Annotated in this window: 56 protein-coding genes and 2 riboswitches (1 of these 58 only partly in view); of the genes, 34 read left to right on the top strand and 22 right to left on the bottom strand. The window is 70.5% G+C overall.

Annotated features, from left to right (window positions below; translation table 11 throughout):
• The 5 genes from ABD691_RS28215 to ABD691_RS28195 form a co-directional block, all read left to right on the top strand.
• Positions 1-27, top strand: partial view of a DMT family transporter gene (locus ABD691_RS28215; protein ID WP_344684852.1) — the 3' end only. 294 nt of this gene lie to the left of the window's left edge; only the last 27 of its 321 coding nucleotides appear in the window; its start codon lies off the left edge, out of view; its stop codon occupies positions 25-27.
• Between the two features lie 102 nt (positions 28-129).
• Positions 130-510 carry a DUF6317 family protein gene (locus tag ABD691_RS28210; protein ID WP_344684850.1) on the top strand — a complete coding sequence of 127 codons (381 nt, stop codon included), beginning with the start codon at positions 130-132 and terminating at the stop codon, positions 508-510.
• Positions 510-1,844, top strand: coding sequence for a hypothetical protein (locus ABD691_RS28205; protein WP_344684848.1), 1,335 nt, complete (start codon positions 510-512; stop codon positions 1,842-1,844). Before ABD691_RS28210 ends, ABD691_RS28205 begins: the two co-directional genes overlap by 1 nt.
• Positions 1,841-2,305 (top strand): hypothetical protein, encoded by a 465-nt coding sequence (locus ABD691_RS28200; protein WP_344684847.1) that lies wholly within the window; start codon positions 1,841-1,843, stop codon positions 2,303-2,305. The genes ABD691_RS28205 and ABD691_RS28200 overlap by 4 nt, the downstream gene beginning before the upstream one ends.
• A gap of 12 nt (positions 2,306-2,317) precedes the next feature.
• The gene (locus tag ABD691_RS28195; protein ID WP_344684845.1) at positions 2,318-3,019 is read left to right on the top strand and encodes a DUF2461 domain-containing protein; all 702 of its coding nucleotides are present in this window, start codon (positions 2,318-2,320) and stop codon (positions 3,017-3,019) included.
• On the opposite strand, the gene ABD691_RS28190 is transcribed toward ABD691_RS28195, so the two are convergent.
• Together ABD691_RS28190 and ABD691_RS28185 are read right to left on the bottom strand one after the other, a co-directional pair.
• Complete coding sequence (locus tag ABD691_RS28190; protein WP_344684843.1) at positions 3,016-3,174, bottom strand: hypothetical protein; 159 nt, start codon at positions 3,172-3,174, stop codon at positions 3,016-3,018. The genes ABD691_RS28195 and ABD691_RS28190 overlap by 4 nt on opposite strands.
• 84 nt (positions 3,175-3,258) lie before the next feature.
• Positions 3,259-3,633, bottom strand: a complete 375-nt coding sequence (locus ABD691_RS28185) for a VanZ family protein (protein WP_344684841.1) — start codon at positions 3,631-3,633, stop codon at positions 3,259-3,261.
• A gap of 63 nt (positions 3,634-3,696) precedes the next feature.
• Between ABD691_RS28185 and pyk the strand changes: the two genes are divergently transcribed.
• Both pyk and tesB read left to right on the top strand, forming a co-directional pair.
• Entirely contained in the window at positions 3,697-5,118 is a 1,422-nt protein-coding gene (gene pyk, locus ABD691_RS28180) for a pyruvate kinase (protein WP_344684839.1), read from the top strand.
• An 82-nt stretch (positions 5,119-5,200) separates the two neighbouring features.
• Positions 5,201-6,136 carry an acyl-CoA thioesterase II gene (gene tesB / locus ABD691_RS28175; protein ID WP_344684837.1) on the top strand — a complete coding sequence of 312 codons (936 nt, stop codon included), beginning with the start codon at positions 5,201-5,203 and terminating at the stop codon, positions 6,134-6,136.
• 84 nt (positions 6,137-6,220) lie between these two features.
• Here tesB and ABD691_RS28170 read toward each other — a convergent pair whose 3' ends face one another.
• Positions 6,221-6,721: an Lrp/AsnC family transcriptional regulator gene (locus ABD691_RS28170; RefSeq protein WP_344684835.1), complete on the bottom strand. Its 501-nt coding sequence runs from the start codon at positions 6,719-6,721 to the stop codon at positions 6,221-6,223.
• A 92-nt stretch (positions 6,722-6,813) separates the two neighbouring features.
• On the opposite strand from ABD691_RS28170, the gene ABD691_RS28165 reads away from it, so the two are divergent.
• The 4 genes from ABD691_RS28165 (at position 6,814) to ABD691_RS28150 (ending at position 12,993) form a co-directional block, all read left to right on the top strand.
• Positions 6,814-7,425, top strand: a complete 612-nt coding sequence (locus tag ABD691_RS28165; protein ID WP_344684833.1) for a LysE family translocator — start codon at positions 6,814-6,816, stop codon at positions 7,423-7,425.
• Positions 7,426-7,603: 178 nt separating this feature from the next.
• The gene (gene dacB, locus ABD691_RS28160; protein WP_344684831.1) at positions 7,604-9,115 is read left to right on the top strand and encodes a D-alanyl-D-alanine carboxypeptidase/D-alanyl-D-alanine endopeptidase; all 1,512 of its coding nucleotides are present in this window, start codon (positions 7,604-7,606) and stop codon (positions 9,113-9,115) included.
• Positions 9,116-9,565: 450 nt separating this feature from the next.
• The gene (locus ABD691_RS28155; protein WP_344684829.1) at positions 9,566-11,536 is read left to right on the top strand and encodes a glycosyltransferase family 2 protein; all 1,971 of its coding nucleotides are present in this window, start codon (positions 9,566-9,568) and stop codon (positions 11,534-11,536) included.
• Between the two features lie 212 nt (positions 11,537-11,748).
• The gene (locus ABD691_RS28150; RefSeq protein WP_344684827.1) at positions 11,749-12,993 is read left to right on the top strand and encodes an acyltransferase family protein; all 1,245 of its coding nucleotides are present in this window, start codon (positions 11,749-11,751) and stop codon (positions 12,991-12,993) included.
• On the opposite strand, the gene ABD691_RS28145 is transcribed toward ABD691_RS28150, so the two are convergent.
• Positions 12,977-14,515, bottom strand: a complete 1,539-nt coding sequence (locus ABD691_RS28145) for a glycoside hydrolase family 30 protein (protein ID WP_344684825.1) — start codon at positions 14,513-14,515, stop codon at positions 12,977-12,979. The two genes, ABD691_RS28150 and ABD691_RS28145, sit on opposite strands and share 17 nt — an antisense overlap.
• Positions 14,516-14,667: 152 nt before the next feature.
• Between ABD691_RS28145 and ABD691_RS28140 the strand changes: the two genes are divergently transcribed.
• Entirely contained in the window at positions 14,668-15,324 is a 657-nt protein-coding gene (locus ABD691_RS28140; RefSeq protein ID WP_344684824.1) for a DedA family protein, read from the top strand.
• 115 nt (positions 15,325-15,439) lie between these two features.
• On the opposite strand, the gene ABD691_RS28135 is transcribed toward ABD691_RS28140, so the two are convergent.
• Entirely contained in the window at positions 15,440-16,102 is a 663-nt protein-coding gene (locus ABD691_RS28135) for a FadR/GntR family transcriptional regulator (RefSeq protein WP_344684822.1), read from the bottom strand.
• Positions 16,103-16,275: 173 nt separating this feature from the next.
• Here ABD691_RS28135 and ABD691_RS28130 point away from each other — a divergent pair, with 173 nt between their 5' ends.
• A complete protein-coding gene (locus ABD691_RS28130; RefSeq protein ID WP_344684820.1) occupies positions 16,276-17,913 on the top strand; it encodes a 2-isopropylmalate synthase in 1,638 nt (545 codons plus the stop codon).
• A 45-nt stretch (positions 17,914-17,958) separates the two neighbouring features.
• On the opposite strand, the gene ABD691_RS28125 is transcribed toward ABD691_RS28130, so the two are convergent.
• The gene (locus ABD691_RS28125) at positions 17,959-18,594 is read right to left on the bottom strand and encodes a DedA family protein (protein ID WP_344684818.1); all 636 of its coding nucleotides are present in this window, start codon (positions 18,592-18,594) and stop codon (positions 17,959-17,961) included.
• A gap of 158 nt (positions 18,595-18,752) precedes the next feature.
• Here ABD691_RS28125 and ABD691_RS28120 point away from each other — a divergent pair, with 158 nt between their 5' ends.
• Genes ABD691_RS28120 through ABD691_RS28110 form a run of 3 tightly spaced genes read left to right on the top strand, consistent with a single transcriptional unit; the run spans position 18,753 to position 22,473 of the window.
• Positions 18,753-19,868 carry a sensor histidine kinase gene (locus ABD691_RS28120; protein WP_344684816.1) on the top strand — a complete coding sequence of 372 codons (1,116 nt, stop codon included), beginning with the start codon at positions 18,753-18,755 and terminating at the stop codon, positions 19,866-19,868.
• Positions 19,859-20,500 carry a response regulator gene (locus ABD691_RS28115; protein ID WP_344684814.1) on the top strand — a complete coding sequence of 214 codons (642 nt, stop codon included), beginning with the start codon at positions 19,859-19,861 and terminating at the stop codon, positions 20,498-20,500. Before ABD691_RS28120 ends, ABD691_RS28115 begins: the two co-directional genes overlap by 10 nt.
• 44 nt (positions 20,501-20,544) lie before the next feature.
• Positions 20,545-22,473, top strand: a complete 1,929-nt coding sequence (locus ABD691_RS28110; RefSeq protein WP_344684812.1) for a tetratricopeptide repeat protein — start codon at positions 20,545-20,547, stop codon at positions 22,471-22,473.
• Between the two features lie 4 nt (positions 22,474-22,477).
• Here ABD691_RS28110 and ABD691_RS28105 read toward each other — a convergent pair whose 3' ends face one another.
• Positions 22,478-22,816 (bottom strand): PH domain-containing protein, encoded by a 339-nt coding sequence (locus ABD691_RS28105; RefSeq protein ID WP_344684810.1) that lies wholly within the window; start codon positions 22,814-22,816, stop codon positions 22,478-22,480.
• A gap of 280 nt (positions 22,817-23,096) precedes the next feature.
• Positions 23,097-23,498, bottom strand: a complete 402-nt coding sequence (locus tag ABD691_RS28100; protein WP_344684808.1) for a MerR family transcriptional regulator — start codon at positions 23,496-23,498, stop codon at positions 23,097-23,099.
• 53 nt (positions 23,499-23,551) lie between these two features.
• On the opposite strand from ABD691_RS28100, the gene ABD691_RS28095 reads away from it, so the two are divergent.
• Positions 23,552-24,484 (top strand): SDR family NAD(P)-dependent oxidoreductase, encoded by a 933-nt coding sequence (locus tag ABD691_RS28095; protein WP_344684806.1) that lies wholly within the window; start codon positions 23,552-23,554, stop codon positions 24,482-24,484.
• A 49-nt stretch (positions 24,485-24,533) separates the two neighbouring features.
• Here ABD691_RS28095 and ABD691_RS28090 read toward each other — a convergent pair whose 3' ends face one another.
• From ABD691_RS28090 to ABD691_RS28075, 4 genes are all read right to left on the bottom strand, one after another.
• Positions 24,534-25,910 carry an amino acid permease gene (locus tag ABD691_RS28090; protein ID WP_344684804.1) on the bottom strand — a complete coding sequence of 459 codons (1,377 nt, stop codon included), beginning with the start codon at positions 25,908-25,910 and terminating at the stop codon, positions 24,534-24,536.
• A gap of 276 nt (positions 25,911-26,186) precedes the next feature.
• Positions 26,187-27,467 carry a serine hydroxymethyltransferase gene (gene glyA / locus ABD691_RS28085; RefSeq protein WP_344684802.1) on the bottom strand — a complete coding sequence of 427 codons (1,281 nt, stop codon included), beginning with the start codon at positions 27,465-27,467 and terminating at the stop codon, positions 26,187-26,189.
• Positions 27,468-27,505: 38 nt separating this feature from the next.
• On the bottom strand, positions 27,506-28,609 hold the full coding sequence (gcvT, locus tag ABD691_RS28080) for a glycine cleavage system aminomethyltransferase GcvT (RefSeq protein WP_344684800.1): 1,104 nt from the start codon (positions 28,607-28,609) through the stop codon (positions 27,506-27,508).
• Positions 28,610-28,716: 107 nt separating this feature from the next.
• Positions 28,717-28,817, bottom strand: a riboswitch (glycine riboswitch).
• A riboswitch (glycine riboswitch) is annotated at positions 28,818-28,911 on the bottom strand.
• A 181-nt stretch (positions 28,912-29,092) separates the two neighbouring features.
• A complete protein-coding gene (locus ABD691_RS28075) occupies positions 29,093-29,719 on the bottom strand; it encodes a TetR/AcrR family transcriptional regulator (RefSeq protein WP_344684798.1) in 627 nt (208 codons plus the stop codon).
• A gap of 89 nt (positions 29,720-29,808) precedes the next feature.
• Here ABD691_RS28075 and ABD691_RS28070 point away from each other — a divergent pair, with 89 nt between their 5' ends.
• The 7 genes from ABD691_RS28070 (at position 29,809) to ABD691_RS28040 (ending at position 37,262) form a co-directional block, all read left to right on the top strand.
• On the top strand, positions 29,809-30,978 hold the full coding sequence (locus tag ABD691_RS28070; protein ID WP_344684796.1) for an acyl-CoA dehydrogenase family protein: 1,170 nt from the start codon (positions 29,809-29,811) through the stop codon (positions 30,976-30,978).
• 69 nt (positions 30,979-31,047) lie between these two features.
• Positions 31,048-31,200, top strand: coding sequence for a hypothetical protein (locus ABD691_RS28065; RefSeq protein ID WP_344684794.1), 153 nt, complete (start codon positions 31,048-31,050; stop codon positions 31,198-31,200).
• A 332-nt stretch (positions 31,201-31,532) separates the two neighbouring features.
• Positions 31,533-32,738, top strand: a complete 1,206-nt coding sequence (locus ABD691_RS28060) for a Tm-1-like ATP-binding domain-containing protein (protein ID WP_344684792.1) — start codon at positions 31,533-31,535, stop codon at positions 32,736-32,738.
• Positions 32,739-32,800: 62 nt separating this feature from the next.
• A complete protein-coding gene (locus tag ABD691_RS28055) occupies positions 32,801-33,616 on the top strand; it encodes a phosphoenolpyruvate hydrolase family protein (RefSeq protein WP_344684790.1) in 816 nt (271 codons plus the stop codon).
• Positions 33,617-33,624: 8 nt separating this feature from the next.
• Entirely contained in the window at positions 33,625-34,059 is a 435-nt protein-coding gene (locus tag ABD691_RS28050; protein ID WP_344684788.1) for an SRPBCC family protein, read from the top strand.
• A gap of 126 nt (positions 34,060-34,185) precedes the next feature.
• Positions 34,186-35,082 carry an NAD-dependent epimerase/dehydratase family protein gene (locus ABD691_RS28045; protein ID WP_425565180.1) on the top strand — a complete coding sequence of 299 codons (897 nt, stop codon included), beginning with the start codon at positions 34,186-34,188 and terminating at the stop codon, positions 35,080-35,082.
• Entirely contained in the window at positions 35,079-37,262 is a 2,184-nt protein-coding gene (locus ABD691_RS28040) for a glycosyltransferase family 2 protein (protein WP_344684786.1), read from the top strand. The genes ABD691_RS28045 and ABD691_RS28040 overlap by 4 nt, the downstream gene beginning before the upstream one ends.
• Positions 37,263-37,268: 6 nt before the next feature.
• Here ABD691_RS28040 and ABD691_RS28035 read toward each other — a convergent pair whose 3' ends face one another.
• Positions 37,269-37,715, bottom strand: a complete 447-nt coding sequence (locus ABD691_RS28035; RefSeq protein ID WP_344684784.1) for a GtrA family protein — start codon at positions 37,713-37,715, stop codon at positions 37,269-37,271.
• A gap of 173 nt (positions 37,716-37,888) precedes the next feature.
• On the opposite strand from ABD691_RS28035, the gene ABD691_RS28030 reads away from it, so the two are divergent.
• Positions 37,889-39,055 carry an NAD-dependent epimerase/dehydratase family protein gene (locus tag ABD691_RS28030; protein ID WP_344684782.1) on the top strand — a complete coding sequence of 389 codons (1,167 nt, stop codon included), beginning with the start codon at positions 37,889-37,891 and terminating at the stop codon, positions 39,053-39,055.
• 425 nt (positions 39,056-39,480) lie between these two features.
• Here the strand turns inward: ABD691_RS28030 and ABD691_RS28025 are convergent, their stop codons facing one another.
• On the bottom strand, positions 39,481-40,389 hold the full coding sequence (locus ABD691_RS28025; protein ID WP_344684780.1) for a sulfite exporter TauE/SafE family protein: 909 nt from the start codon (positions 40,387-40,389) through the stop codon (positions 39,481-39,483).
• Between the two features lie 879 nt (positions 40,390-41,268).
• Here ABD691_RS28025 and ABD691_RS28020 point away from each other — a divergent pair.
• Positions 41,269-42,102 carry a M23 family metallopeptidase gene (locus ABD691_RS28020; RefSeq protein WP_344684778.1) on the top strand — a complete coding sequence of 278 codons (834 nt, stop codon included), beginning with the start codon at positions 41,269-41,271 and terminating at the stop codon, positions 42,100-42,102.
• Between the two features lie 92 nt (positions 42,103-42,194).
• Here ABD691_RS28020 and ABD691_RS28015 read toward each other — a convergent pair whose 3' ends face one another.
• Positions 42,195-42,368 carry a hypothetical protein gene (locus ABD691_RS28015; protein ID WP_344684776.1) on the bottom strand — a complete coding sequence of 58 codons (174 nt, stop codon included), beginning with the start codon at positions 42,366-42,368 and terminating at the stop codon, positions 42,195-42,197.
• Positions 42,369-42,470: 102 nt separating this feature from the next.
• Positions 42,471-43,349 (bottom strand): DMT family transporter, encoded by an 879-nt coding sequence (locus ABD691_RS28010; protein WP_344684775.1) that lies wholly within the window; start codon positions 43,347-43,349, stop codon positions 42,471-42,473.
• Positions 43,350-43,386: 37 nt separating this feature from the next.
• On the opposite strand from ABD691_RS28010, the gene ABD691_RS28005 reads away from it, so the two are divergent.
• Positions 43,387-44,796: an aminotransferase-like domain-containing protein gene (locus ABD691_RS28005; RefSeq protein WP_344684774.1), complete on the top strand. Its 1,410-nt coding sequence runs from the start codon at positions 43,387-43,389 to the stop codon at positions 44,794-44,796.
• Between the two features lie 34 nt (positions 44,797-44,830).
• Complete coding sequence (locus ABD691_RS28000; protein WP_344684772.1) at positions 44,831-45,256, top strand: PPOX class F420-dependent oxidoreductase; 426 nt, start codon at positions 44,831-44,833, stop codon at positions 45,254-45,256.
• Between the two features lie 61 nt (positions 45,257-45,317).
• Here ABD691_RS28000 and ABD691_RS27995 read toward each other — a convergent pair whose 3' ends face one another.
• The 4 genes from ABD691_RS27995 to ABD691_RS27980 all read right to left on the bottom strand — a co-directional run bounded on the left by ABD691_RS27995 (position 45,318) and on the right by ABD691_RS27980 (position 48,052).
• On the bottom strand, positions 45,318-46,145 hold the full coding sequence (locus tag ABD691_RS27995; RefSeq protein WP_344684770.1) for an RNA polymerase sigma factor SigF: 828 nt from the start codon (positions 46,143-46,145) through the stop codon (positions 45,318-45,320).
• Positions 46,142-46,582, bottom strand: coding sequence for an ATP-binding protein (locus tag ABD691_RS27990; RefSeq protein ID WP_344684768.1), 441 nt, complete (start codon positions 46,580-46,582; stop codon positions 46,142-46,144). The genes ABD691_RS27995 and ABD691_RS27990 overlap by 4 nt, the downstream gene beginning before the upstream one ends.
• Before the next feature lie 115 nt (positions 46,583-46,697).
• The gene (locus ABD691_RS27985) at positions 46,698-47,309 is read right to left on the bottom strand and encodes a vitamin K epoxide reductase family protein (protein WP_425565179.1); all 612 of its coding nucleotides are present in this window, start codon (positions 47,307-47,309) and stop codon (positions 46,698-46,700) included.
• Positions 47,306-48,052: a DsbA family protein gene (locus ABD691_RS27980; protein WP_344684767.1), complete on the bottom strand. Its 747-nt coding sequence runs from the start codon at positions 48,050-48,052 to the stop codon at positions 47,306-47,308. The genes ABD691_RS27985 and ABD691_RS27980 overlap by 4 nt, the downstream gene beginning before the upstream one ends.
• Positions 48,053-48,240: 188 nt before the next feature.
• On the opposite strand from ABD691_RS27980, the gene ligD reads away from it, so the two are divergent.
• Positions 48,241-49,257 (top strand): non-homologous end-joining DNA ligase, encoded by a 1,017-nt coding sequence (gene ligD / locus ABD691_RS27975; protein WP_344684766.1) that lies wholly within the window; start codon positions 48,241-48,243, stop codon positions 49,255-49,257.
• Here the strand turns inward: ligD and ABD691_RS27970 are convergent.
• The gene (locus tag ABD691_RS27970; protein WP_344684764.1) at positions 49,254-49,397 is read right to left on the bottom strand and encodes a hypothetical protein; all 144 of its coding nucleotides are present in this window, start codon (positions 49,395-49,397) and stop codon (positions 49,254-49,256) included. The genes ligD and ABD691_RS27970 overlap by 4 nt on opposite strands.
• 157 nt (positions 49,398-49,554) lie before the next feature.
• On the bottom strand, positions 49,555-50,220 hold the full coding sequence (locus ABD691_RS27965; RefSeq protein WP_344684762.1) for a GntR family transcriptional regulator: 666 nt from the start codon (positions 50,218-50,220) through the stop codon (positions 49,555-49,557).
• 185 nt (positions 50,221-50,405) lie between these two features.
• On the opposite strand from ABD691_RS27965, the gene ABD691_RS27960 reads away from it, so the two are divergent.
• The 5 genes from ABD691_RS27960 to ABD691_RS27940 form a co-directional block, all read left to right on the top strand.
• Positions 50,406-51,614 carry a PucR family transcriptional regulator gene (locus tag ABD691_RS27960; RefSeq protein WP_344684761.1) on the top strand — a complete coding sequence of 403 codons (1,209 nt, stop codon included), beginning with the start codon at positions 50,406-50,408 and terminating at the stop codon, positions 51,612-51,614.
• A gap of 516 nt (positions 51,615-52,130) precedes the next feature.
• Complete coding sequence (gene lpdA, locus ABD691_RS27955) at positions 52,131-53,591, top strand: dihydrolipoyl dehydrogenase (RefSeq protein WP_344684759.1); 1,461 nt, start codon at positions 52,131-52,133, stop codon at positions 53,589-53,591.
• Positions 53,592-53,607: 16 nt separating this feature from the next.
• A complete protein-coding gene (gene pdhA, locus ABD691_RS27950) occupies positions 53,608-54,702 on the top strand; it encodes a pyruvate dehydrogenase (acetyl-transferring) E1 component subunit alpha (protein WP_344684757.1) in 1,095 nt (364 codons plus the stop codon).
• A gap of 97 nt (positions 54,703-54,799) precedes the next feature.
• Positions 54,800-55,795 (top strand): alpha-ketoacid dehydrogenase subunit beta, encoded by a 996-nt coding sequence (locus ABD691_RS27945; RefSeq protein ID WP_344684756.1) that lies wholly within the window; start codon positions 54,800-54,802, stop codon positions 55,793-55,795.
• A 59-nt stretch (positions 55,796-55,854) separates the two neighbouring features.
• On the top strand, positions 55,855-56,148 hold a 294-nt coding region (locus ABD691_RS27940), incomplete at its 3' end, for a biotin/lipoyl-containing protein (protein ID WP_344684754.1).

Genomic DNA, 56,148 nt, shown 5'->3' with positions numbered 1-56,148 from the left:
CTGGTCGAGACCGGATCGGTGGGGTGACTGATTCGTCCTATGTGGACTTCTCCTGATTCTCGCGTTCCGGCCGGACGGAGCGCGGCGTCTGGTTAGACTGCCGCCCGCGAATCGCGGGTAGGGGGGCACGTGGACGAGTTCTCAGTGGTGGTAGCGGAACTGGACGCGCAGGCGCGGGCCTGCGCGCAGGCGGGGGAGTTGCTGGCGGACGCCGGTTCGGACGCGGCTCCGGTCGCGGACTGCGATCCCGGACAGGCTGATCTGGCAGCGGCCTGCCAGGAGTTCACCGATGCGGTGGGGCACAGCCTGACGATCCTGAGCCGTCAGTTCGCCGAGATCGGCGACAAGCTCGCGCAGAGCACCGATCACTACGCGGACGTCGACAGCGATCTCGCCGCGGTGTTCGCGAGGCTCGAGGAGTCGTTGGTCAGCTCCGTGCCCGCGACCGGTCCCGCGTCGGCAGGCGAACCGAAGTCCTACATCGAGGACGTCATGGACGGTGATGAGTGATGGGTCTGCTGGACTCCATCGGCGACGCCGTCGCGGATTTCGCCGACTTCCCCGCGCTCGGCTTCAACCCGGCACCGGGAGACGCCGCGTCGGCCGCCGATGCCGCGGCGGTCCTGAGCAACGTCGCCGAGCAGCTGGCCGAGGTCGGCCCGGTGCTGGACAACCAGCTGGAGAACTGGACCGGCGACGCGGGCGACGGCTACCGGCAGATGGCCGAGATGATGCAGCGGCGCCTGGCCGGGCGGTTGCAGGCGGTGGAGACCGTCCACCAGGCGCTGCTCGCCTGGTCCGGGGAACTGGCGGCGAACCGGGAACACGCGTTGCGGCTGGAGCGGGAGGCCCAGGCCGCGAAGCGCGAGCTCGCGTCGAAACCGCCCGTCCAGGCGGCGATGTCCCCGGAATCCGGTGCGCAAGCCGCCGCGGCCCAACAAGCGCTGGACGCGATCATCGCGCAGGCCAAGGAGTTGCTGGCGGGCCACGAAGCGCGGGCCGCCGAGGTGGCCAGGGCGATCCGCGGCACCGAACCGCTGCTGGAAACGTCGATCGGCGCTTCCGGCAACTGGATCGGCGGGATCGCCGAGTGGTTCACCAGCAACGAGGAGGAAGGCATACCGAAGCCGTCCGACCCCGCTCCCCGGGACTGGGCGGAGAACCCGGGTTCCGGTCCGTGGGGCGCCCGGGAGCCGACCTGGCAGGACTACGTGACCTCGGCGAAGTTCAACGCGATGGCCGGCGCGGCGGACGCGATGGGTTACACCAACGCCGCCCGCCACATGGAGCACTACCTGACCAACACCGGCGAACCTCTCCAGGTGGATCCCGGGCTGATGCTCAGGGACTCCGCCGGTTTCCGCGAGAACCTCCAGGAAGAACTCGCGGGCAACGACGAGGAATGGCGGAAGCGCGCAGTTGAGGAGTTCAACCGGAACGGAGGTCAGCCCACGCGGATTCCGGTTGAGACGCAGTGGAAAAGCCACTCCTTCGACCAGGAGACCGAACCCGACTGGTACTACGCCAGCGGCAGCATGCACTACAAGGTCACCGGGGCCGTGGAAGTGACGCCGTCACCCGGCGGCGAACCGAACGTCGAGATGAAGTACAAGGTGCACGTGGAAGATCCGTACAACTGGGACAAGGGCAAGGGTGTGGACATCTTCGGCACGGGCGTGGCCGATGTCGAGCCGGGCACCCTGCACCAGACGGGTCTCGCCCGCGAGTACCAGCTCAGCGGGTCGTCCGACGTCATGCACAGGCCCGTCGGCGACGGGAGCGCGCCGCCGATCGAGCCGCCTGCCGGAGATCGCGACGGAGGAAGGACGGACCCGACCCGATGAGAGCCAGATCCGCCGCGGTCCTGCTCACCGCCGTACTCGCGGCCGGCTGCGCGAACAGCGGCACGAACGGCAGGATCGTCGGCGACAACTCCGACCAGTGCGATCCGGCTGCGAAGCTGCCGGAGTCGGTCCAGCGCATCGGGTTGCAGCTGCCCGCGAACCGAGCGGACGAGAAGTTCTGCTACCGCCCGCGCCAGCAGGACGAGTGGATCCTCCAGCTGAGCTTTTCCGCGGCCAGGGGAGAAGTCGAGTCCTTTCTGTCGGGGAACGGTCTTCCGGCGCTGAAGGAGGGCTACTCCCCGATAATCTCCAGCGACGCCAGGAAACTGGGGTGGGAACTGGATTCGCTCAGCAGATATTCAGGCGGCGAGCAGTGGAACGGCGACGGCTACCAGAGCGTGGTGGTCGACCAGAGCGACGACGCCCGCTGGCACGTGTATTTCAAGTTCGCCAACATGTAATGTGCCGAATCGGTGGCGTTCGACCTGGGAGCAGCAGTGGCGCGCGAGGAGGCCGGACCGAGGTTCGAGGGCTTCGGCGACGGGGCGGTGGAGTTCTTCGACGGGCTCCAGGCGGACAACTCAAAAGCTTTCTGGGCCGATCACCTCGACCTCTACAAGCAGGACGTGCGGGCGCCGATGGAGGCGTTGATCGCGGAGCTGGAACCGGAGTTCGGCCCGGGTTTCGGGGCGGGCAAGGTGTTCCGGCCGCACCGGGACGTGCGGTTCAGCCCGGACAAGTCGCCGTACAAGACGCACTGCGGAGCCGTGATCGAGCAGGGGCGCGGTGGTGGCGCCTACTACGTCGAGATCAGCGCCGCCGGGCTGATGGTCGCGGGCGGCTGCTACCACACCGAGTCCGACCAGCTCGCCAGGTTCCGCGCCGCGGTGGACACCGAGATCCACGGCGAGCGGCTGCGCGGGATCCTGGACGGGCTCAAGGGGTGGGAGATCGGCGGCACCACGCTGAAGAGCCGCCCGCGCGGCGTGGCCGCCGACCACCCGCGGCTCGACCTGCTCCGCCACCGCACCCTGTACGCCTTCCGCCGCTGGGAACCCGACGACGTGCTGCACGAGCGCGCCTGCCTGGACCGGGTGCGCCGGAGCTGGCGGCAGGTCGCCGAGCTGAACCAGTGGTGCGCCGACCACATCGGCGTCTCGGACAAGCGCCGCTAGCCGTTGTGGCCGGTCCCGGTCTCGGGTGCGGCAGGCGTCCTCGGGCGGATGACCGCCGGGTGATCAAGGCCGCAGCCGCGGAACGACTCGACGACGTCCTCGACCAGCCACAGCACCGACGGCCCGAGGAGGTTGCCCGCCGCGAGCACCCGCACCGCCCATGGACGCGAGACGAGCTCGTCGTGCAGCAGCGTGCACAGCCCGGTCAGCCCCGGCCAGCGAATCAGCCGCGCCGCGAATCAGCCGCGCCGCGCCGGGGCCACCACGGAGCGTGGCCGCCTCCGGCGCGCCAGCGCCACGGCGGACCAGCCCGCCAGGGCGCCCGCGAGATCGACACCGATGTCGGCGAGCTCGAAGCTGCGGCCCAGCGGGAGCGTCACCTGGAGCACCTCCGAGACCACCGCGTACGCGGCCAATCCGGGCAGCAGCACCGGAATCCGGGCGATCCGGCCGCTGGCCGCCAGCGCCGCGAACAGCACCAGGTGCACCACCTTGTCGGTGCCCGGCGGCGCGTCCGGGACACCGGAGGCCGGGGTGAACAGGACCGCCAGGCTCGCCAGCACCGCGATTCCGAACGGGACCTTCGTGAGCTGCGTTCTGTAATGATCCAGCAACAGCCCTCTCCGATCCGAAGCTGCGTACTGCACCTGGCGGTCAACAGACTAGGCTGACCCAACGTGAGTCGACGAGCCAAGATCGTTTGTACCATGGGGCCCGCCACCGCTTCTCCGGAACGGATGGCGGAGCTCGTAAGCAGCGGAATGGACGTCGCCCGGCTGAACTTCAGCCACGGCAGCCACGCCGATCACCAGCAGGTCTACGAGATGGTCCGGACGGCGGCCAAGGAGTCCGGCCGCGCGGTGGGCATCCTCGGCGACCTGCAGGGACCGAAGATCCGACTCGGCAAGTTCGCTGCCGGGCCGGTGGAGTGGCGGACCGGCGACGTCGTGCGGATCACGGTCGACGAGGTCCAGGGCACCCACGACCGCGTGTCCACCACCTACAAGGGCCTGGCCGGCGACGCCAAGGTCGGCGACCGGCTCCTGGTCGACGACGGCAAGGTGGGCCTGGCGGTGACCGCCATCGAGGACTCCGACGTCGTCTGCGAGGTGATCGAGGGCGGCCCGGTCTCCGACAACAAGGGCCTGTCCATGCCCGGCATGGACATCTCGGTGCCCGCGCTGTCGGACAAGGACGTCGAGGACCTGGAGTTCGCGCTCCAGCTCGGCGTGGACTTCATCGCGCTGTCGTTCGTGCGCAGCCCGGCCGACATCGACCTGGTGCACCAGGTCATGGACCGGGTCGGCCGCCGGGTGCCGGTGATCGCCAAGCTGGAGAAGCCGGAGGCGGTCGACAACCTGGAGGCCATCGTGCTGGCCTTCGACGGCATCATGGTCGCCCGCGGTGACCTGGGCGTGGAGCTCCCGCTCGAACACGTCCCGCTGGTCCAGAAGAAGGCGATCCGGATCGCGCGGGAGAACGCCAAGCCGGTCATCGTCGCGACCCAGATGCTGGACTCGATGATCCAGAACTCGCGCCCGACCCGGGCCGAGACCTCCGACGTCGCCAACGCGGTGCTCGACGGCACCGACGCGGTGATGCTCTCCGGCGAGACCAGCGTCGGCCGGTACCCGGTCGAGACGGTGCAGACCATGGCCCGCATCGTCGAGGCGGTCGAGGCCGGTTCCACCGCGCCGCCGCCGCTGAGCCACGTCCCGCGCACCAAGCGCGGCGTGATCTCCTACGCCGCCCGCGACATCGGGGAGCGGCTCAACGCCAAGGCACTGGTCGCCTTCACGCAGTCCGGCGACACCGTGCGCAGGCTGGCCCGGCTGCACACGCGGCTGCCGCTGCTGGCCTTCACCCCCGAGGAGTCGGTGCGGAGTCAGCTCGCTCTCACTTGGGGGACGGAGACGTTCCTGGTGCCTAAGGTGGACACGACCGACCGGATGGTTCGCCAGGTGGACCAGGCGATGTTGTCCCTCGGCCGCTCGCAGCGGGGTGACATGGTGGTCGTCGTCGCCGGTTCGCCGCCGGGAACCGTCGGTTCGACCAACCTGATCCGCGTGCACCGGCTGGGCGAGGAAGACCACGTCTGACCGGACCCCGCCCGGAGGTGGCAGTTTTCCGGCCCCGGCCCGGAAAACCCGCCCCCCGGGCCAGTGACCCGAGGAGTCCGCAGTGACCGAAGCCGCACGTGCCGCCGCCGCAGACCCGGCAGCCGCCCGGACCGACGGCTCCGTTCCGCTGGACCACGGTGTGCCGCACGGCCAACCCGTGCTGGACCGCCTGGTCGCGCTGCTGGACCTGGAAACCATCGAGGAGAACATCTTCCGCGGGGTGAGCCCCGCCGAGTCCCCGGTGCGCGTGTTCGGCGGCCAGGTCGCCGGGCAGGCGCTGGTGGCGGCGGGACGCACGGTCCCGCAGGACCGGGCGGTGCACTCGCTGCACGCCTACTTCATCCGGCCGGGAGACCCGAGCATCCCGATCGTCTACGAGGTGGACCGCACCCGGGACGGCCGGTCGTTCACCACCCGGCGAGTGGTCGCCGTGCAGCGTGGCAAGGCGATCTTCTCGCTCTCGGCCTCCTTCCAGCTGGAGGAGGACGGCATCGACCACCAGGAGCCGATGCCCGAGGTGCCCGACCCGGAGACGCTGCCGACCTACGGCGAGCAGGCGGGCGAACTGCTGCAGCGGATGGGCCGCGTGCAGCCGCGCCCCATCGACGTCCGCTACGTCACCGATCCGCCGTGGGTGGTCCGCGAGACCGGCGAGCGGGTGGCCCGCAGCCAGGTGTGGATGCGCGCCGACGGAGTGCTGCCCGCCGACCCGCTGCTGCAGGTCTGCATGGTCGCCTTCGCCTCCGACCTGACACTGCTGGACGCGGTGCTGGCCCGGCACGGCGTCTACTGGGGCCTGGACAACGTCTCCGGCGCGAGCCTGGACCACGCGATGTGGTTCCACCGCAGGTTCCGGGCCGACGAGTGGCTGCTCTACGACTGCGCCTCGCCGAGCGCGTCCGGAGCCCGCGGGCTGGCCACCGGCCGGTTCTTCTCCCGCGACGGCCGCCTGGTCGCGACCGTCGTGCAGGAGGGCCTGCTGCGCGTGCAGGACTGATCACGCGCGGTCGAGCGCCCGGCGTCCACGGGTTGGTGGCCACGCCCCGCGCGTCGAAGGCGTAGTCGGGAGCAGCTGGACGCCCTACTTGCGGCGGCGCTTCGGCCGCAGGTGCGCCGGAGCGGTCAGCGCGCGGGTGTGGACCTGCTCCAGCACGATCGAGCTGGTGAAGTGCCGGACCTCCGGCCGCGACGCCAGCTTGTCGACCAGGAAGCCCTGCAGGTGCGCGCTGTCGGCGACGGCCACGTGCAGCAGGAAGTCGGCCTGACCGCTGACGTGCAGCAGCGAGCGGGTCTCCGGCTGCGCCAGCACGAACTTGCGGAACTGGTCGACGACCTCGCGGGTGTGCGGCCGGACGTTGATCGACACGATGGCCTCCAGCGTCAGGCCGGTGGCCGCCGGGTCGACGTCGATGTGCGAGCCGGTGATCACGCCCTGCTCGCGCAGCCTGCGGACCCGTTGCAGGCAGCTCGACGCGGCCAGCCCGACCCGCTCGGCGAGCACCCGGTTGGGCAGCGTGGCGTCGTTCTGCAACTCCTCCAGGATCAGCCAGTCGACCGAATCCAGTTCGACAGATTCCCGCATATCCGAACATCCTACGGTGGATGTGGTGAACCGGCGAACTTCCAGCGCACGATATCGCCCGGCTTGAACGTGCTGGTCGACAAGGAGGAGTCGTGCACATCGCTTGGGGGCCGTTCCTGCTCGCCCTGCTGGTGATCATCCTGGTACCCGGACCCGATTTCGTGATGGTCACCCGCAACGCGGCGAACGGTGCGAGGTGGGGGTGGCTGGCCGCTGCGGGCGTGACCTGCGGGCTGCTGGTGCACGCCACGGCGGCGACGCTGGGGCTGTCGGCGCTGCTGGTGACCGTGCCCGCGGCGCTGATCGTGGTGAAGGCGGTCGGCGTGGTGTACCTGGGGTTCATGGGGATCCAGATCCTGCGCAGGTCCGGGGCGGCGCAGGCGCCGGACGCGGCGGCGGAGCAGCCGCGCTCGGGGCGCTCGGTGTTCCTGCGCGGACTGCTGATCGACGTGCTCAACCCGAAGGTCATGCTGACCTTCCTGACGCTGCTGCCGCAGGCGATGGACCCGGCGGCCAACCCGATGGCGCAGGCCGGGATGCTCAGCGCGGTCGCGGTCGGGGCGTTCGGGCTGTGGTGGCTGCTGGTGGTGCCGTCGGTGCGGTGGCTGGCCGCGCTGCTGGCCGATCCGCGCAGGCGCAAGGTGTTCGAGCGCTGCTGCGGCGGCGCGCTGATCGCGATGGCCACCTCGATCGCGCTGTCCTGACCCGGTCGATCCCTGTCCGGACGCAGTCGATCCTGGAAAAATCCTCACCTCGGCCGGTTCCCGCGCCTAGGCTTTCCGGCGAACTATCCGAGGACGAGGACGGAGTGGCGGCATGCGTCGTCGATGGGGTGTTGCGATCGGTGCGGCGTCGGTTCTGGGGCTTTCGGTCGGGGCCGCCGTGCCCATCACGGCAGCCCCTACCGGACCGGACGCCCTGCGGATCGACCTGGACAAGATCCTGGCCGACCCGCGGCTGGACGGTTCGCACGCCGGGGTCGTCGTGCGCGACCCGGAGACCGATGAGGTGCTCTACAGCCGGGGCGCCGACGACCGCGCGGTCCCGGCGTCGAACCTGAAGCTGCTGACCTCGGCCGCCGCACTGGAGACGCTGGGGCCGGACTACCGGTTCAGGACCGAGGTGCTGGCCGGCTCCGAACGGCTGGGACCGGTCCTGCTCGGCAACCTGTACCTGCGCGGCACGGGTGACCCGACCACGACCGCCGCCGAGTACGACAGGCTGGCCGCGCAGGTCGCCGAGTCCGGCGTCCGCGAGGTCAGCGGCAAGGTGATCGCCGACGCGAGCTGGTTCGACGACGTCCCGCTCGGCTTCGGCTGGGCGTGGGACGACGAGCCGTACTACTACGCCGCGCCGATCTCGGCGCTGTCGGTCTCGCCGAACGGCGACTTCGACGCCGGGTCGGCGACCGTCCGGGCGACCCCGGGCGCCGAGGGCGAACCCGCGGAGGTCGTCGTGGAACCGGCCACCGGCGTGGTCGAGATCGACAACCGCACCACGACCTCGGAGGCAGGCAGCGAGCCGAACCTGTCCGTGCAGCGGGAGCACGGTTCGAACCGCGTCGTCGTGAGCGGTTCGGTGCCCGCCGAAGGCGCGCCGGTCGAGGACTACACCTCGGTCCCCGACTCCACCTCCTACGCCACCGACGTCTTCATCCGGGCGCTGGAGGCGCACGGCGTGAAGGTGAACGGCAGGGGCACCGGCACTACTCCGCCGGACGCGCGTGCGATCGCGTCCCGCGAGTCGATCCCGCTGCGCGAGCTGATGGTCCCGTTCATGAAGCTCAGCAACAACATGCACGCCGAGATCCTGGTGAAGGCGATGGGCCGCGCGTCCGGCGGCGCGGGCAGCTGGGACGCCGGGCTCCCGGTGCTCGCCGAGAAGCTGCGCGGGCTGGGCGTGGACCCGGCGGTGCTGCGCACAGTGGACGGATCCGGACTGTCCACTGCGGACAGCGTGACGCCCGGTCAGCTGAGCCTGCTGCTGGACAACGCCCGGCAGCGGCCGTGGTTCCAGTCCTGGTACGACGCGCTGCCGGTGGCGGGCAACCCGGACCGGATCGTCGGTGGGACCCTGCGCTCGCGGATGACCGGAACCCGCGCGGAGAACAACGTCCACGCCAAGACCGGGTCGCTGACCGGGGTGAGCTCGCTGTCCGGCTACGTCACCGCCGCCGACGGCAGGCCGCTGGTGTTCTCGGTGGTGTTCAACGACTTCCTGGGTTCCTCGCCGCGGGATCTGGAGGACGCGATCGCGGTCCGGCTCGCCGAGTACGACGGCGCCGGGACCCAGCAGGGTGCGCCGCGGGTGCGCCGCGCGCCCGTCGCCGCGGACGACCCGGGCACCGCGGTAGACGAGTCGGCGCTGGAATGCTCCTGGGTGAAGTCCTGCTGAAACGCAGCGCAGAAGGGGCCGGTCGCGCCAAACGCGGCCGGCCCCTTTTGGCGTCCCGGACCGGAAAGCGCGCCGGATGTCCATCGACTTTCGGCGGTGATTTCGCCCGCAAGCACCGGGAAAAACGGGAAAACGTGAATGAAGAGGTTTCGCGTTCTGGGTTAAATCATGATGTCGAAATCGGTGATATTCGTCCCAGGAGTCGGATCCGGCGGGCTCGGGCATTGGTTCCAATGGCTGTGACCTGGGGCGCAGAACTCGGGTCCGCTGAAGCTTCGGGTTGCTTTGAACAGCGGAAACAACTGATTCGGGCGGAGTTCGTCAGGTCTTCGGGAAGGTGAAGTTGGTTGGAAACGCAACAACTCCAGCATTTGGTTAGTTGTTGCCGCGACCTGAGGTTCTTTCTACTCTGCGGGCTGCTGATCGGGCGAATCTGAAAGGAGCACCGCCGTGCAGGCCGCACCGCTTCGGGAAAGGGCCGAACCACCGGACGCCGGAGAAACCCGAAGGCTCAACGTTCCCCGGTTGTCCATCGACGCCAACGCCGTGGTCACCCCCGATCCCAGGATGACTCCGCTGGAGGACTGGCGGGAGGTCGCCGAGCGGCGCGTCGGGCGGCGGTCGCGGGGCGGGCGGGCACCGGTGATCGCCGTGCTGCACCTGGTCAAGCACCAGGTGGTGGAGAAGAAGTTCGGCCGCCGCGGCGTCGGCACCGTGCTGTCGAGCGCGGCGTTCGTCATCGGCACCGAGCTCTCCGACCACGAGCTGGTCGCCGTGGACAACCACGGCGGGCTCGTCCTGCTGCTGCACGGCGGGCCGGAAACCGAGCTGCGGCAGCGGTTGCGGTCCATGCTCAACCGGCTCAGCCGGGTCACCGTGACCCTCGGCGAGGAGCACCTGCAGATCACTCCCGTCGTCGGCTACGCCTCGGCCGCCGACCTGCCCGGCGACGCCGGTGCCGAGCTGCTGCGGGAGCGGGCCTCCGACGCCGCCGACGTCGCCGCGCAGCAGCTGGACCTGGTGCCCCGCAGCTGGACGCCGGAGGCCAACGCCCGCCACCGCAGGCCCAGCGCGCTGCGCACCCCGTTGCAGGTTCTGCTGACCATCGCATTCGGCTTAGCCGCGCCGTTCCTGGCGCTGGTCGCGCTGTTCGGCGCGGGCATCGACCTCGGAACCCCGGCCTACCTGGTGGTCACCGCGGCCCTGGTGGTGACGGCCGCGCTGATCTGGATCGAGGGGTTCACCGCGCTCGACCCGCCCCGCCCGCCGGAGCGGCCCGCGGGCGCGTACCCGGCGGCGACCGCGCTGATCCCGGCGTACCTGCCCAACGAGGCGGCCACGATCGTCGACACCGTCCGCGCGTTCCTCGCCCAGGACTACCCGGGCGAACTCCAGGTCGTGCTCGCCTACAACACGCCGCGCCCGCTGCCGGTGGAGGTCGAGCTGCGCGCGCTGGCCGAGGAGGACCCGCGCCTGGTGCTGTACCGGGTGCCGTTCTCCACGTCCAAGGCGCAGAACGTCAACGCCGCGCTGCAACTGGCCAAGGGCGAGTTCACCGGGATCTTCGACGCCGACCACCAGCCCGCGCCGGACGCGTTCCGCCGGGCGTGGCGCTGGATCTCGCACGGTGCCGACGTGGTGCAGGGCCACTGCGTGGTCCGCAACGGCGATTCGTCGTGGGTGGCGCGCATGGTCGCGGTGGAGTTCGAGTCGATCTACGCGGTCAGCCACCCCGGCCGCGCGAAGCTGCACGACTTCGGGCTCTTCGGCGGCTCCAACGGGTTCTGGCGCACCTCGCTGCTGCACAAGATCCGGATGCGCGGCGAGATGCTGACCGAGGACATCGACTCCTCCATCCGCACGCTGCTCGACGGCTGCCGGGTGGTCAACGATCCGGCGCTGGTCAGCAGGGAACTCGCGCCCGCGACGCTGAAAGCCCTGTGGCACCAGCGGATCCGCTGGGCGCAGGGCTGGTTCCAGGTCTCCCGGCGGCACCTCGGCGCCGCGCTCCGGAGCAGCAAGCTCAGCGTCCGCAACAAGTTCGGGGTGTTCTTCCTGCTCGGCTGGCGCGAGGCGTACCCGTGGCTGTCGGTGCTGATGTACCCGGTGATCGCGTTCCTGATCTGGCGCGACGGCTGGGGCGGGATGGACTGGCTGGTGCCCGCGTTCGTGCTCACCACGCTCTACACGCTGTCGGTGGGGCCGGGCCAGGTGCTGTTCGCCTACCGGCTGGCGGTGCCCGAGATCCGCGCCCACCGCCGCTGGTTCGCGGGGTACCTGCTGCTTTCGGCGGTGTTCTACGCCGAGTTCAAGAACCTGATCGCCCGCGTCGCGCAGGTCAAGGAGCTGACCGGGGAGCGCCGGTGGGTTGTGACCCCGCGGCAGGCCGTGCGGGGTGCGCAGGTGGAGGAGGCGGCGTGAGCGACACTCTTTCCCCGCTCAGCGCGGCCGACCGGGTGCGGGTGTCCCGCATGGTTCTGGAGGCAGCGTGAGTGACACTGGTTTCCTGCTCAGCGTGGCCGATCGGGTGCGGGTGTCCCGCAAGGCTCTAGAGGAGGCGGCGTGAGCGACACTCTTTTCCCGCTCAGCGTGGTCGACTGGGTGCGGGTGTCCCGCATGGTTCTGGAGGCGGCGTGAGCGACACCGTTTCCCCGCCGAGCACGGCCGATCGCGCGTCCCACGCGACGACGGCGGTCCGCCCGGCGGGTTCCCGCCGCTACCGGCTGGACGCCTTCCGCGCCATCGCGGCGATGAGCGTCGTGACCTTCCACGCCTACCAGGCGAACCGGGTTCCGCCGCGCTGGGAATGGCCGTTGCAGGGCACGTTCCTGCACGAGGTCATGCTCGCCACGGACCTGTTCGTGGACCTGTTCTTCGTGGTGTCCGGGTTCCTGCTCACGCTGCCCTACCTCCGGGCCGCGCTCGGCGACGGCGCCCCGCGCGGCGCGCGGATCTTCCTGCTCAAGCGGGTCGCCAGGCTGGTCCCGGCCTACTACGCGGTGGTGCTGCTGGTGTGGTCGGTGACCAACCCGGCGCTGCCCGGGCACTGGGAAGACCTGCTGCTGCACCTGACCTTCACCCAGGTCTACAGCGAGGACTACATCTTCTGGACCGACGGTCCTACGTGGACGCTCGCGATCGAGATCCACTTCGCGCTGCTGATCGCCGTGCTCGGGGCGCTCGCCCAGACCGCCTGCCGCCGGCTGCCGCGCGGCGGACGGGTCGCGGTGCTCGTGGCGGGCACCGGCGGTCTGGTCCTGGCAGGCGTGGCGTACAAGGCGTGGGCGGTGTACGTGCTGCGGGCGCCGGAGACGAGCTGGCCGGTCTGGTTCGGCCCGCTGGCCAAGCTCGACGTGTTCGCGATGGGCATCGTGCTGGCGCTGGTGGCGGCCTGCGGGATCGAGCTGCACCGCAGGTCCGCGCGGGCGCTCACCATCGCAGGCGGGTTCGCGCTGGTGGCAGGCGGGCTGGTGCTGCGGGAGGAGATCGAGGTGCCACCCGCCTTCGTGCACACGATCTTCGCCGCCGGTTCGGCGCTGGTCATCGGCGGATTCGCGACGCTCACCCCGGCCGGGCACCCGGGCGCGCGCTGGCTGCGGTGGCGGTTCCTGCTGTTCGTCGGGCTGATCAGCTACAGCCTCTACCTCTGGCACGAGCCGCTGCTGCGGTTCATCGGGTTCGTGGGGCTGCGGCCGGAGCGGGACTCCGCGCTCGCCTTCCCGGTCACCGCGATCCTGGTGCTGGGACTGGGAATTCCGCTCGCGTGGTGCAGCTACCGGGTCCTGGAGCAGACCGGGATGAAGATCCTGGCCGCCTTCGACGCCAACGGCCGCCCGCGCGACTACTACGCCGACGCCGAGGTCAGCCGCGCCAGGTAAGCGTCGTAACGGACTCGGCGGGGACGTCGTAGGTCAGGTACCGGTCGCCCTCGATGAGGGTGGCGGTCCGGGCCTGGGGATTCGGGTTGCTGAGCAGCACCGCGGTGGTGCCGTCCGGGTTGCGGAAGGCGACGGTCTGCAACGCCTGCGGATCAACCGAGAACGAGTTGATCCGCACCGCGCCCGGGCGGACGAACCGGCTCGCGTGCCCGAGCGCGTAGAACCCGGCCTCGCGGCGGACCTCGCCGGTGGCCGGGTCGATCTCCAGCAGGCCGTCGCAGGTCGAGCACCCGCCGTTGTGCGGTCCGTGCGCCGGATCCAGGGCCACGTTCCACAGGACCACCGAACGCGCCCAGTTCCGGGTCGCGCCGATGACGACGTCGCGGGTCATCCACATCAGCGTGTCGCGGAACGTGCTGCCGGGGTCGGAGGACTCGGTCGGCGAGCACTCGGTGAGGTGGATGTCCTTGTCCGGGAAGGAATCGTGCAGCTCCGACTGCCGTTGCGCGTCGCCGTGGTAGCAGTGGTACGCGGTTCCGGCCAGGTGCTTGCGCGCCTTGGACATCAGCGTGAACGGATAGCGCGGATCGCCGTCGTCGTTGGGATGCCGTGCCCAGTTGTGGTCGAAGCCGAGGATTTCGGGCGATCCGCCCAGCCTCGGCCGGAGCTCGCGCACCAGCCTGGATTCCTCCTCCGGGGACAGCGCCATCCCCGGGTAGTCGCCCGGATCGCCGAGCAGCGGTTCGTTCTGCGGCGTGATCGCGTCCAGCGGTGTTCCGGCGCGCTCGTACTCCCGCGCGACCCGGGCCAGGTACTCGGCGTACACGGGGTATGCCTCGTCGCGCAGGTCGCCGCCGATCAGCGAGCGGTTGGTCTTCATCCACGCGGGCGGGCTCCACGGCGTGGCCGTGAGGTGGGTCCGCGGCTCCATCCGCCGCGCTTGGCCGACCAGCTCCAGCGCGGTGCGGTCGCGGCTCATGTCGAACTCTCCGAGGTCCCAGTCCTCGCCCCGCGCGTCGTCGTAGGTGTAGTGCGGCCCGGTCGCGAAGTCGCTGGAGCCGATCGGCTGGCGCAGCGCGGAAAGGGCGGCGCCGTCGGGATCGGCCGGGTCGAACAGGTCGCGCATCAGCTCGTCGCGCCGCGGGTGCGAGGCGACCAGGGACGCGGCGGATTCGGTGAAGGAGGCGCCGAAACCGGCCATGGTCTGGAAGGTCTCGCCGGGCTTGACGTGGATCCGGACGCCGTCCACGTCCGGGCCGGGGCGGAAGTCCAGCCCGTCCCGTTCAGCGAGCAGGTACCGGGCGTCGGCGGTGGTCAGCCAGACCCGGACGTCGGGTTCTTCCGGGGGCGCGGCAGCGGGCGTGCTGAACAGCAGGACCGCTGCCGCCAGGACTGCGGTGGGACGACATATCGCCCTCCATCCTCCGGACCGGTTCCGGCGTTCGGCGGGTGTGATGTCCGTACCTCCCGGTGAGTGTGCGCGCGTGATCCCGAGGTTCTCAGCCCGCGACCGCGAAGTCACCTGGACGGCCGGTGACGAAGGTTGTAAGGGATCGCCCGGAGGAGTGACCCACATCTCAGGGGCGGTAGCGGGGGATTTCCGGACCTGCGGCGTAGGCGGGCTCGGTAGCGTGAACGCCTAATAGCCCGTCCGTGTGTACCGAGGAGAGTTCAGTGACCTTCATCAGCGACTTCCTGGCGACGATCGCTGGACTGCCGCGACCGCTGCTGGTGCTGATCACCGGAGCGCTGGTGCTGGGGGAGTGCACCCTCGGTCTCGGGTTCCTGGTGCCGGGGGAGAGCGGTCTGCTGATCGCCTCGGCCGCGGTCACCGACATCGGGTTCTTCCTGACGCTGTCGCTGGTGGTGGCCGCGTGCGCGGCGATCGGCGACAGCATCGGGTTCTGGCTGGGGCGGCGGTACGGGGTGCGGCTGCGCGAGACGAAGGCGATCCGCAAGCTCGGCCAGAAGCACTGGGACCGCGCGACCGACCTGATCCGCCGGTGGGGGATCGGCGCGGTGCTGGTGGGCCGCTTCCTGCCGGTCGCGCGGACGATGACGCCCGCGGCGGCCGGGGTCAGCGGCCTGCGCTACACGCGGTTCCTGCCCGCGTCCCTGCTCGGCGCCACCGGGTGGTCGTTCCTGCACGTGAGCATCGGCTGGACGGCGGGCGCGTCGGCGAAGTACATCGAGCAGATGCTCGGCCGCGCGGGCGGAATCGTGCTCGGCGCAGTGGTGGTCATCGGCGTCGGCGTGTGGCTGTGGAAACGCTCGCGGAAGAACCGGCAGGAGACCGCCGAGGTCGAGCCCGAGGTGGAGAAGGTGCTCTGAGCGGCCCGGGGGCGCCAGCCGCCGGGAAAGGCCCTCCCGCGGGGTGAAGACTTCCCGGCGACCGGTCGGCGAGTTCGAAGGCAGGCACTGAGATTTCCCGCCATGCGGCGGGAAATCACCGGACGTAGCCGAGCACCTTCGTCAGGTGCGCGCGAGCGGCGTTGCCCGCGCGCTCGACGTCGCCGTCCCGGATCGCGTCGACCACCGACTGGTGCTCGCTCTGGTCGACCGGCCGGTCGCCGTCCAGCAGCGCCAGCATGTCGAGCATCGCGGCGCGCACGCGCGCGGTCATCGAGACGAACAGACCGGTGATCACCGAGTTGCCCGCCGCGTCGACGACCGCGCGGTGGAAGGCGAGGTCGGCGTCCACGAACTCCTCCGCCGAGCCCGCGGACGCACGACCGCCGATCGCGTCGTCGATCGCGCGCAGGTCGGCATCGGTGCGCTTGGCCGCGGCCAGCCGCGCGGCCTCCACCTCCACGGCGATCCGGGCTTCCAGCACCTCGCCGATGGCCGCCTTGCGCAGCAGCACGGCCCACTCCTCGACCGGCTCGGTCCCGACGACGTAGACCCCGGAGCCCTGGCGCGGTTCGAGCAGGCCCTTGACGGCCAGTTCGCGCAGGGCCTCGCGGATGGTCGACCGGCCGACGCCGAACTCGGCGGCCAGCGCGGTCTCGCTGGGGATCCTGCCGCCCAGCGGCCATTCCCCCGAGGTGATCAGCTCCAGCATCGCCTCGGTGGCCTGGCCGGACAGCGGGCTGCGGCGAAGGGACGGCATTTCTCCTCCGGTCATAAGGTTGTCTGAGGACCTGATGTCTTGTAGGTTCTCCGGCATGCGTTCACCGAGGCGCGACCTTACCCGCCGCGGCAGGGGCTGACCGGGACCGGCACCCTGCCGCGGCGCAGGGCTGTCCGCCGGTCCACCCCGACAGCGACAACCGGAAAGACCTGATGAACACCTGGAATCCGCAACAACCCTCGGGAATGCCGCACCACCGCTACCGCGACGTCTTCGACCGCGTGGAGGTCCCGGAGATCGCCCGGCGCTGGCCGGGCAACCGCATCGCGCAGGCCCCGCTGTGGGTGCCGGTCGATCTGCGCGACGGCAACCAGGCGCTGGCCGAGCCGATGGACCCCGACCGCAAGCGCCGGTTCTTCGAGATGATGGTTTCGGTCGGGTACAAGGAGATCGAGGTCGGCTATCCGTCGGCGTCGCAGACCGACTTCGACTTCGTGCGCCTGCTGGCCGAGTCCGACCTGGTCCCCGACGACGTGACCGTCGTGGTGTTCACCCCGGCCCGCCGCGACCTCATCGACCGGACCTTCGACGCGATCGCGGGCCTGGAGCGCGTGGTCGTCCACATGTACACCGCGACCGCACCGCTCTGGCGCGACCTGGTCCTGCGCGCGGGGCGGGAGGAACTGCGCGAGCGCATCCGCACTGCGGGCGAGCACGTCCTGCGCCGCGCGGACGACCGGGTGCGCTTCGAGTTCTCCCCGGAGGTCTTCAACCTCACCGAACCCGACTACGCGCTGGAGATCTGCGACATGATGACCGGGCTCTGGCAGGCGAGCCCGGAGCGGCCGGTGATCCTCAACCTGCCCGCGACCGTCGAGGTCGCCACCCCCAACGTGTACGCCGACCAGATCGAGTACATGAACGACAACCTCGCCCGGCGGGACGGCGTCATCCTGTCCGTGCATCCGCACAACGACCGCGGAACCGGTGTGGCCTGCGCGGAACTCGCCATGCTCGCCGGCGCCCAGCGGGTCGAGGGCTGCCTGTTCGGCAACGGCGAGCGGACCGGCAACGTCGACCTGATCACCCTGGCGCTCAACCTGTACGCGCAGGGGGTCGACCCGATGATCGACCTCTCCGACATCGACGCGGTCCGCGACACCGTCGTCCACTGCAACCGGATCGGCGTGCACGAACGCCACCCGTACGTCGGCGAGTACGTCCACACCGCGTTCTCCGGAACGCACCAGGACGCGATCAAGAAGGGCTTCGAGCGGGATTCCGCGCAGCGGTGGGAAGTTCCGTACCTGCCGATCGATCCCGAGGACATCGGCCGCTCGTACGAGGCGGTGATCCGGGTCAACAGCCAGTCCGGCAAGGGCGGGATCGCCCACGTGATGCGGACCGAGCACCAGCTGGACCTGCCGCGCGGCCTGCAGATCGACTTCGCCCGCATCGTCCAGCGCCACACCGACTCCAGCGGCACCGAGATCGACTCCGCCACCCTGTGGGAGCTGTTCACCACCGCCTACTGCGGCGGATCGGTCGGGCTCAAGGAGTGGGCGGTCGACCAGGGCGACCGGCTCACCGCGACCCTCGAAATCGACGGCGAGCTGGTGACCCACACCGAAACCGCCGACGGAGCGGTGTCGGCCCTGGTGCGGATGCTCGAAGCGCACGGCCGCCGGGTCGAGATCGTCAACCTCGTCCAGCAGTCGATGGGCGCGGGCAGCTCCGCCCGCGCCGCGACCTACGTCGAGTACCGGACTCCGTCGGGAACCGCGTGGGCGGCCGGGATCGACGACTCCGTCGTCGCGTCGAGTCTTTCCGCCGTGCTCAACGCCGTGTGAGCACACCGTGGGCGGTGTTTCCGGCTTCCGGCCGGGGACGCCGCCTCAAACCCGAGCCCGCCGCCCCCGCCGCACGCGCGCCGCGACGAACCACACCACCGCGGCCACGGCGGCGACGAGAACGACCTTCTGGAACACCCCCACGTAGCCCTCCACGATCCACCAGCTCTGCCCCAGCAGGTACCCCGCCAGCACGAGCGCGGTGTTCCAGATCGCGCTCCCCAGTGCGGTGAACAGCAGGAACACCGGCATCGACATCCGCTCCACCCCCGCGGGCAGCGAGACGAAGCTGCGCACGACCGGGACCATGCGGCCCAGGAGCACCGCCTTCACGCCGTGCCTGGCGAACCACGCCTCGGTGCGGTCGATGTCGGTGATCTTGACCAGTGGGAGCTTCGCGGCGATGGCGCGCGTGCGGTCGCGGCCCAGCAGCGCGCCCAGGTAGTACAGGACGATCGCGCCGGCCACCGATCCGGCGGTCGTCCACAGGATCGCCCCGGCCAGGCTCAGCGTGCCCTGGCTCGCGGCGAAGCCCGCCAGCGGCAGCACGACCTCGCTGGGGATGGGCGGGAACACGTTCTCCAGGGCGACCACCAGGCCAGCGCCCGGTCCGCCCAGCGCGTCCATGATGCCGGTGATCCACTCGGTGATCCCACCGGCGGGCTCGGTCGGGAAACTCATGCTCAACTCTCCGGAATTCGCTGTTGTGCCGACGTTTTCGACGCTAGGAACAGCGGGGACGCGCGACCATGAGGCTTTCCCCGGACTTTCCCGGGGTGCACCCCAGGTACCGGGGTGTGGAAAACCACAGCTGCAAACCACAGCTGTAGCCTCGGCGAATGCGCCAGATCCGGTTGTGGATCGCCAGCCTGCCGCGGATCGCGGCCGGGCTGCTGCTCGGTGCGATCAGCGCGGTCGCCGAGCTCGGCATCGCCCTCGTCGGCGGGCTGGCGCTGCGGCAGTCGGCTGTGGTGACCGGATGGGCGCGGCGCGTGACCGAGTTCGAGCGGTGGCGGCTGCGGCGGTTCTTCCACGCCACCACCGCTGAGGACACCGCAAGAGCGCTGCCGTACCTGGCCGTCCGATGCTGGGTCGGGTTCATGGGCGGCGTCGTGCTGCTGATGCTGGTCTACGGATTCGTCGCCAGCCCGGTGGTCCTGATCGAGCTGTGGACAGCGGAGTTCACCTTCGCGGGCAAGCTCATCCGCGCCGTCTACATGGTCGTCCTGGGGATCGCGCTGCTGTTCCTCGGCTTGGCCGGGCTGTGGGGGCTCGCGGCCATCGACCGCGTCGTGGGGCAGCACTTCCTCGGTTCGGGCCGGGAGGAAGCCCTCAAGCGCCGGGTCGCCGAACTGTCGTTCTCCCGCGCCGAGGTGATCACCGAGATCGACGCGGAACGCCGCCGCATCGAGCGGGACCTGCACGACGGCGTGCAGCAGCGCTTGGTCGCGCTGGGCATGCTCATCGGCCGCGCCCGCCGCGCCGACGGCCCGCGTGCGGCGGAGCTGCTGCGGCAGGCGCACGAGGAATCCCAGCAGGTGCTGCACGATCTCCGCGAGGTCAGCTGGCAGGTGTATCCGTCCGCATTGGACGGTGACGGGCTGCACGTGGCGCTGGAGAACGTGGCCGAGCGAGCCGGGATCGACGTGCGGCTGCACTACGACCTCGACGACCGGCCACCCGCTGCGGTCGAAACCGCGGCCTACTTCGTGGTGTCGGAAGCGGTGACCAACGCGGCAAAGCACTCCGGTGCCCGGTCGGTGAATGTCCACTTGGGATGGAAGGACGGGTGCGTCGTGGTGGAGGTCGACGACGACGGGCGGGGCGGCGCGGACGCCTCCGGGGCCGGGCTTTCCGGCCTGGCCCGCCGGGTTGCCGGGCTGGACGGGAGCTTCGCCGTGCGCAGTCCGCAGGGCGGGCCGACGACGATCACCGCGGAGCTGCCGTGCGAGTGATCCTGGCCGACGATTCGACCCTGCTGCGCGAGGGCCTGCTGCGGCTGCTGTCCGACGAGGGGCACGAGGTCGTCGGCGCGGTCGGCGACGGCGAAGCGCTGCTGGCCGCGGTCGCCGAGCAGCAGCCGGACATCGCGGTCGTCGACGTCCGCATGCCGCCGACGCACACCGACGAGGGCCTGCGGGCAGCGCTGGAGATCCGCCGCCGCTGGCCCGGGGTCGCAGTGCTGGTCCTGTCGCAGTACGTGGAGAAGCGCTACGCCGTCGAGCTGGTGTCCGCCGGGACCGGCTCGGTCGGCTACCTGCTCAAGGACCGCGTGGTGCAGGTCGACGACTTCCTGGAGGCGCTGGAACGCGTCGGCGCCGGAGGCACGGCGTTCGATCCGGAGGTGGTCCGCCAGCTGGTCGTGCGCAGCGCGCGGGAGGACCCGCTGGGCAAGCTGACCGCCCGCGAGCGCGACGTCCTCGACCACATGGCGCAGGGCCGCACCAACGCCGGCATCGCCGAGCACCTGCACATTTCCCAGAGCGCGGTGGAAAAGCACGTCAACGCCATCTTCGACAAGCTCGACCTCGCACATCTCACCGGCTACAGCAGGCGGGTGCTCGCCGTGCTGCGGTATTTGGGGTGACTCCGGGTTCGCTATCGTTGACACCCCGAATCGCTGGGGGTGCGATGACGCAGAACTCCATGGACGGCAACGTCCAGGGGCCGTCGGTGCAGGCCGGATCGATCCACGGTCCCGTGGTGTTCAACGGAGCTGCCGACCGCGGAGGACCGGGCCTGGTCTCGCTGGCCGCTCCGGTCGAGCGGCTGGTGTACGAGGTGCACGGCCGCGACGAGCTGGTCGGGGCCGTGGTCGATCAGGTGCGCTCCGGGCGGAGCTGCACGGTGCTGCACGGAGCCGGTGGATACGGAAAGACCACCGCGGCGTTGCGGGTGGTCGAGTCGGTGGCCGCTGACACCGAGGTGTGGTGGGTGGACGCGTCCTCGGAGGAGAGCGTGCGCGACGGCCTGCGGGAGGTCGCGCTGCGCGCCGGCGCGAGCGCCGAGGAGGTGCGCCAGGCATGGGAAGGGCAGGCGTCCGCGCCGGATTTGTTGTGGCGGCAGCTGAATCGGCGCACCGCGCGCTGGCTGCTGGTGTTCGACAACGCCGACGACACGCGGATTCTCGGTGCGGGGCAACCGGTTTCCGACGGAACCGGCTGGCTGCGCGCTCCCGGTAGCGGTGCGGTCCTGGTGACCAGCAGGGACGCGGGAAGCTGGGGGAGATCGGCGCGACTGCACGCGGTCGGGCAGCTGCCGGACCCCGACGGCGCTCGAATGCTGCTGGACAGGGCGCCTGCGGCTGGTTCGGTTGAGCAGGCCGAGGAATTGTCGCGGCGGCTGGGCGGCCTGCCGCTGGCGCTGCACTCAGCGGGGCGTTATCTGGCGGTGGCGGGGAAGACTCCGGCGCTGCCGGGGTTGGAACTGCCCCGGGATTTCGACGGTTACCGGGCGGCGTTGGACGATCGCTGGCCGGAGGTGACGGACCTGCCGGGGCACCAGGAACGGGAAATCCTCAGCCGGACTTGGGAACTGTCGCTGGATCTGCTCGCCGAGCGCGGGCAGCCGTTGGCCAGGCAGCTGTTGCGGCTGCTGTCGCACTTCGCGGCTGCGCCGATTCCGCAGGAGGTGCTGCACGCGGAGGTGCTTGCCGAGTCCCCGCTTTTCGATGGGCTGACTGTTCACCACCTCGCGCTGCTGATCAGCGCACTGGAGTCGGTGGGACTCGTGCAAACTGGCGTGGAAGGCCAAGAAGTGCCGGTGCTGCGGCTGCATCCTGTTGTGCGGGAGGCGAATCTGAACCAGGGCGATGCCGCCGAAAGCAGTGGTTACGCCGAACTCTGCGAGCAACTGCTGGTGACCTGCGCCGGTGACATCGATCAGATCGATCACATCACCTGGTCGCGGTGGATTGCGCTCCTGCCGCATTGCCTTCGGGCAGTGGAGCTCGCCACGACCGGGGACGGTGACGAGGAGGACCAGCCGCGTTTCTCCGACATCACCTGGCTCTGCGAACTTTCGGCGGATTTCTGCTGCTGGGCGGGCTTGTACGGCCTAGCTCATGACCTCTTCCTGACCGCTTTGTCACGTCGTCGTGCGACCGCGGATGATCGCGATGCCGGCACGTTGTCCACGCGGCTCAACCTGGCTGGCGTGTTGCGGGTTCGTGGTGCGTTGGCTGAGGCCGAAGCCGAGTATCGGGTGGTTCTGGCGGCGCATCGTGAGGTTCTCGGTGAGCGGCATCCGGATATTTTGATGACGCGGCATAATTTGGCGTTGGTGTTGTTGGAGCGTGGTGCGTTGGCTGAGGCCGAAGCCGAGTGCCGGGTGGTTCTGGCGGCGCGGCGCGAGGTTTTCGGGGAACGTCACCCGCACACCCTGGCCACGCGGAACAACCTGGCGCTCATGATGCGGGAACGGGGTGAGTTCGACGAAGCGGAAACCGAGCTTCGATCGGTGCTCGACCTCCACCGCAAAGTTCTGGGCGAAGATCACCCGGACACCCTGGTCACGGAAAAGGACCTCAACGACCTCCTCTCCCGGCGAAACCAGGACTAGACCCTCACCGCCGGGCCTGAACGGCCCCGCCGGAGAGCCGGTAAACGGCCTGCCACACCTGGCTCGGCTGCACCCCGCTGCCGTTGAGGGGCAGCGCCAACCGGCCGACGCGGCCGATCCAGTTCAGCCTGCCGACCTCGGCGGCCGGGCCGCCCCAGTCCACCGCGTCCACCACGACGAACGGATTTCCGTGGTGCATGCGCAGGCGGACCTGGCGGACGTCCGACCACGGGGCGAAGAACGTGCCCGCCGACGAGCGGTACGCCACGCCCTTCGGGGTCAGGGCGAGCTGGAGGTTGCGCATCGCGCGGTTGAGGCGGCGCAGGCGGATCTGGGTCCACATGCCGAACATTCCCAGTCCGCTCGCCATTAACGGAATCACCGCGAAGGAAACGGGAATTCCCAGGTCTCCGCCCGCTATCCACAGAATTGCCATCAGGGTGCACGTGATCGTGGTGAACAGCTGGGCGAGTATGCTGACCAGGGAATACCGTTGGATCCGCCGTTCTTCCTGCGGGCTGCGTGCGATTACCAGCAGGTCTGGAAACGGCGGCATGCCAACCATTGTCACGCGCTTTGTCCACCGTGACCAGATCGTTGTTGTCTTCTTCTCGCCGGGTGGATCAGCGCGACGGCGTCGGCGACCAGACACCGGCGGCGGTGCCCTCGCGGACGTGCTCCTCGTAGACGACGACCTTGCTCCGGATGATCTCCAGGTCCGCTTCCAGGTCGGCGATCTTCGCCCGCACGGCCCGCTCGTGCTCGCGCAGCAGCGCGAGGCGTTCCGGCTCGTTGCCCGGGCCCGACCGGACCAGCCGGGCGAACTCCTTCAGCATGGCGATCGGCATGCCCGACGCGCGGAACCGGTTGCACAGCAGCAGCCATTCCACGTCCGCGGGCTCGTAAACCCGTTGCCCGCCGCTGGAACGCGGGATCTCGCGGAGGAACAGGCCCTCGCGCTCGAAGAACCGCAGCGCGTGCACGCTCAGCCCGGTCGCTTCGGCGACCTCCCCGATCGAAAGCACGCCGGCGAGACTACCTTGACCTAGAGCGCGCTCTAGTACCTAGCTTCGCCGCCATGTTCACGCAGCAACGCAAGGCCGGCAGCGGATTCGGCGCCCGCAGCACGGCGGACGACGTCCTCGCCGGGATCGACCTGTCCGGCCGCACCGCCCTGGTCACCGGCGGCTACTCCGGCATCGGGCTGGAGACCACGCTGGCCCTCTCCCGCGCGGGAGCGCACGTCATCGTCCCCGCGCGCAGGCCCGCCGAAGCGCGCAACGCCCTGCCGGAGGCGGAGGTGCACGCCCTCGACCTGGCGGACCTGGACAGCGTCCGCGGGTTCGCGGCGGACTTCCTGGACACCGGCCGCACCCTCGACATCGTCATCAACGGCGCGGGCATCATGGCCTGCCCCGAGACGCGCGTCGGCCCGGGCTGGGAGGCGCACTTCGCGGTCAACCACCTCGGCCACTTCGCGCTCGTCAACCGCCTCCGCCCGGCGCTGGCCGACGGGGCGAGGGTGGTGTCGGTGGCCTCGTCCGGCCACTTCCTCTCCGACGTTCGCTGGGACGACCTGCACTTCCGCGGCACCTACGATCCGTGGCTGGCCTACGCGCAGTCCAAGACCGCGAACGCCCTGTTCGCCGTGCATCTGGCCAAGCTCGGGTTGAACGCCTTCGCCGTCCACCCGGGAAGCATCCTGACTCCGCTGCAACGGCACGTCCCGCGAGAGGAGTGGCTGGCCCTGGGCTGGATCACTCCGGACGGCGCACCCGCCCCCGGGTTCAAGACGCCGGCGCAGGGCGCGGCGACCGCGGTGTGGGCGGCGACCTCGCCGCTGCTCGACGGCCGCGCCGGGGCGTACTGCCAGGACTGCGACATCGCCGAACCCGCCCGCACCGACGACATGCTCGTCGGCGGGGTCAAGCCCTGGGCCGTCGATCCGGAGTCGGCCGCCCGGCTCTGGCAGGTGTCCGCCGAACTCACCGGGCTGGACCTGTTCAGCTGACGAAAAAGCGGGGTGGCGCCATCGGCACCACCCCGCTTCCGCGGCTGGATCAGGACTTGACCGGCTCCGGCGTCCGCTTGCGGGTCGCCAGGTAGCCGACGGCGACCGCGACCGCCAGCACCGGGGTGATGTAGAGCGCGATCCGGGTCTCGGCGTCGAACGCCAGCAGCACCACCACGAACGCCAGGAACGCCAGCACCACGTAGTTCGAGTACGGCGCGAGCGGCATCCGGAACTTGCCCTGCGGCAGCTCGCCGGCGGCCACCTTGCGGCGGTAGCCGAGGTGCGCGACCACGATCATGCCCCAGGTGAAGATGGCGCCGACGGTGCTCGCGCTGGTGATGTAGGTGAACGCCTGCTCCGGCACGAAGTAGTTGAGCACCACGCCGATCAGCATCGCCACGAACGTGACCCCGATGGCCCGCGCCGGGACCGCTCGGGCGCTGAGCTTGCCCACGCCGCGCGGCGCCTGGCCGTCCTCCGACAGCGTCCGCAGCATGCGGCCGGTGGAGTAGATGCCGCTGTTGCACGACGACAGCGCGGCGGTGGTCACCACGAAGTTGACGATGCCCGCCGCGGCCGGGATGCCGATCAGGGTGAAGGCGTGCACGAACGGGCTGCCGTCGGCCGGGAACTGCATCCACGGCACCAGCGCGGTCAGCGCGGCCAGCGCACCGACGTAGAAGATCAGGATCCGCCACATGATCGAGTTGATCGCGCGCGGCAGCACCTTCTCCGGGTTGGTGCTCTCGCTGGCGGTCTGGCCGACCATCTCGACGCCGATGAAGGCGAACATGACGATCTGGAACGCCAGCAGCGCCGAGGTCCCGCCGTTGGGGAAGAAACCGCCGTGCGACCAGATGTTGCTGACCGCCGCGGTGTCACCGACGTCGCTGAAGCCGAAGGTCAGGATCGCCACCGCGAGCACGATCAGGCCGACGATCGCGATCACCTTGATCAACGCGAACCAGAACTCGAACTCGCCGAACAGCTTGACCGCGATCAGGTTCACGCCGCTGAGGATGATCAGCGCGCCGAGCGCCGGAATCCACTGCGGGACCTCGGGGAACCAGAACTGGAAGTACTCACCGACCGCGGTGATCTCGGCCATGCCGGTCACGATCCACACCAGCCAGTACCCCCAGCCGGTCGCGAACCGGGCCCAGGGGCCGACGAACTCGCCCGCGTACTCCGCGAACGACCCGCTGACCGGGCGGTACATCAGCAGTTCGCCGAGTGCCCGCATCACGAAGAAGATCATCACACCGGCGATGGCGTAGATCAGGATCAGGCCGGGGCCGACCTGGTTGAGCGCCTTGCCGGAACCGAGGAACAGCCCGACACCGATCGCGCCACCGATGGCGATCATGTTGATGTGACGGGTGCTCAGGTCCTTGCGGTACTCCTCGGCCGCTGGCTGGGACATGGAAGGGACTCCTTAGGGCTTCCGGCCTCTTTTGGAGGCCGTTCTCCTGCTGCGTGGCGGTGGCCGTCGGGAGAACGGCAGGTCACCGGCACGTGAAACCCGGCGTGGGGCCGAGCGCTGCGGGAGATACTGGGCCATCCGGGCGACCCTGGCAAGGGTGGAAACCCTTGTCGGGCCGAGGTTTTCCGAATCGTTCCCAAGTGACGTCCACTGTGGACACGAAAAGCCGCATCTCGGACGAAAAGTCCGAGATGCGGCTTCCGGGTCAGCTGCGTGTTACAGGTTGGGGTAGAGCGGGAAGCTCGTCGCGAGGGCCTCCACCCGGGCACGCAGGCTCTTGCTCTTGGCATCGTCGAAGTCGGGCTTGAGCGCCTCGGCGATGATGTCGGCGACCTCGGTGAACTCGGTCCTGCCGAAGCCCCGGGTGGCCAGCGCCGGGGTGCCGATGCGCAGACCGGAGGTCACCATCGGCGGGCGCGGGTCGTTCGGGACGGCGTTGCGGTTGACCGTGATGCCGATCTCGTGCAGCCGGTCCTCGGCCTGCTTGCCGTCGAGCTCGGAGTTGCGCAGGTCGACCAGCACCAGGTGCACGTCGGTGCCGCCGGAGACCAGCTGGACGCCGGCCTTCGCGCTGTCCTCGGCCAGCAGCCGCTGGGCCAGGATCTGCGCGCCCTCCACGGTCCGCTTCTGCCGGTCGGCGAACTCGGGCTCGGCGGCCAGCTTGAACTGCACCGCCTTGCCCGCGATGACGTGCTCCAGCGGCCCGCCCTGCTGGCCGGGGAACACCGCGGAGTTGAACTTCTTGGTGAACTCCTCGTCCGAGGACAGGATCACGCCGCCGCGCGGACCGCCGAGGGTCTTGTGCGTCGTGGTGGTGGTGACGTGGGCGTGCGGCACCGGGTTCGGGTGCAGACCGGCGGCGACCAGACCGGCGAAGTGCGCCATGTCGACCATCAGGTACGCGCCGACCTCGTCGGCGATCTCGCGGAACCTCGGGAAGTCCAGCTGGCGCGGGTAGGCCGACCAGCCCGCGATGATCAGCTGCGGCTTGTGCTCGCGGGCGAGCCGGGCGACCTCGTCCATGTCGACCCGGTGGTCGTCCTCGCGCACGTGGTACGGGACCACGTTGTAGAGCTTGCCGGAGAAGTTGATCCGCATGCCGTGGGTCAGGTGGCCACCGTGGGCCAGGTCCAGGCCCATGATCGTGTCACCCGGCTTGAGCAGCGCGAACATCGCCGCGGCGTTGGCCTGGGCGCCCGAGTGCGGCTGCACGTTGGCGAAGGTGGCGCCGAACAGCTTCTTGACGCGGTCGATGGCCAGCTGCTCGACGACGTCGACGTGCTCGCAGCCGCCGTAGTACCGCTTGCCGGGGTAGCCCTCGGCGTACTTGTTGGTCAGGACCGAACCCTGCGCCTCCAGCACCGCCTGGGGCGCGAAGTTCTCCGACGCGATCATCTCCAACGTCGTCTGCTGCCGGTTCAGCTCAGCGCCCACCGCAGCCGCGACCTCGGGGTCCACCGCGGAAAGCTGGCTGTTGAACAGGCCGGATGTCGACATGTGTTGCCTCCTGATTTGGATCTCGACGTCGGTCTGGGTCAGGCGTTGCGGCGGTAGAACGGCAGCTCCACGACCTCGGCGGGAACCTTGGTCCCGCGGATGTCGACCTGGAGCCCGGTACCCGGCTCGGCGTGCTCGCGGTCGACGTAGGCCATGGCGATCGGGTGGCCCAGGGTGGGCGAGGGAGCGCCGCTGGTGACGACGCCGATCTCGGCGCCGTCGGCGTCGAGCACCTGGTAGCCGTGCCGCGGGGCGCGGCGGCCGTCGGCGCGCAGCCCGACGAGGGTGCGCGCGGTGGGCTGCGCGGCCACGGCGGCCAGCGCGGCCCTGCCGACGAAGTCGGCGGTCTTGTCGAGCTTGACGACCCGGCCCAGGTTGGCGTGGAACGGGGTCAGCTCGGCGGACAGTTCGTTTCCGTAGAGCGGCATGCCCGCCTCCAGGCGGAGCGTGTCGCGGCAGGACAGCCCGGCGGGCTGGAGCCCGTGCGCGGCGCCGGAGTCGGTCAGCGCCTGCCACACCGCCGGGGCGTCGGCGGGGGAGGTGAACAGCTCGAAGCCGTCCTCGCCGGTGTAGCCGGTGCGGGCGAGCAGCACTTCCCTGCCCGCGACCTTGCTCGGGTAGCCGGCGTAGTACCTGACCGCGCCCAGGTCGGTGTCGGTCAGCGGCGCCAGGATCTCGACCGCCTTCGGGCCCTGGACCGCGATCAGCGCGTAGTCGGCGGAGACGTCCTCGTGGGTCGCGTCGAAGCCGCCGACCCGCTCGGCGAGCGCGGCCGAGACCACGGCGGCGTTGGCCGCGTTGGCCACGATCAGGAACTCCTGATCGCCGAGCCGGTAGACGATGAGGTCGTCGAGCACGCCGCCCTCGGCGTTGCAGATCATGGTGTAGCGGGCGCGGCCGACGCCGATGCCGGAGGCGTTGGCGACCAGGGCGTAGTCGAGGGCCTCGGCGGCCTGCGGGCCGCTGATCCGGATCTCGCCCATGTGCGTCAGGTCGAACAGGCCCGCTGCGGTGCGGACGGCGTTGTGCTCGGCGGTGTCGCCGGAGTAGCGCAGCGGCATCCGCCAGCCCGCGAACTCGGTGAAGGTGGCCCCGAGCGATTCGTGGACCTGGTGCAGGGGTGTCTGTCGAGGCGACGACATTGGTGCGGGACTCCTCCTGGTGGGCGCCGGTCGGCAGTCGGGCCGGTCCGCTCCAACCATATCGGGGGGACCGCGACTGCGACCCGCGCGGGTTAGCGCTGGTCGGCGGTCTCCCCGGAGTCATTGGCCTGAGAGTTTCACCGCGGCGGGCCGCGGCTTGCACCGTGGGCGAGAGGCGTGCGCGCCCCTGCTTTTCTCCGTGTTCGCCTGATGTCGCGCGGTGACTGGGCCTGAGAGTTTGACGGGGAGTATTGCTCCTTCGGCGCCCCGCCCGGCGGCGGGGACTCTCCCGCACGACGTCGTCGGCTCGGTGTTCAGTTGTCCCTCTGCGCGAGGACGCTACGGAGCCGGGGTGACCTCGTCAACCGGACGGGTGAGTGATGTCGAAGTCGGGGCGGAACCCGCCCAGCCGGTCGCGCGGCGGTCGTCCGAGCTGCTCGGGACGGCTCGCGGGAGCTGTGCCGCTCCGCTCGGCACGGCGGCTCAGCCCCGGGTCAGCTCGGTGTAGAGCTGCCGGAGACCGTCGATGAGCGCGCCGAGCGCGAGCTCGAAGCTGTCCTGGTCGATCTCGGCGTGCCTGCTGAGCAGGTGCGCGCGCTCCAGGTGCGGGAACCGGTCCTCGTAGACCCCGGCGTCGTCCGGGAAGCCCCCGGAGAACGAGCCCATCGCCGAGCCGACCACCAGGTACTTGGTGGACGCGCCGATCATCGTCGCGTAGCGCTGCGGCCAGCCCGCGCTGGTCAGGCCGCCGTGGACGGCGTCGGCGCGGCGCAGCGCCGCCTCCCGGCGGGCCGGGCCGGAGGCCAGGTACGGCACCAGGTGCGGGTGCGCCGCGAGCGCGGCGCGGTAGGAGCGCGCCCAGGTCCGCAGGCCGGTCGGCCAGTCGACGGCGAAGCCGGAGACGTCGACGCCCGCGGTCACGTCGTCGGCGATCTCGTGCAGCAGCTGGTCCTTGGTCTGGACGTGGTTGTACAGCGAGGCGGCTCTGACCCCGAGGTGCTCGGCGAGCCTGCGCATCGACAGCGCCTCCAGCCCCTGGGCGTCGATGAGCTCCAGGCCGGCGCGGCGGATGCGCTCGGCCGAGAGCAGGGGGTTGCTGGGTCTGGGCACGGTCGGTCTCCATCGGTCGCCCTCTTGCGGCTGTCGCCGGGGCAGTCCTAGGCTGCCATAAAACTAACGTCGTTAGTTAGGAAGCCCTGATGGTCGACTTCTCCCTGACCGACACCGAGCGCGACATCCGCGACTGGGTCCGCAACTTCGTGCAGCGCGAGCTGGTGCCGCTGGAGCCGGAGGTGCTGCGGCGGGAACGCGCGGGCGAGCGCGGGCTGACCCCGGACGAGCTCGCCGGGCTCCAGGCCAAGGCGAAGGCCGCCGGGTTCTGGGGCGTGCAGACGCCGGAGGAGTACGGCGGGATGGGTCTGTCGGCGGTGCTGACGGCACTGATCGAGATCGAGCTCGGCCGAACCTTCGTGCCGTTCCGGTTCGGCGGCTACGCCGACAACATCCTCTACCACGCCAACGAGGAGCAGAAGCAGCGCTACCTGCTGCCGACCATCGCGGGCGAGCGCAAGTCCTGCTTCGCGATCACCGAGCCGGGAGCGGGTTCGGACGCCCGGAACCTGCGCACCACCGCCTACCGCGACGGCGACGAGTGGGTCATCAACGGCGAGAAGACGTTCATCACCGGCGGCATCGACGCCGACTTCACGATGGTGTTCGCGGTGACCGACCGGGCCAACGGCGGGGTCACCTGCTTCCTGGCCGACCGGGACATGGGCTGGAAGTCCGAGCCGATCGAGATCATGGGCGAGCGCGAGCGCCAGCCCGCGGCCCTGGTGTTCGACGACGTGCGGGTGCCGCACGCCAACATCCTCGGCGAGGAGAGCAAGGGCTTCGCGCTGGCGATGCAGTGGATCGGCCGGGGCCGCTACCTGCTGCCCGCGCGGGCGCTCGGCGGCTGCGAGCGGATGGTCGAGATGGCCGTCGAGTACGCCAAGAGCCGTGAGACCTTCGGCGAGCCGATCGCCGAACGCCAGGCCATCCAGTGGATGCTCGCCGACTCGGCGGTGGAGATCGAGGCGCTGCGCTGGCTGGTGCTGCAGGCCGCCTGGCAGGTCGACGCCGGGATGGACTCCCGGCACGCCCAGTCCATCGCCAAGCTCTACGGCGGCGTCCGCGCCAACGAGATCGTCGACCGCGTCCTGCAGATCCACGGCGGCATGGGCTACACCAGGGAGCTGCCGATCGAGCGCTGGTACCGCGACCTGCGGCTGCTGCGCATCTTCGAGGGCACCGACGAGATCCAGCGCCGCACCATCGCCCGCAACCTGCTCAAAGGCCACGCCTCGGTCAGCGGGGTGCTGGGCTGAAGGTGGTCGCGGACGTCCGAATCGCCGGTACGCTGGACGGCACCTGATCCAGATGCCGGGGAGCACGTGATGTCGCTGTTCAAGAAGGTCGCCCAGTTCGCCAAGAGCCCGCAGGGCCGGATGGTGATCAACCAGGCCAAGAAGTACGCCTCCGATCCGAAGAACAAGCACAAGATCGACCAGGTCAAGAACAAGCTGTTCGGCAAGGGCGGACACCGCTGACCCCGACCGGGCCCCGTGCCGGCGGGGCCCGGCGGCCGTGGATCAACGTCTGGGACGACGTAGCGGACAACTCCTGGTGGGTCTGCCAGGCGCGGCTGGCGGCTCAACGGGCGTCGACGCGGTGCGTCGACCTCCTGGTGGGTCTGCCAGGCGCGGCTGGCGGCTCAACGGGCGTCGACGCGGTGCGTCGACCTCCTGGTGGGTCTGCCAGGCGCGGCTGGCGACTCGACGGGCGTCGACGCGGTGCGTCGACCTCCCTTGATCGCCGGGCTGCGGCGGGGGCGGCCGGGTCAGTAGAGTCGCCGCCGGTCGCCGATGATCGGGAGGATGCGATGCGGACCGCCTACGTCGCCGGCACGTTCGACACCAAGGGCGCCGAGCTCCGCTACGTCGCCGGCCTCCTCGCCGCGGCCGGCGTGCCGGTGCTGACGGTCGACCTCAGCACCTCCGGTGGCGCAGCCGCCGCCGCCGACGTCACCGCCGCGGAGGTCGCCGCGCACCACCCGGACGGCTCCGCCGCCGTGTTCACCGGCGACCGCGGCTCCGCCGTCACCGCGATGGCCACCGCCTTCGAGCGGTTCCTGCCCGGCCGCGCCGTGGGCGGGGTGATCGGCCTCGGCGGTTCCGGCGGCACGGCCCTGTGCGCGCCCGCGATGCGGGCGCTGCCGGTCGGTGTCCCCAAGGTGATGGTGTCCACGGTGGCCTCCGGCGACGTTTCGTCCTATGTGGACGCGACGGACATCGCGATGTTCCCGTCGGTGACCGATGTCGCCGGGCTGAACCGGATCTCCCGGCAGGTTCTGGCCAACGCCGCGCACGCGCTGGCGGGCGCCATCGCGCACCCGGTCCCGGAGGAGGCGGACAGGCCCGCGGTGGCGCTGTCGATGTTCGGGGTGACCACGCCGTGCGTCACCGAGGTCGCGAACCGGCTGTCGGAGCGCTACGACCCGCTGGTTTTCCACGCGACCGGCACCGGCGGTCGTGCGATGGAGAAGCTGGTAGACGACGGGCTGATCGGCGCGGTGCTCGACCTCACCACCACCGAGGTCTGCGACCTGGTCGCGGGCGGGGTGATGAGCGCGGGCCCGGAGCGGCTCGACGCGATCGCCCGCACCGGGGTTCCGTACGTCGGCTCGTGCGGGGCGCTGGACATGGTGAACTTCGGTGCGCTGGAAGCGGTTCCGGCGCGATACGCCGACCGGAACCTCTACGTGCACAACCCGCAGGTCACGCTCATGCGCACGAATCCGGACGAGTGCCGCCGGATCGCGGAGTTCATCGCGGGCAAGCTCAACGCCTGCGCGGGCCCGGTGCGGTTCCTGCTCCCGGAGGGCGGGGTGTCCCTTTTGGACGCTCCGGGGCAGCCGTTCCACGACCCGGAGGCGGACGCGGTGCTGTTCGAGGTGCTGGAGTCCCTGGTGCGGCAGGACGAGCGGATCGTCCGGGTGCCGCACAACATCAACGATCCCGAGTTCGCCGACGCCGTGTCGGCGGCGTTCGACGAGGTGCTGGCCATGAGCGGGAACGGGCAGCCATGAACGGGAACGGGCAGCCATGAACGGGAACGGGCAGCCATGAACCAGAACGAGCAGGAGGCGCGGTGAACCGAGCGGACCTGGTGCGGCGGTTCCGGGACAAGGCCGACCGGGGTGAGCCGATCGTCGGCGGCGGTGCCGGGACCGGCCTGTCGGCCAAGTGCGAGGAAGCGGGCGGCATCGACCTGATCGTGCTGTACAACTCCGGCCGCTACCGGATGGCGGGCCGCGGATCGCTCGCGGGCCTGCTGGCCTACGGAAACGCCAACGACATCGTCGTGGAGATGGCCCGCGAGGTGCTGCCGGTCGTCAAGCACACGCCGGTGCTGGCTGGGGTCAACGGCACGGACCCGTTCATGCTGCGCGGGAAGTTCCTGGCCGAGCTGCGCGACCTGGGGTTCGCCGGGGTGCAGAACTTCCCGACCGTGGGGCTGATCGACGGCACCTTCCGGGCGAACCTGGAGGAGACCGGGATGAGCTACTCGCTGGAGGTCGAGCTCATCGCCGCCGCCCGCGAGGCGGACTTGCTGACCACGCCGTACGTGTTCTCCAGCGCCGACGCGGCGGCGATGACCGAGGCCGGGGCCGACATCATCGTCTGCCACCTGGGCCTGACCACCGGCGGCTCGATCGGCGCGGAGACGGCGAAGACGCTGGACGACTGCGTCGCGCTCATCGATGAGTGGTCGGCCGCCGCGGCCGAGGTCCGCGACGACGTGCTGGTGCTCTGCCACGGCGGGCCGATCTCGATGCCAGAGGACGCCGCGTACGTGCTCTCGCGCACCCAGCGCTGCCACGGTTTCTACGGCGCAAGCAGCATGGAGCGGTTGCCCACCGAGCGGGCGCTGATGGAACAGACCCGGGCTTTCAAGAACATCTAGGAGGGCACATGGCGAAGTCCTATGCGAGCGCGGTGATTCCGGCTTCCGTCGACGCGGTGTGGTCCGTGGTACGCGAGTTCAACGGGCTTCCCGAATGGCACCCGGGGGTGGAGCACAGCGAGATCGAGGGCGGCGGCGAGGTGGTCGTCGGCTGCATCCGCGCGCTGCGCCTCGCCGACGGCGCCCCGGTCCGCGAGCAGCTGACACACCTGGACGACCTCGCGCGCAGCACCGGCTACGAGATGCTGGAGGGCCCGTTCCCGATCCGCCGGTACCTCGCGACGGTCCGGCTGGCCCCGGTCACCGACACCGGGCAGACCTTCGCCGAGTGGTGGGTGGATTTCGACGCCGAGGCGGCTGACGAGCCCGAGCTCGTCCGCACCCTCGCCGGCACGGTGTTCGCCCCAGGGCTGGCGGCGCTGCGCGAGCGGTTCGCGGGCTGACGGCGACGACCACGCTCCGCAGGTGATCCAGCGCGGGGCGTCACAGCGCCGGGGAGCGCTGCGGTTAGAGTTTGGCGCGTGATTGCGCCGAACAGAGCAGTTCCAAATAGCCCGAACGACCGCGTGGTGATCACCGGCGGGTCCGGGTTCGTCGGGCGCGCGGTGGTGCGCGCTTTCGTCGAGCGCGGCCTCCCGGTCACGGTCGTCGACTCGAACCCGGTTCCCGAGCCGCTGCGCGGCGAACTGGTGACCCACGTGGCCGGTGCCCTCGGCGACGCCTCGGTCCGGGAAGCCGCGGTCGCCGAGGGCGCCGCCGGCATCGTGCACCTCGCCGCGATCACCTCCGTGCTGCGGTCGGTCGACCGGCCCGCCGAGACCTACGCCGCCAACGTCGCCCTCACCCAGGAACTCCTGGAACTGGCCCGCACCAGGGGAATCGGCCGGTTCGTGCTGGCGTCCACGAACGCGGTCGTCGGCGACATCGGCCGGGGCACGATCTCCGAAGAGGTGCCGCTGAAGCCGCTGACTCCTTACGGCGCCACGAAAGCCGCCTGCGAGATGCTGCTGTCCGGCTACGCGGGTGCCTACGGGCTCGCGGCTTCCGCCCTGCGGTTCACCAACGTCTACGGACCGGGCATGGCCCGCAAGGACAGCTTCATCCCGCGCCTGATGCGCGCGGCCGTGTCCGGCGAAGGCGTCGAGATCTACGGCGACGGGTCGCAGCGCCGCGACTTCGTGCACCTCGACGACGTCGTGCGGGCGATCCTCGCGGCCTGGGACAAGCAGTACGCCGGCACCGCGATCATCGGCTCCGGCCGGTCGGTTTCCGTGCTGGAGCTCGTCGACGCCGTCCGCACCGCCACCGGACGGCCGCTGCCGGTGACGCACGTGCCCGCGAAGAACGGCGAGATGCCCGCGGTGATCGTGGACATCGCCAGGGCGCAACGGGAACTCGGCTATCAGCCGGAGGTCGGCCTCGCCGAGGGCCTGCGCGGGGTGTGGGAAGACTTCCGCGCGGCATGAGGTCGCACTGGCCGATCGCCCTGCTGGTGCTGGGCGGTGCCGCGCTGCGGGTCGTGGTGCAGCTGGCCTATGGGCCCGCGCTGCTCTACATCGACTCCTTCCGCTACCTGGACGACCTGGGTTACTTCTTCCCCGGGCGGATCAATCCGATCGGCTACGAGCTCTTCCTGCTCGGTCCGCTGCTGGTGGTCGGGGACCTGAGCTTCGTCGTGGCGGTGCAGCACGTGCTCGGGCTCGCGCTCGGGGTGGCGATTTACGTTCTGCTGCAACGTTTCCGCGTGCACCGGTGGGTCGCCGCGCTCGCGGCGGCGCCGGTGCTGCTGGACGCCTACCAGGTGCAGATCGAGCACAACATCATGTCCGATCTGCTCTTCCAGGTCCTGCTGCTGCTCGCCGTCGTGGTGCTGGCCTGGCGAGCTCGCCCGGGGCCGGTTCCGGCCGCGATCGGCGGCGTGGTGCTCGGCGCGGCGGTGCTGGTGCGGATCGTCGGCGTGACGCTGGTGGTACCTGCCGTGCTTTTCCTGTTGCTGGCGGCGGGAAACAGGAAGCGGCGGCTGCTCGCGGCGGGAGCGCTGGTGACCGCGTTCGCGGCGGTGCTGTTCTCGTACGCGATGTACCACCGGTCGTGGAACGGGGTGCTGGCGCTCGGTGGCTCGACCGGAAGCGTCGTCTACGGCCGAACCGCGGCGGTCGCCGACTGCGCGAACCTCGACCTCACCGCGGACGAGAAGCTGGTCTGCCCGGACGAACCGGTCGAGGTCCGCAAGCGCAGGGGCATCGATTTCTACGTCCAGTACTACAACATCCCGCGCAACGTGCAGGCGCTGCCGGAGGACTTCGACCACATCGCGGCGCAGGGTTCGCTGGCGCGCAAGGTGTTGCTGCACCAGCCGCTCGACGTCCTAGGCGGCATCGCCGGGGACTTCCTCAAGGGATTCGCGCCGACCCGCACGCAGAGCCCCGGCGACGTGCCGCTGGACCGCTGGCAGTTCCAGACGACCTACCCGATGCACGCGTCGCCCTGGTACGTCGCGGAGTGGGCCGAGCGGCACGACGACGGGAAGCTGACGGCCGATCCCGAGCTGGCCGGATTCCTGCGCGCGTACCAGCTCGGCGGCGGCTACACCTCGGGCATCGCGCTCGGCGTCGCGCTGCTGCTCGGAATCGCGGGAGCCCTGCGCCGCTCCGCACCGTGCCTGCTGACGACCGGGCTGGCCGCGACCGCCCTGCTCACCTCCGCCGCGATGGAGTTCTCGTGGCGCTACCAGCTGCCCGGGCTGGTCCTGCTGCCCATCGCGGGGGCCCTCGGCATCACCGCGATCACCGAACGCCGCCCGAAGACGAAGGAGCCCGCAATGCCCACCCCGAAGCAGGCCATTCCGGAGCAGGCCATCCCGGAACAGGTCGCGCTTGACGACTACGCCGCGCGCTACGGGCAGCACGACTTCGCCCCGGTGGTCGTGCTGATCGCCGCCTACGACGAGGAGGAGTCCATCGGCGCGGTGCTGGACGCGGTCCCGGCGTTCAGCTGCGGGCTGGCGGTCGACGCGCTCGTGGTCGTGGACGGCGCGACCGACGGCACCGCGGAGGCCGCGCTGCGCCACGGCGCGCGCACCTGCGTCCTGCCGGCGAACCGGGGCCAGGGAGCGGCGCTGCGGCTGGGCTACCGGCTGGCCGCCGAGCACGGTGCCCGCTACGTCATCACCACCGACGCCGACGGTCAGTACGACCTGCGAGAACTGCCGAAGCTCCTGCAGCCGCTGATCGACGGCGACGCGGACTTCGTCACCGGATCGCGCAGGCTGGGCAGCAGCCAGCGCCCCCAGCTGACCCGCCGGATCGGCACCCACGTCTTCGCCTGGGCGGTGAGCGCCATGACGGGGCAGAAGGTCACCGACACCTCGTTCGGCTTCCGCGGGATGCGGGTGGAGGTGCCGAACTCGGTGACGCTGGAACAGCCCCAGTACCAGTCGGCCGAGCTGCTGGTCGGGGTGCTGACCAGGGGCTACCGGGTGCTGGAGCAGCCGATGGCGATGCTCGCGCGCACCGCGGGGCGGAGCAAGAAGGGCAACAACCTGCTCTACGGCTACCGGTACGCGAGGGTCGTCATCGGCACCTGGCTCCGCGAGCGCCGCAGGGCGACCGCCGCGGCCCCGGTGCGCTTGGAGTCGGTCGCGTAGGTGGCATCAACGCCGCCCGCGGAAAACCACCCGATCGACCAAGAAGAACTTCACCAAGAACATCACGCCGTAAGTCCCGAGAAAAGCGCCCCAAACGACGCCGACCTGCGAAGCCCGGGACGCGGGAAAAGCCGACACCGCAACGGCCTCCGCACCGCTGGTGGCCGCGGCTGCGAGCAGCGCGGTGCCCACCGAGATCACGCCGTAGCGCAGGATCTCCCCGCGCAGCGCCGCCCGCCCGCCGCCGCCCCAGGTGCGGCGGTTGAGCAGGAAGTTCGGGATCGCCCCGGACAGCCACGCGAGCACCGTGGCCAGCACCGGCACCGCGCCGAGCGCGTAGGCGGCCAGGAACACCAGCTGGCTGATCCCGGTCGCCACCACCGACGCCGCCGCGAAGCGGCTCAGCAACCGCCAGTACCGCCGGGTGCGGCGGCTCTCGGCGACCTGCGGCACGGTTCCTCCCTGCGGCCAGCTCCGGGCAGCCGAACGATACCCAGCCGTTAAGCCATCGGTGTGCGCTGGTGCGGAAATCTTCGCGCAACGGCCCGTTGATGAGAGCATGCGCGGTGATGTGTGCGTCGGGTGGGCACCGGCCTCACCCGCGGGCTCCGCTTGGAGGAGTAAGCGTGCGAATCCTCGTCCTCGGGGGCGACGGCTACCTCGGCTGGCCGACCGCTCTGCACCTGTCCGACCGCGGCCACGACATCGCTGTCGCCGACAGCTACGTGCGCCGGGCCTACGACCACGAGATGGGGGTCGAGAGCCTGGTGCCGATCGAACCGATGCGCACCCGGATCGACGCCTGGCGCGCGGTGACCGGAAAGGAGATCCGCTCCTACCACGTGGATCTGGTCGACGGCGAACGAACCGTGGAGATGATCCGCGACTTCCGCCCGGACGCCGTCGTGCACTTCGCGGAACAGCGCTCGGCGCCGTACTCGATGATCGACCGCAGGCACGCGGTGCACACCCAGCACAACAACGTCACCGGCACCCTCAACGTGCTGTTCGCGATCCGCGAGGTCGACCCGGACATCCACCTGGTCAAGCTGGGCACGATGGGCGAGTACGGCACGCCCAACATCGACATCGAGGAGGGCTGGCTCCAGGTCAACCACAAGGGACGCACCGACCGGATGCTGTTCCCGAAGAAGCCGGGCTCCTTCTACCACCTGAGCAAGGTCCACGACAGCCACAACATCGAGTTCGCCTGCCGCGTCTGGGGACTGCGCGCCACCGACCTCAACCAGGGCGTGGTCTACGGGCAGGAAACCCCGCAGACCGCGCTGGACCCGCGGCTGGCGACCCGCTTCGACTACGACGCGATCTTCGGCACGGTGCTCAACCGGTTCGTCATCCAGGCCGTGCTCGGCCACCCGCTGACGGTGTACGGCAGCGGCGGGCAGACCCGCGGCCTGATCGACATCCGGGACACCGTCGAATGCGTCCGGCTGGCCGCGGAGAACCCGGCCGAGGCGGGGGAGTTCCGGGTGTTCAACCAGATCACCGAGAGCTTCTCGGTCGAGGAGATCGCGAAGGTGGTGGCGACCTGCTTCGACGGCGAGATCACCATCGAGTACCTGGACAACCCGCGGGTCGAGCAGCAGGAGCACTACTACAACCCGGTGCACACCGGGCTGGTCGAGCTCGGGCTGGAGCCGCACCTGCTGTCGGACACGCTGATCAGCTCGCTGTTCGGGGTGGCCTCGCGGCACCGGCACCGGGCCGATCTGGGAGCGATGCTGCCGTCGGTGCAGTGGCGCTCCGCGTCCAGTCCGTTGCGCAGCGGATGATCACGCGGGCTTCGGCTGGGCTGTCCGACGCAGCCGCGGCGGCGGATTGATCGAATTCGCCGTGTTGCGTCTGGAATATGCCAAAACCTCGGTGCACACTGGTATCGCAGCGCCGAGGTGAGCGTCGGACACCGCCTGAGGCGATGCGTCGCCCGCGGGCGACGGCGTAGCGGTCGCGCAGAAAGGCCGCGGTACGGGGAGCGGCGCCCCGGGCGCGGAGGACGATCTTGCACCCGGGGTGCCTACCGTGTGTCGGGGGGCTTCCACACGGACTACTGAACGGTAACCCCATTGGGTCGATCCGGCACTACTACACGTGGGTAATCTTCACGTTTTACGGCTCCGCTGCCGGAAAGCGCGAAATCGCGCGGAACCCGCAGGTCCAGCGCGATTTCGGGGTCGATCGGGATTCGGGGTCGATCAGCTCAGCTGCCGACCGGCTCGGCCTGCTCCTCCGGCTTGGTCTCCGGGGCGGCCGCGCGCTCCCGCACCACGCCCAGCACCGTGTAGGCGATGGCCGCGATCCACGCGACGGTGATCACGCCGTAGATCAGCGCGGGCGGGGGAGTGGTGATGTCCAGGCCCTTGATCAGGGTCCGGGCGTTGGTCAGCACGATCAGGCCACCCGCGCCGACGCCGATCAGCCGCATCGGCACGATCCGGACCAGGTAGGCCGCCAGCGGCGCGGCGATCACGCCGCCCAGCAGCAGCGCCGCGACCGTGGTCCAGGAGAACTCCTGGTGCGCCAGCGAGGTGAGGAACCCGATGCTGGCGGCAAGCGCGACCAGGAACTCGCTGGTGTCCACCGAGCCGATCACCTTGCGCGGCTCGATCCTGCCGGTGCTCAGCAGCGTCGGGGTCGAGACCGGGCCCCAGCCACCGCCGCCGGTCGCGTCCACGAAGCCGGCGACCAGGCCCAGCGGGGCGAGCAGCTTCGAGCTGACGCCGGTCAGCTGGCGGCGGCGCACCGGGCGCAGCGCGAACTTCAGCGCGACGTAGAAGCCGAGGACGAACAGGATGGCCGCCATCCACGGTTCGGCGGCCTCGGTGGACAGGTTGCTCAGGACCGTCGCGCCGAGGAACGCGCCGATGGCGCCGGGCACGCCGAGCAGGCCGACCATCTTCCAGTCGACGTTGCCGAACTTCCAGTGCGAGACCCCGGAGACGACCGAGGTGCCGATCTCGGCCAGGTGCACCGAGGCGGAGGCGAGGGCGGGCGTGAGCCCGGCCGTGAGCAGGATCGTCGTCGAGGTGACTCCGTAGGCCATTCCCAGGGAGCCGTCGACGAGCTGAGCGATGAAGCCACCGATCGCGAACAAGAGGAATGCGGGCATGGGTGCTCCGTGTGGATGCGTCGAATGCGGACCGGATTGCGCGCGGCGAAGTGCGCGCCGCGAGCGGTGGTGCGTCGCGGTGGATCACCGGCGAATGGGGCAGAAGGGGGCGGGGTTACTGCTCGCGCCGACACCCTGCGGAGATGACGCGGAGCAGGTCGACGTGGAGGCGCTGCGTCAGCAGGTCCCACTGATCACCGGGCGTCATGCGCGACAGTGAAGCAGATCCCGCGTTCGGGTGGCAGGTCCTCTCAGAGAGCGGGACACCCGGCAACGGGCACCGAACAGCCCATTGCGGGCTAGCCGCCTTTCGTGCGAGCGGCCCATCCGTCAGGGGGTAATCCGAGCTCAGCGGGACGGCCGGTCGACCTACCGCGCCTGCGGCCGTTCTCCGGCTCCGGACAGGGCGGAAAGCCCTGGTTCCAGCCGGTTGTGGCCAAAGCCACTCCGGGGCCGGAACGATCTCCTCGACGGCTTCCGCGCGGAGATCGAACAGGTCGTTGCGCGGGGTTGAAGAACAGGTGTCGGCGGCTCCGCGGCGAAGATCGACCCGATTCGGCCCGGTTCCGCTGTGGTTGCCATGCCTGCGAAAAGTCCGGCTCGGCCGAGATCCACTCCGACGGCCCGTCCCGGGCGCGGTGATCGGGAAGCCGTCGTTATCGGATGGTCATCTTTGTTGGTCACGGAAAGTGCATAACTGGGTGACGTGAGTGTGGTGACATCCCTGCTGATCGGGTGAACCTTGAAGCCGTCGGTAACCCTCCGCTACCTTCGCTCGGCGTACGTCACGGTTCGGTCACGAGCTGCCTCGCCCCCGAAGAGGTGCCCCGCAACCCCCGAGCGGGATGGGCCGGATCTCCCCGAGACGGAAAGGCGAGCATGAGCAAGCACCGCAAGGAGGACGGTCATACCCCGGTGGCCGCTCTCCGCGACTCCCTCCTGAACACCTTCAAGGCTCGGCCCGGCAAGTCCGGCGTCCCGACTCGCAACAAGGTCGCGGCGGCCGTCGTCGCCGCGGGCGCGTTCGCCGCCGTCGGCCAGCCGCTCGCGGCCAGTGCCGACGCCGACCACTCGGTCCGCCCGGTCGCGCAGCGCACCGACCTCGGTGCCGCGGTCAACGGCACCGCCCAGTCCCCGGCCGCCGTCGAGCTGCTCGCGGCCGAGACGCGGTCCGGTTCCAAGGCCGAGGCCGACAAGCTCGGCAAGAGCGTGGCCATGGAGCAGGCGCGGGTGGCCAAGGAGACCGCCGAGCGCCAGGCCCGCGAGGCCGCTGCCGCCGCCGAGCAGGCCCGGATCGCGGCCGAGCAGGAGGCGGCCAGGGCCAAGGCCGCGTTCGTCAAGCCTGCCGAGGGCACCTTCACCTCCGGTTTCGGTGCTCGCTGGGGCACCACCCACAAGGGCGTCGACATCGCCAACAGCATCGGCACCCCGATCAAGTCGGTCGCCGCGGGCAAGGTCGTCAGCGCCGGTCCCGCCAGCGGCTTCGGCCAGTGGGTCCGGGTCCAGCACGACGACGGCACCGTGACCGTCTACGGCCACATCAACACCATCGACGTCAGCGTCGGCCAGCGGGTCGGCGCGGGCGAGAAGATCGCCACGATGGGCAACAAGGGCCAGTCCACCGGTCCGCACCTGCACTTCGAGGTGCTCCAGGGCGGCAGCACCAAGATCAACCCGCTGCCGTGGCTGCAGGAGCGTGGCATCACGCTCTGACGCGGCTCGCACAGACCGCTGCCCGGGATCCGACTTCCCCCGACGGATCCCGGGCAGCTCTCTATCTGTGCGGTTCTCGGTCTGGGGGCGGCTCACTGGCCGCCGGGCAGCCCCAGCGAGCTCAGGATCGCCTGACCGGGGTTCTCGCTCGGCACGCCGAGCACCTGCACCGGGTGCTCGTTGGCGTGCACGACCCCGGCGGCGCCCAGCAGAACGGCGGCCGAGATCCCCGCGGTGGCAAGCAGTTTCGCTGCGGTGCGGTGCATGTTCGTTTCCTCCTGTGGTTCGGACACGGCTTCGGCGGCAAACCTTCCGCGTCCCGGCCCGGCGTTCCAGGTCCTTCACGCCTTCGTGCGTCCCCCGGACGCCTAATTCTGGAGGCGGACGCGGACCGCGGTCGCGGCGCAGGCGATCACCGCGACGCCGCCGAGGACGGTCGGCCAGGTGAGCTGCTCGCCCAGGAACAGGGCGGCCCAGCAGATCGTCATCACGGGCTGGACCAGCTGGACCTGGCTGACCGGCGCCATCGGGCCGATCGCGAGCCCGCGGTACCAGGCGAAGAAGCCGAGGTACATGCTGACCACGGCCAGGTACGCGAACGCGGCCCACTCGACCGGCGTGGCCTCCGGCGGCTGCTGGACCATCGCCACGCCGGTGAGCGCGGTCATCAGCGGAGCGGAGAGCACGAGCGCCCAGGACACCGTCTGCCAGGCGCCGAGCTCGCGGGCGAGCAGACCGCCCTCGGCGTAGCCGATCGCGGCGGCCGCGACCGAGCCGAACAGCAGCAGGTCGGACCAGTGCACTCCGCCGAGCCCGCCGCCCTGCAGCACGGCGAACACCGCCGCGGCGATCGCGCCCGCCGCAGCCATGATCCAGAACGACCTCGGCGGCCGTTCGCGCCCGCGCAGCACGGCCGTCACCGCGGTCGCGGCGGGCAGGACGGCGATCACGACAGCTCCGTGGCTGGCGGGTGCGGTGGTGAGGGCGAACGACGTCAGCACGGGGAAGCCCACGACCACGCCGCCGCCGACGACCGCCAGCCGGGCCCACTGGATCCCGCGCGGGAGCCGCTGCTTCGTGATCGCCAGCGCGGCGGCGGCGAGCAGCGCGGCGATCACCGCGCGGGCGGAACCGGTGAACAGCGGCGACATCCCGCCGACGGCGACGCGGGTGAACGGGACGGTGAACGAGAACGCCGCGACACCCAGCAGTCCCCACCCGAGCCCGGCTCGGCTTGTGGGTAGCACCGGCGGCTTCGGAAGAGTAGCGCTACTATTCTCTGACATGTCCAACGATAGCAGTGCCCGGATCGTCGCGAGCCTCCGCGAGTGGATCGCCACGGCTGCGCCGGGCGCGAAGCTGCCGTCGACGCGGGAGCTGGTCGCGCGGCACGGGGCGAGCCCGGTCACCGTGCAGAAGGCGCTGCGCACGCTGACTTCCCAGGGAATGGTGGAAAGCCGTCCAGGAGTGGGCACCTTCGTGCGCGCGGTCCGGGTGGCCCGCCCGAACGACTACGGATGGCAGACGGCCGCGCTGGGCCCGCAGCCGAACCGCAGTCCGGCGCTGTCCGCCGCGCTGCGCATGGCGCCGAACGACGTGGTAGCGCTGCACTCGGGCTATCCGGATCGGGAGCTGCTGCCCGAACGGCTGGTGCGCGCGGCGTTCACCCGCGCGGCCCGGTCGGACGCGGCGGTCAGCAGGCCGCCGGCCGCGGGTCTTCCGGAACTCCAGGCGTGGTTCGCCACCGAACTCGGCGCAGCCGCGCCGGTCGGGGTGGCGCCGCCCGTGCCGGGTGACGCGGTCATCGTGCCGGGCAGCCAGAGCGGGCTGAGCACCGCTTTCCGCGCGCTGGTCGGAGCGGGCAGGCCGCTGCTGATGGAATCGCCGACGTACTGGGGCGCGATCCTGGCCGCCGCCCAGACGGGCGTGCCGGTCGTGCCCGTGCCCAGCGGCAGCGGTGGTCCGGGTCCGGACGAGCTGGACCGCGCGTTCCGGCGCACCGGAGCCCGCGCGTTCTACGCCCAGCCGAACTTCGCCAACCCCACCGCTGCCCAGTGGTCGCCCGCTCTCGGGGATCAGGTGCTGGAGGTCGTGCGCGGGCACGGCGCGTTCCTGATCGAGGACGACTGGGCGCACGACTTCGGGATCACCACCGACCCGGTGCCGGTCGCGGCCCGCGACGACGGCGGGCACGTCGTGTACCTGCGCTCGCTGACCAAGAGCGTGTCCCCGGCGGTGCGCATCGCCGGGATCGTCGCGCGCGGCCCCGCGCGCGACCGCATCCTCGCCGACGTGCAGGCCGAAGCCATGTACGTCAGCGGCCTGCTCCAGGCCGTGGCGCTCGACGTCGTGACCCAGCCGGCCTGGCGCACCCACGTGCGCAACCTCGGCCAGCAGCTGGCGGCCCGCCGGGACCTGCTCGCCGAAGCGCTCCGGGAGCACGTCCCCGCAGCGCACCTGGAAGCCGTGCCCGAGGGCGGGCTGAACCTGTGGGTGCGGCTGCCGGACACCACCGACCTGGCGCGGCTGGTCCGGGAGTGCGAAGCCGCGGGGGTGCTGGTCGCCCCTGGCGACGAGTGGTTCCCGGCCGAACCCACCGGCCGCTACCTCCGGCTCAACTACTCCGGCCCGAACCCCGGAGCCTTCCCCGAAGCGGCCCGCGTGCTCGGCCGGGTGATGGCGGGAAAGCCTTGACTCTCACACCGGTGTGAAGGTCGAAGATGGTGCCATGCCTGAAACCGATCCCCGTGCGCTGCTCGCGGAAAGCCGGCTCGGCGTCCTCGCCACGATCAAGTCGGACGGCCGCCCGCAGCTTTCCCCCGTCCTGCCCTTCTACGACCGCGATGCCGGGGTCATCCACATCTCGACCAGGGAAGGGCTGGCCAAGACGGCGAACCTGCGCCGGGACCCGCGGGCCGCGCTGGAGGTCACCAGCCCCGACGGCCTGGACTGGGCGACCGCCGAGGGCGAGGTGACGCTGATCGGCCCGGGCACCGACCCGAACGGCCCGGAGGCCGACGCGCTGGTGGACTACTACCGCAAGGCCGCGGGCGAACACCCGGACTGGGCGGAGTACCGGTCGGTGATGGTCTCCGACCGCAGGGTGCTCGTCACCATCGCGGTCGACCGCGTCTACGGCGACAGCGTCCGCTGATTCTCGTGCGGGGTTCTTGGGCGCGGTGCGAGCACCGAACCTCAGGGCTCTTGGTGCCGAGTCACCCGTCCGCCCGAGCCTGCTCGGCGGGAACCTCGGCATCGGCCTCCAACCGCTCCCGAAGCCACCCGAGGGTGCGAGCGAGCAACCGCGAAACGTGCATCTGCGAGATGCCGATCTGCTCGGCGATCTGGGTCTGGGTCATGCCGCGGAAGAACCGCATGACCAGGATCCGGCGTTCCCGTTCGGCCAGTTCGGCCAGCAGCGGGCGGATCGTCTCCCGGTTCTCCACCTCGGCCAGCTCGGCGTCGTCGGAGCCGATGGCGTCGCCGAGCGGGATCTCGTCGGTGTCGGTCAGCAGCTCGTCCAGCGAGGCGCTGCGGTAGGCGTTGCCCGCCTCCAGGCCGTGGTAGACGTCCTCGGTGCTGATGCCCAGGTGCTCGGCGAGCTCGCTCGGCGCGGGCGCGCGGCCCAGCTCCTGCGACAGCCGGGCGATCGCCGCCGACACCGACAGGTGCAGCTCCTGCAGGCGCCGGGGCATCCGCACCGCCCAGCCGGTGTCGCGGAAGTGCCTGCGGACCTCGCCCATGATCGTGGGCACCGCGTAGGACAGGAAGTCGACCCCGCGGTCCGGGTCGAACCGGTCGACCGCGTTGATCAGGCCGAGGGTGGCGACCTGCGCCAGGTCCTCCTGGGACTCGCCGCGATGGCTGAACCGGCGCGCGATGTGCTCGGCCACCGGCAGGTGCTCGGTGACCAGCCGGTCCCGCAGTTCCTCGTGGCGCGGGTCCTCCTTGCGCACCTTCGCGAACTCGGCGAACAGCGGAGCCAGTTCGTCGTAGCGCTGGTTTCGCGAAGCGGCGGCGGGCCCGGAGTCCGCATGCTTCACCCGTGAGCCGTCCGTCCCTTGGTCAGTTCGATACGCACCAGGTGGCTCCCGTTGGAGCCCGCGTCCGACTGAACCGAGGTTGACACACTGTCGGCCAACGCGCTGAGCACGCGCCAGCTGAAGGTGTCCTTGCGCGGGCCGAACGCGTCACCGCTGAGCACCTCGGCGCTCATCGACAGCCCGCCCTCCAGGGTGCGGAACCGGCATACCAGCGATGCCGACGGCGCGGCCAGCCGCACCAGGGACGAACACGCCTCGTCGACCGCCAGCCGCAGGTCGGCGATCGAGTCGACGTCGAAATCCGCGCGCATGGCGAGGTCGCCGACGACCGCCCGCATCACCGCGAGCTGGGCGGGCTCGGCGGCGACGCGGACCTCGACCACGTCCGACGTGGCCGACTCGGGTTCGGCGTACCCGGTCTCGCGCTCCAGGCTCATCTGCTTGCCACCTCTGTTCCTCCGTCGGTGCGCGCGGTGGCTCCCGCTCACGGCTACCTGGTACCCGAGCCCGCCGCCGGGCAAACGATGTTCGCCGGGCGCCACCACCGCCGTACTACAGCAGCGTCGTCCAGTAGTCCCAGAAGGCTTGCAGGCACAGCACGACGACAGCCAGGAACCACAGCGTCAGCACGAGGCTGTGGAAGCGGCCGAGCGCCCTGCCCGCAGGTCCGGACCGGATGTTGTGCAGCGTGGTGTACCAGAACATCGGGATCGTCACGGCCCACACGACCATGCAGTACGGGCAGAGCGCGCCGATCTCGTAGAGGCTCTGGAAGATCAGCCAGTGCACGAACACCACGCCGAGCGTGGTGCCCGCCTGGGCGCCCGCCCAGAACCAGCGCGGCGCGGTGAACCCGGACAGCAGCGCCGCGCCGAAGACGATCATGACCGGGAACGCGGCGATGCCCAGCAGCGGGTTCGGGAACCCGAACAGCGAGCCCTGCGGGCTGTCCATCACCGAGCCGCAGGAGATGATCGGGTTCAGGCTGCAGGTCGGCACGTAGCCGGGGTTGGCGAGCTTGGCCAGCTTCTCCAGCATCAGCGCCGCCGAGGCGGCCAGCCCGACCGCCCCGCCGACCACGTAGAACCAGGCGAGCCCGCGCGGCGCCGGGGTCGTCGTCCCGGTCGCGGCGGGGGCGCTCTCGTCGGTCACGGTGGCCGTCACTTCGCGAGTTCCCTGTCGATCTGGGCCCGGAACTGGTCGGCGACCTCCTGGTAGGTCTTCGCGTTGCCCGAGGGTGAGAACTGCTGGCCGTTGATGAACAGCGTCGGGGTGCCGCTGACGCCCGCGGCCTCGCCGTCCTTGACGTCCCGGTCGATCTTGGCGTTGACCTGCGGGGACTTCATGTCCTGGTGGAACCGGTCGAGGTCCAGGCCGATCTGCCGCGCGAACTCGTCGAACGCCGCCGCGGCCTTCTGCTGGTCGGAGCTGACCTCGCCGTTCGGCGACGCGGCCCAGCCCTGGTAGTTGTCGTAGAGCGCGTGGTACATCTCGTTGAACTTGCCCTGCATCCCGGCGGCCTCGGCGGCCTGCGCGGCCGGGCGGGCCAGCGGGTGCATGTCGAGCGGGAAGTTGCGGGCGACGAAGGTGATCCTGCCCGCGTAGTCCTTCTCCACCTGCTTGGTGATCCCGTTGTAGTACTGCCAGCAGGCCGGGCACTGGTAGTCCAGGAACTCCGAGACCACGACCTTGCCCTCGCCGCCCTCGGTAAGCACGCTGCTGTCCGGCTTGCGCAGCACCTCGGCCGGGACCGCCGCGCCGGGCTGCTGCTGGGTGCCGCCACCGCCGCGGTTGATCCACAGCACCCCGCCGATCACGACCACCGCTATGAGCACCACGATCAGGGTGAGGATGATGTTGACCGACAGGCCGCTTTTCTGGGTGACCGGATTCGTCGTCTTCGGCATCGGGCGGCTGCACCTTCGGGCGTCGGGGCGGGCGGACCCGCTTTCGGCTACGTACCGTTTCCAGTTTGCACGGTTCACACGATGGTGAAATCGTCCGGGGGGCAACTCTCAGGCGGTTCTCAGGCCGGTTTGGGCCCGCCGCGTGACGGGGTAGACAACTGGGAACTTCTCCGGTCCCGGGAACGACCATGTGTGAATCCGGACAGGGCGAGCTGCTCACCGACTCCGAGCGCGCGCTGGTGCGCGAGTGGACCGGCGGCGACTGGGCCCAGCCGCAGCTCGCGACCCTCGCCGAAGGCCCGTTGCCCGGCCCGGACTGGGTGTTCGAGCGCAAGCTGGACGGGGTCCGGGTGATCGCGGGCCGCGACGGCGGCGACCCGGTGCTCTGGTCGCGCAGACACTCCTCGGTCGGCAACGCCTACCCGGAGATCGCCGAGGCACTGGCCGGGCAGGCGGCCGACCGGTTCGTCATCGACGGCGAAGTGGTCGCTTTCGAAGGCGACCGCACCAGTTTCGAGCGCCTGCAACACCGCATCCACCTGACGAATCCGCGCGAGGCGAGAGCGACCGGTGTGCGGGTCTACTACTACGTCTTCGACATGCCGGCCTTCGGCGGAGTGGATCTGCGCCGATTGCCCTTGCGGACGCGGAAAAGGCTGTTGTCGGAATGCTTCGACTTCGAGGATCCGCTGCGGTACAGCCAACATCGCGCGGGCGACGCCGAGGAGTTCTTCCGCCGCGCGTGCGAGCGCGGGTGGGAAGGGCTGATCGCCAAGCGCGCCGACGTCGGCTACCGCGCCGGCCGGACGCGGGACTGGCTGAAGTACAAGTGCGTCCGCGACCAGGAGTTCGTGATCGGCGGTTTCACCGAACCTTCGGGGAGCCGCATCGGTTTCGGCGCGTTGCTGGTCGGTTACTACGAGCAGCGCAAGCTCCGCTACGCCGGGAAGGTCGGGACCGGGTACGACCAGGCCACGCTGCGGGATCTGCGGTCGAGGCTCGACCGGTTGTCGAGGGACGGCTCACCGTTCGCCGACGAGGTGCGGGAACGGGCAGTGCACTGGGTGGAGCCGGAGCTCGTCGCCCAGGTCGGTTTCTCCGAGTGGACCGACGACGGCAAGCTCCGGCATCCGCGGTTCTCGGGCCTGCGCAACGACAAACCCGCGGCCGAGGTGGTCCGGGAATCCGGGGGGCAGGAGTTCTAGTGGGCCACCAGGATGGTGCTCGACGACACCGGAGCCGGGGGCTGGGGTTGGGCAGGCGACCACGCGGCGAGCACGATGGTCGCGAGGACCATCGAGACGGTTCCGACAACCGACACGAGTGTGCGGCTGTTGATGCGCATGGCGGAGCCCTCACATTTCTTGATCTCGGGGAGAGGGGAGTCGGGGCGAAGCCGGACCAGCGGCTTCACCTGCAGTGTCGCCGCCAGGAGGGCAAACGTTAGCGGGGGGTGGCATTGTTTCCCGGTGTGATGTGAAACTCCCCGCCGGGCAACGGGATCAGCGGTCGTCGCGCCACATTCCGCGTTGCTCCAAGTGATGGATCAGTAACCGTCCGGTGTGCGTGACGTGCTTGTGCATCGCGATCCGGGCCGCGTACGAGTCGTGGGAGCGCAAGGCGTCGAGGATCTCGCCGTGGTCGGCCACGGCCATCTCCGGCCACCCGGAGACGTCGGCGACGAACCGGCTCGGCGCGTACCGGGCGGTGATCCCGAGGAACCAGGCGAGCTTGGCCGACTCGGCGATCTGGTTGACCTCGCGGTGGAAGCGCAGCACCGCGTCGTCCACGCCGCCGCCGTGCGTGCGGGCCCGCACCATCTGGGCGTGCAGCGACTCCAGCCGGGACAGCTGCGCCGGGGTGATCCGGCGGGCCGCGCGGGCGACCAGCTCGCCTGCCAGGGTCGCCTGCAGCCGGTGGGTGTCCTCGACGTCGCGCCTGCTCAGCGCCGCGACCGTGAAGCCCCGGCGGGGCTGGAACTCCACGAAGCCCTCGCCGCGCAGCGCCAGCAGCGCCTCCCGGACCGGCGTCACGCTGACGCCGAGCTCTTCGGCCAGCCGTTCGAGGTGCAGGTGCGCCCCGGTGGCCAGGCCGCCGGTGAGGATGCGTTCGCGGATCCAGGTGCCGATCTCGTCCGGCAGCTGGGCGCGGTGGGCTGCTGAGGGCATCGCACTCTCGATCGTTGATGAGCGGATCGGCGGGGGAGGCAGCGGTGAGCGCGCGCGGTGGGCGGCGCTGGTCACCGCGGACTTGATATCACCGGCGGCCGACGTCCCGCCGACCCTCCGGTACACAGTGGACGCGAGGAGCGCGGCCACCCCTTGGCGGCGCCGTGCGGGTATCGTCGAGGGGCGTGGTAGCCGATCCTGCCGAGGCCGCCGAGGAGATCACCCACTCCCTCGCCCAGGCCCGCCTCAACGACGTCCCGATGCTCGCCGATCGGCTGATGTCGGCCATCTTCACCGACAACCCGGAGTGGACCGACTACAGCCCGGTACCGCGCGAGGACCTCCTGGAGGGCTGCCACCGCTACCTCGAACGCGTCCTGCAGATCCTCAGCGGCGCGGTCGCGGGCCCCGATGACGACGACGTCGCCGCGGCCATCGGCCGCCGCCGCGCCGAGCAGGGGGTGCCGCTGGAGGTCATGCTGCGCACCTTCCGGCTCGGCGGCCGGATCGTCTGGGAGGCGCTGGTCGAGCAGGCCCACGCCGACCGGGCCGACCCGGACGTGGTGCTGGGCGCGGCGACCTCGATGTGGACGGTGATCGACGGGCTGTCCTCGACGCTGTCGACCTCCTACCGCAACACCGAGATGGAGCAGCTGCGCCGGGACGACCAGCGGCGGCACGCGCTGGTGGAGGACCTGCTCAGCGGCCGGGCCAGGGACACCGCGTTCGCCCAGCGCACGGCCAAGGAGCTCGACCTGCCCACCGGCGGCCGGTACCTGGTCGTGGTCGCCGAGATGCGCACCGACGGCAGCTTCGCGCTGCGCGGTCAGCAGGCCGCGCTCAGCGGGCTCAACGTCCGCTCGGTCTGGCAGGTCCGAGCCGACACCCTGGTCGGTCTGGTGGCGCTGGAGCAGCGCGACGAGGAGCAGGTGCTGGAGGCGCTGCGCCCGCTCGCGCGCGGCCGGGTCGCCGCCTCGCCCGCGGTGCGCGGGCTGGCCGAGATCGGCGTGGCGCACCAGCTGGCGCTGACCACGCTGGGCACCAGCTCGCACGGCGTGGCCGAGCTGGTGTCGCTGGAGCAGCGCTACCCGGAGGCGCTGCTGGTGCAGTCGCCCGACCTCGCGCAGCGGCTGCTGGAGTCGCAGCTCGGCGCGGTGCTGGAGCTGCCGGTGCGGGAGCGGGACATGCTGCTGGAGACGCTGACGGCCTGGCTTGAGGAGAACTGCTCCACGGCCAACGCGGCGGTCCGGCTGCACTGTCACCGCAACACCGTGCTCAACCGCCTGCACCGGATCACCACCCTCATCGGCCAGCCGCTCTACGGCCGCGACGCCTACGTCGCGCTTTCGCTGGCGCTGTCCGCGCTGCGCCTGCGCGACGGTCTCCGCGGCTGATCTTCGGATCCTGGCACGGCCGCGGCCCGATCCTGGCCGCGTGCGCCGACGGTGCGCCCTTTCGGAGCAGCGCACCCCGGACGAGGTATCGGTGCCGGTCACGCTGCGTTTGCAGCCCAGCGGGGCCGGCGGGATGCACACCCCGCACAACCCGGTCGCGGCGGCGGGTGCTCGCGGGACCGGCCGCGAAGGCGTCTCCAATACGGGCGGCGGGCTCGGCTGTCGAGTGCTCGCGCTGGCAATTTTCCGAGAAGTTCCGGCCGAAAAAAATCGGCCGAGCCGCCGTTGCTCCGAACGGCCGCATGCGTGTGGTTTCGGGCACACTCCGTGCTCGGAAGTAACTCTGTGGTGCCCATCACGTTCTCCGGCTGTGCACTGTGCACATTCGCTCGTCGCGAAGTCTGGGCGGCCGGGCATGGCGCGGAAGTGGTCGCGCTCACGACACTCTGAGTGAGATTCGCTCGGCTGATCCGGGCCCTCGCAACCAGCGCGTGCAGTACAAAGGAGCACAGCGAAGTGCAGGAATTCGACGTCCTCGTCATCGGCGGCGGCCCTGGTGGTTACGTCGCCGCGATCCGGGCAGCGCAGCGCGGCCTGTCGGTCGGCGTGGTGGAGAAGGAGCGGACCGGCGGCGTCTGCCTGAACTGGGGCTGCATCCCGACCAAGGCGATGCTGCGCTCGGCCGAGGTGTACGAGACGGTGCTGCACGCGGCCGACTACGGCGTGCGGGTCGACAACGTCTCCCTCGACTACGACGCGATCAGCCGGCGCAAGGACGGCATCGTCAAGGGCCTCACCGACGGTGTCGCGCAGCTGCTGAAGGCCAACGGCGTCACGGTGATCTACGGCCACGCCCGGTTCACCGGCCCGACCACGCTGGACGTCTACGCCGTCGGCGAGTCCGCCCTCGGCGCGGGCGGCCCGCGCTACGCCGCGGACCCGACCGGCGACCAGCCGGTCGAGCGGGTCTCGGCGCGCGACGTCATCATCGCCACCGGCTCGGTCCCCGTGCAGCTGCCGCTGCCCGGCGCGGACCTGCCGGGCGTCATCACCTCCGACGGCGCCTTCGGCCTGACCGAGGTGCCGAAGCGGATCGCCGTCATCGGCGGCAGCGCGGTCGGCGCGGAGTGGGCGAGCCTGTTCAACACCCTGGGCAGCGAGGTCTCGATCATCGAGATGCAGCAGACCCTCGCGCCCGCCGAGGACGTCGAGGTCGGCAAGGCGCTGGGCCGCTCGTTCAGCAAGGCCGGCATCAACGTGCTCACCGGCTCGACGGTGTCGAAGATCGAGCAGGGCGACGGCGGCCTGAAGGTCACCGTCGAGGGCGCCAAGGCCACCGAGATCGAGGCCGACGTGGTGCTGGTCGGCGTCGGCCGCAAGCCCAACACCGGCTCGCTGGACCTGGACAAGGCCGGTGTCGCCACCGACGGGCGCGGCTTCGTGCCGGTCGACGACCAGCTGCGCACCAACGTCGAGCACGTCTACGCCATCGGCGACGTGACCGGCCGGGTGCTGCTGGCCCACGTCGCCTCGCACCAGGGCGTCGCGGCCGCCGAGACCATCGCGGGCAACCACGCCCGGATCGACTACAACGTGGTCCCCGCCGCGACCTTCACCCACCCCGAGATCGCCAGCGTCGGCCTGACCGAGGCCAAGGCGGTCGAGGCCGGGCACGAGGTCGTCACCGCGAAGTTCCCGTTCGCCGCGATCGGCCGCACCAAGACCACCGGCGACTCCGAGGGCTTCCTCAAGATCGTCGCGGGCAAGCAGTACGGCGAGGTCCTGGGCGTGCACATCATCGGCCCGTCCGCCAGCGACCTGATCACCGAGGGCGCCCTGGCGATCTCGCTGGAGGCGACGCTCGACGAGCTCGCCGAGACCATCCACGCCCACCCCACCCTCGGCGAGATCGGCATGGAGGCGGCGATGTCCGCGCTGGGCCTGCCGATCCACGTAGCCCCGCCCAAGAAGCGCTGACGAAAGGACCTCCGAGATGGCTGACACGGCTACCCGCAGCAAGCCCTCCTCGCGCGGCGCGGCGAAGTCCCGCCGGGTGCGCTCCTCCGGCGGCGGCCCGTTCGCCGGGGAGTCGCCGGAGCTGCTCCGCGACTACTTCCACCAGATGACGCTGATCCGCCGCTTCGAGGAGCGCGCGGCCCAGGGCTACACCCAGGCCAAGATCGGTGGCTACTGCCACCTGAACCTGGGCGAGGAGGCCACCGTCGTCGGTCTGATGTCGGCGCTGCGCAAGACCGACTACCTGTTCACCAACTACCGCGAGCACGGCTACGCGATCGCCAAGGGCATCGAGCCCGGGCGCGTGATGGCCGAGCTGTACGGCCGCACCACCGGCACCTCCAAGGGTTGGGGCGGCTCGATGCACATGTTCGACGTGGAGTCCCGGCTGCTGGGCGGCTACGGCATCGTCGGCGGCCAGATCCCGCTGGCCACCGGTGCCGCGCTGGCCATCGACTACCGCGGCGGCGACGAGGTCGTGATGTGCCAGATGGGCGACGGCACGACCAACATCGGCGCCTTCCACGAGTCGCTGAACATCGCGGCGCTGTGGAACCTGCCGGTGGTCTTCGTGGTGATCAACAACTACCTCGGCATGGGCACCACGGTGGAGAAGTCCTCGGCGGAGTCCGAGCTCTACAAGCGCGCGGTCGCCTACAACATGCACGGCGAGCGGGTGGACGGCAACGACGTGATCGCGGTCCGCGACGTGGCGACCCGGCTGGTCGAGCGGGCCCGCGAGACCGGCGCGCCCGCGCTGCTGGAGGCCACCAGCCAGCGGCTCAAGGGCCACTCGGTGGTCGACCCGGCCAAGTACCGCAGCGAGGAGGACAACGCCAAGGCCCGCGCCGCGGACCCGGTGTACAACTTCCGCTCGCAGCTGATCGAGAACGGCGTCCTCGACGAGGACGGCGCGGCCGAGATCGAGCAGAAGGCCCAGGCCGACGCCGACGCCGCGGTCGCCTTCGCCGACGACAGCCCGCACCCGGACGTCTCGACGCTGTTCGACTACACCTACGCCACCGCCGTGGCCAACGACTCGCGACGCCTCCCGGCCGACCCGGTCTTCTGACGCCACCGCGCACTTTCCGACACCCCGCCACTGGACTGCGAGTCGCGTGATCGCGGCTCGCAGTCCACCAGTGCCCTTTTCAGCAGGAGAACTTCCCTTGGCTGTCATCTCTTACCGCCAAGCGCTGCACGACACGCTTCGCGACGAAATGCTCCGCGATGAGGACGTGTTCCTCATCGGCGAGGAAATCGGGATCTTCGAAGGTTCCTACAAGATCACCGCCGGGCTGCTCAAGGAGTTCGGCGAGAAGCGGGTGCGCGACACCCCGATCGCCGAGGAGGGTTTCGTCGGCGCCGCCATCGGTGCGGCCATGCTGGGCCTGCGCCCGGTCGTGGAGCTGATGACGATCAACTTCTCGCTGATCGCGCTGGACCAGATCGTCAACCACGCGGCCAAGATCTACGGCATGTTCGGCGGGCAGACCCCGGTGCCGATGGTCATGCGCACCCCGGGCGGCGGCGGGCAGCAGCTCGGCGCGACCCACTCGCAGAACATCGAGCTGTACTACAGCTTCGTGCCCGGTCTGAAGGTCGTGGCGCCCAGCACGCCCGCCGACGCCAAGGCGCTGCTGCTGGCCTCCATCCGGGACAACGACCCGGTGCTGTTCCTGGAGAACCTGGCGCTCTACAACACCAAGGGCGAGGTGCCCGACGTCGTCGAGCCTGCCGAGATCGGCAAGGCGAAGGTGACCAAGCAGGGCACCGACATCACCATCATCGGCTACTCCCGGATGGCGATGGTGGCCCAGCAGGTCGCCGAGAAGCTCCAGGCCGACGAGGGCATCAACGCCGAGGTCGTCGACCTGCGCAGCCTCCGGCCGCTGGACCGCGGGACGATCGTGGAGTCGGTGCGCAAGACCGGCTGCGCGGTGGTCGCCGAGGACGACTGGCTGACCTACGGCATCGGCGCCGAGATCGCGGCGTCGATCTCCGACGGCGCGTTCGACTACCTCGACGCCCCGGTGCGCCGGGTCGCCGCCGCCGAGGTGCCGCTGCCCTACGCCAAGCCGCTGGAGAGGGCCGCGCTGCCCTCCGCCGAGTCCCTGACCGCAGCCGTCCACCAGACCCTGGACGCGGTCGGCCGTCGTCGCTGACGGACTGCCGGACCGCTTCCGGCCACAAGACTTCTGGACATGAGGCCCCGAGGAAGACGATGACTGAGATTCAGATGCCGAGGCTCTCCGACACCATGGAGGAGGGCGTCATCGCCAACTGGCACAAGAAGGTCGGTGACAAGGTCAGCCGCGGTGACGTGGTGGCCGAGATCGAGACCGACAAGGCCGTCATGGAGCTGGAGGCCTACGACGACGGCGTGCTGGAGAAGGTGCTCGTCGGCGAGGGCGAGACGGTGCCGATCGGCACCCCGATCGCGATCCTCGGCGACGGTTCCGGCGCCGCTGCCGAGGCCGCCTCCGCTCCGGCTCCGGCGGCTGCTCCGGCTCCGGCC

This window comes from Saccharopolyspora taberi, from assembly GCF_039534165.1.
Taxonomy (GTDB): domain Bacteria; phylum Actinomycetota; class Actinomycetes; order Mycobacteriales; family Pseudonocardiaceae; genus Saccharopolyspora_D; species Saccharopolyspora_D taberi.
This window is presented reverse-complemented; position numbering and strand designations above follow the sequence as displayed.

Bases quoted from the DNA above. Each gene is read 5' to 3' on its own strand.
- ABD691_RS28205 (WP_344684848.1), top strand. From the start codon at position 510: ATGGGTCTGCTGGACTCCATCGGCGACGCCGTCGCGGATTTCGCCGAC.
- ABD691_RS28200 (WP_344684847.1), top strand. From the start codon at position 1,841: ATGAGAGCCAGATCCGCCGCGGTCCTGCTCACCGCCGTACTCGCGGCC.
- ABD691_RS28170 (WP_344684835.1), bottom strand. From the start codon at position 6,721: ATGCGGGAATCTGTCGAACTGGATTCGGTCGACTGGCTGATCCTGGAG.
- ABD691_RS28135 (WP_344684822.1), bottom strand. From the start codon at position 16,102: ATGCCGTCCCTTCGCCGCAGCCCGCTGTCCGGCCAGGCCACCGAGGCG.
- ABD691_RS28130 (WP_344684820.1), top strand. From the start codon at position 16,276: ATGAACACCTGGAATCCGCAACAACCCTCGGGAATGCCGCACCACCGC.
- ABD691_RS28125 (WP_344684818.1), bottom strand. From the start codon at position 18,594: ATGAGTTTCCCGACCGAGCCCGCCGGTGGGATCACCGAGTGGATCACC.
- ABD691_RS28120 (WP_344684816.1), top strand. From the start codon at position 18,753: ATGCGCCAGATCCGGTTGTGGATCGCCAGCCTGCCGCGGATCGCGGCC.
- ABD691_RS28110 (WP_344684812.1), top strand. From the start codon at position 20,545: ATGACGCAGAACTCCATGGACGGCAACGTCCAGGGGCCGTCGGTGCAG.
- ABD691_RS28105 (WP_344684810.1), bottom strand. From the start codon at position 22,816: ATGTGGACCCAGATCCGCCTGCGCCGCCTCAACCGCGCGATGCGCAAC.
- ABD691_RS28095 (WP_344684806.1), top strand. From the start codon at position 23,552: ATGTTCACGCAGCAACGCAAGGCCGGCAGCGGATTCGGCGCCCGCAGC.
- ABD691_RS28090 (WP_344684804.1), bottom strand. From the start codon at position 25,910: ATGTCCCAGCCAGCGGCCGAGGAGTACCGCAAGGACCTGAGCACCCGT.
- glyA (WP_344684802.1), bottom strand. From the start codon at position 27,467: ATGTCGACATCCGGCCTGTTCAACAGCCAGCTTTCCGCGGTGGACCCC.
- gcvT (WP_344684800.1), bottom strand. From the start codon at position 28,609: ATGTCGTCGCCTCGACAGACACCCCTGCACCAGGTCCACGAATCGCTC.
- ABD691_RS28070 (WP_344684796.1), top strand. From the start codon at position 29,809: ATGGTCGACTTCTCCCTGACCGACACCGAGCGCGACATCCGCGACTGG.
- ABD691_RS28065 (WP_344684794.1), top strand. From the start codon at position 31,048: ATGTCGCTGTTCAAGAAGGTCGCCCAGTTCGCCAAGAGCCCGCAGGGC.
- ABD691_RS28060 (WP_344684792.1), top strand. From the start codon at position 31,533: ATGCGGACCGCCTACGTCGCCGGCACGTTCGACACCAAGGGCGCCGAG.
- ABD691_RS28050 (WP_344684788.1), top strand. From the start codon at position 33,625: ATGGCGAAGTCCTATGCGAGCGCGGTGATTCCGGCTTCCGTCGACGCG.
- ABD691_RS28040 (WP_344684786.1), top strand. From the start codon at position 35,079: ATGAGGTCGCACTGGCCGATCGCCCTGCTGGTGCTGGGCGGTGCCGCG.
- ABD691_RS28025 (WP_344684780.1), bottom strand. From the start codon at position 40,389: ATGCCCGCATTCCTCTTGTTCGCGATCGGTGGCTTCATCGCTCAGCTC.
- ABD691_RS28020 (WP_344684778.1), top strand. From the start codon at position 41,269: ATGAGCAAGCACCGCAAGGAGGACGGTCATACCCCGGTGGCCGCTCTC.
- ABD691_RS28015 (WP_344684776.1), bottom strand. From the start codon at position 42,368: ATGCACCGCACCGCAGCGAAACTGCTTGCCACCGCGGGGATCTCGGCC.
- ABD691_RS28005 (WP_344684774.1), top strand. From the start codon at position 43,387: ATGTCCAACGATAGCAGTGCCCGGATCGTCGCGAGCCTCCGCGAGTGG.
- ABD691_RS28000 (WP_344684772.1), top strand. From the start codon at position 44,831: ATGCCTGAAACCGATCCCCGTGCGCTGCTCGCGGAAAGCCGGCTCGGC.
- ABD691_RS27990 (WP_344684768.1), bottom strand. From the start codon at position 46,582: ATGAGCCTGGAGCGCGAGACCGGGTACGCCGAACCCGAGTCGGCCACG.
- ABD691_RS27980 (WP_344684767.1), bottom strand. From the start codon at position 48,052: ATGCCGAAGACGACGAATCCGGTCACCCAGAAAAGCGGCCTGTCGGTC.
- ligD (WP_344684766.1), top strand. From the start codon at position 48,241: ATGTGTGAATCCGGACAGGGCGAGCTGCTCACCGACTCCGAGCGCGCG.
- ABD691_RS27970 (WP_344684764.1), bottom strand. From the start codon at position 49,397: ATGCGCATCAACAGCCGCACACTCGTGTCGGTTGTCGGAACCGTCTCG.
- ABD691_RS27965 (WP_344684762.1), bottom strand. From the start codon at position 50,220: ATGCCCTCAGCAGCCCACCGCGCCCAGCTGCCGGACGAGATCGGCACC.
- pdhA (WP_344684757.1), top strand. From the start codon at position 53,608: ATGGCTGACACGGCTACCCGCAGCAAGCCCTCCTCGCGCGGCGCGGCG.